The sequence below is a fragment of the Wolbachia endosymbiont (group A) of Lasioglossum fulvicorne genome (genome assembly GCF_964028605.1).
Classification (GTDB): Bacteria; Pseudomonadota; Alphaproteobacteria; order Rickettsiales; family Anaplasmataceae; genus Wolbachia.
Genome location: NZ_OZ034798.1, coordinates 57,672 through 115,342, shown reverse-complemented (window position 1 = coordinate 115,342; position 57,671 = coordinate 57,672). Strand labels below are relative to the sequence as shown.

Below are 57,671 nucleotides of genomic sequence, written 5' to 3'. Positions count from 1 at the left end.
ACGATTACCATGGCTAATTTGCAGGAAAAGATATTATCAATACAAAACCCGATTATCAAACCGACCACTTTAGATGTAAAACATATAACTCAGTGCTTTGGTAATATTGAATTTGTAAGAACTTTTGAACAGAAGCAAATTATGCAGCAAAAAATCCAAGAGATTATTTGTAAAGAATGGACTAATATTTCCAATTTAATTAAGCAAAATTTACTACCTGCAAAACACCTGCAAAAAATATTTGAAGATCTATCAATTCCACACTTACCAGAGCACCTCAGTTGGAATAAAGAACAATATTGTAAAGTGGTCGATCTTGCGTTTGTAACAAGAGATAGATTCACCTTTCTTGACTTAGCTAACTGCATAGAAGAAAGTTAAGTTTTGTAGTGAAATTCTGTCATCTAAAGAGATCATAGGCCAAAAGCTAAACCCTTTTCACAATCTCTTATCCATTGTCCTCTAAACTGTACACTTGAGTGGATACACAACTGAACGTAACCATTTCAAGTAGCTGACACTGGGTTTCACCAATAGCACTACTTTGCTAAACATAGTTTATTTCGAGTGGCTGAGGAGGGACTTGAACCCCCGACCAAGAGATTATGATCCTCCTGCTCTACCAACTGAGCTACTCAGCCTAATTAAAGACCTTATTGTACACATGATCTATATGTTTCGTATAATACTTCAAATCAAACAAAGATTCAAGTTTTTCCGAGTTAATAACCTTAAGTAAGGGTTTATCTTGTTTCAATTCGGCCAGAAAATCACTGTTGTTTTGTTTCACTTTCATTGCATTGCTCTGAACAATTTTATACGCCTCTTCTCTCGCCAAACCACTATTTACTAACTCAAGCAATACACGCTGTGAGAAAACTAAACCTTTTGAAGAATTTAAGTTCTTTTCAATGTTTTCCTTATTGATCACCAATTTATCTATCAAATCTGTTAATCGCACTAAAGCAAAATCCATTGTTATACAAGCATCAGGAGCAATGCATCTTTCCACAGACGAGTGTGATATATCACGTTCGTGCCACAATGCAACATTTTCTAACGCAGGAAAAACATAACTGCGTATTAAACGTGAGAGTCCAGTCAGATTTTCACTTAAAATAGGATTACATTTGTGTGGCATAGCAGAGCTTCCCTTCTGCCCAGTGGAAAAATGCTCAGAAATTTCGCCGATTTCAGTTCTTTGCAAATGACGAATTTCAATCGCAATATTTTCTATTGAGCTTGCAATCACTCCCAAAAACGAAAAGAACATGGCATGTCTATCACGAGGAATGACTTGAGACGATATGGTTTCAGGTATGAGTCCCATTTCTTTCGCTACATACTCTTCAACAAACGGATCAACATTTGCAAAATTACCTACTGCACCTGATATTTTACAAATTGAGATCTCTTTTTGCGCGCTAATTAATCTCTGATAATTGCGTTTAAATTCAGCATAAAATCTAGCAAATTTTAATCCAAGAGTTGTTGGTTCTGCATGCATTCCATGACTGCGCCCAACACAAACAATATCTTTATAGTCCTCAGCTTTTTTTTTCAATGCTACAAGTAAATTTTTTAGATTCTCGAGTAAAATATCACATGACTCTTTCAACTGCACCGCAAGGCATGTATCCAAAACGTCAGAACTTGTCATTCCATAGTGTAGATACCGAACATCAACTCCCGCTTTTTCAGCAACATATGTCAGAAAAGCTATAACATCATGTTTTACAATGGATTCAATTTCGTTGATACATTCAACATCAAATTCAATAGCACAAGAGAGGTTCTCAGCAATATTATTCGGAATCACTCCTAACTTTGCTTGAGCTTCACACGCTAGTTTTTCTATTTTAAGCCATATATTAAATTTATTATTTTCCTCCCAAATGGAAGACATTTCTTTTCGGCTATAGCGGGGAATCATTTTTGATTTATTCCAATAATGGTGTCATTCCAGTGCGTGACACTGGAATCCAGATATAAAAGTATTTGCAAATTATTCAATGGACAACGGATTCTAGAAGCATAAAATAATGTCCATGATGAAATAAACTGGATCCCAGTGTCACGCACTTGGATGACATGAGGGGAGCACTGGGATGACACCAGCCTAGCCATGGCAGAAATTTCTTTACGACTATAACGAGGGATCATCTTTGATCAGCTATCATCACCATCAGTAGCTTCTTTATTCGCATCTTGCTCTGCCTCTTGTTGCTCAGACTTCTGATTTTGCAATTTTACTTGCCTTAGCTCATTTGCATCTGTTTCGGATTTCACGACGTATATAGTAATTGGCACTACTACTTCACTATGTAATTCTACGTTTACTTGGTATTCACCCAAGTTTTTGATGCTTATTCCACCAAAAGATAAACTACGGTGATCTATCACATGTCCTTCTTGTAGTAAAATTTTCGCAATTTCACGTGTTGTCACAGAACCAAAAATTTTACCATCCTCTGAAGCTTGCTTTATTAATACCACAAACTTATCATGTAGTGACAATGCAAGCTCTTTTGCTACATTTAATCTTTTTATATTCTCTTCTTCCAGTAATAAACGTTGCTCCTCTAGCTTTGTTAAATTTTCCTTGGTAGCTTTCACCGCTTTTCTTTGTGGAAAAAGAAAATTACGTGCATAACCTGGTTTAACTTTGACAACTTCACCAAGCTTACCTAAAGTCCTTATATTTTCCTTTAAAATTATCAACATAAATTACCTAAACTTTTTTAGTACAGTAAGGAATAAGAGCTAAAAAACGTGCCCTTATGATCGCTAAGCGTAACTTCCTTTGTTTTTTTGCACATACGCCTGTTAATCTTCTAGGTAATATCCTACCATAGTCAGAGGTAAACTTGGATAATAAATCTATATTCTTATAATCTATGTCTTCATCTTTAAACGCAGCAAGAGGGCAAACTTTAGAACGCCTAAAGCCAGTCCTATTATTTACAGATACGTAAGAATTATTAAAACTATTTCGTCTTTTCATCATTATGCGCTTTGCTCCTCAATTTGTTTATTCATCATATAAGATTTACCTTCAAAAATTTTATCAACCTGCACAGGAAAGTGGCGAATAACGTTCTCATTAAGTTTCATTCTACGCACAAATTCATCCAGAATGCTTGCAGTAGAACTTATGCACATTATACAATAATGACCGCCCTTCATTTTATTTATTTGATATGCAAAATCCAAAAGACCCCAATGTTCATACTTGATTAATCCTGATGCTTCAATGTTTTTCAAAAGCATTTCCAATGCTTTGCTCGATTGAGTTGGACCGTTTATTCTAAAATCTTTCAAAATATCTTGAAAAATCTTTATTAGATGTTCTGAAATATTTTTCTTCAAAGCATTTACTGCGTTATGGATAAATGCACTTTTAGTACTGCCTCCTGGAAATTTTGTAAAATCTTGCGTTATTCCTAAATCTTCTAGGTCATCTTTCAACTCTTTATCGATTTTTGACTTCACTTCTTTCAAATTTGAAAGATCTTCTTCCAATTCAACCCATAAAATTTTTGTAAGATCTTCCAAGAAATCAGAGTAAGCAACTAGATCTTCTTTAATGTTTTCAGCACGCACTTCTAACTCTTGTTTTGTAAGCTTGTCATTTCCTTTTTTCAGAACATCCCTGATTTGCTGGAACATAACATCTGCTTTAATATTTTTCAATGAAACAGCTAGCTCTTGGACCATCTCCTCTACTTCTTGTTGTAATAATCCTTGTTGTGTTATAAAAGTAAATTCATAAAGATTCACTATATCTTCCTTTAATACCGATTAAACACTTTATTATATAAAACTTTTTTATATAAGCAAGTTATTTGTGTTAATTTCTACGCCCTTAATCCAGCTTAAGTTAGATATTTCATAAATAACTTGAGGAGCAATTGAGTATGCACCTGGTAATAAGATGCTCACTTTATGTTTTTCGAGAAGAAGTTTTAACATTATTTTGGTTCTGCCTTCATCTTTCAATATTGCATTTAATTCCATAGCGGCTTTTTGCGAATCCGTGCACTCAGTGGTGAGAACTAATTCTTTTGTTGTAGAAGCGATTCTTTTTGTAAACTCAGATATATCCTTGCCTGCTAATCTTGTCGTATTTTCCGAAGCTTCAAGATCAATTATCACAAATGTTCCTGGTGAAAATAAATCTCTTTTTTCTTCTATTATTTCATTATTATAGAATGCTATTTCAGAAACGTTATGGGGATCAGAAAGTGTGAGGATAACAAACCTTCCACGCTCTGAAGTTCTCATACGTGCATTTAATATTACCCCGGCAGTTTTTGCTGTTCTATTTTCTCCGATAAACCCAATATTTAACTTTTCCAGAAGAGTTCTAAATTTTTCAAGCGGATGATTAGTTAAATAAAATCCTAGTGAAAATAACTCATGTTCTAATTTTTCCTCTTCATCAAAATCTTCCACATTCTCAAGTTTCGGTTTGAGGACATCAAGACTACCAAACAAAGCAGCTTGACTTGATTCTCTATCCTGTTTGTTTTTATTTGCAAAGTAAATCAGCGTGTCCATTGACTCATATAGCTGCTTTCTGTTCTTATGCACGCTATCGAATGCTCCGGATTTAATCAGGCTTTCTAGCGCTCTCTTATTTATTATATGACCTGAATTTTGAATGAATTCCCATATGTCCTTACAAGCGCTTGAACGTACGTTCACTATTCCTTCCGCTATAGAAAAACCAACATTCCTCAAGGCAGCAATACCATAACGTATGCGTTCGTCCTCTATTGAGAATTCAGCTTGAGACTTGTTTATATCAGGTGGAAGAACGGTAACGCCACTAAACTTTGCTGCATGATAAGATAAATTCAGTTTATCTCTATCATCAATATTCAGATTCATCAAGGCTGTGAAAAATTCTAATGGATAATTAGCTTTAAGGTAAGCCGTTTGATAAGATATCACCGCATATGCTGCAGCATGAGATTTATTGAACCCATAACCAGCAAATTTTGCAACAAGGTCAAAGATATAACTTGCCCTGTCGTAATCAACGCCATTCTTTGTTGCCCCTTGGATGAAAAGTTCACGTTGTTTATCCATCTCTTCCTTGATTTTCTTACCCATGGCACGTCTCAGCAGATCTGCTTCCGCTAAGCTATACCCGGAAAGAATACGGGCTATTTCCATCACTTGTTCTTGGTAAATTATTACCCCAAATGTCTCTTTTAATACTTCCTCAAGTAACGGATGAATATAATCTGGCTTTTCAAGTCCATGTTTTCTTGCAACATAAGTTGGAATGTTATCCATAGGTCCTGGACGATAAAGGGAAATTAAAGCGATAATATCTTCAATGCAGTCCGGTTTTAGTTTAATTAAAGCTTCTCTCATTCCCGAACTTTCAAGCTGAAACACTCCAATTGAATCACCGCTTGAGAGTATCTCATAGGTTTTTTGATCATTCAAAGAAACTGAAGAAATATCAATCTTTTTTCCATCACGATTAATTAAACGACATACATGATCTATTAGCGTTAGCGTACCAAGTCCAAGAAAATCAAATTTTATTAGCCCAGCTTTCTCCACATATTTCATGCTGTATTGAGTGATTGGCAGAGCTGAATTTGGATCATAATACACAGGAACAAAATTTTCCAACTTTTGATCACATATTACAATTCCAGCAGCATGAGTTGAAACGTGACGATATATTCCTTCGAGCCTTAGCGATATATCAAGAAGCTTTGCAATTACCTCATCACTATCCCGCTCTTTCTGCAGGTTTTGATCAAACTCTATCGCTTGTGATAAAGTTACAGGATTTACTGGATTAAATGGAACCATTTTAGATATTTTATCCACTTGAGAGTAAGGCATTTGCAATACTCTACCAACATCACGCAATACTGCCCTTGCTTGCAATTTTCCAAAAGTGATTATTTGAGCAACATAACCGTACTTTTTCTGAACATAATCAATAACCAAGTCCCTTTTCTCTTGGCAGAAATCGATATCAAAGTCAGGCATCGATACACGATCAGGATTCAAAAATCTTTCAAATATTAGGCCAAACTTTATTGGATCAAGGTCTGTAATCTGCAAGCCCCAAGCAACAATTGATCCAGCACCAGAGCCTCTTCCTGGACCAACTGGAATGCCATTTGCTTTGCTCCAACGAATGAAATCAGAAACTATCAAAAAGTAGCCAGCGTAGTTCATCGAAGTTATCACACTCAGTTCGTAATTCAGCCGATCGTAGTATTGTTTAAGGTCTATGTCTGTCTCATTCGCAATGCGGAATTCTAATCCTGCAACTGCCTTCTCCCTCAGTTCTTCATTCTCAGTTTTATTTTCTCGACAAGGAAATTTAGGCAAAATAGGCTGCCTGCTTCTTGGCATGTAAGAGCACCGCTTAGCTATCACTAAAGTGTTATGAATTGCTTCGGGAATGTCGCTGAACAGCTCCTCCATTTCTGCCACAGATTTGAAGTAATGCTCGGTAGTTAACTTCTTTCTGTTATTCTCCAGGGCATAACTCCCCTCCGATATACACGTTAATATATCATAAGCCTCATAGTCAGACCTATTTGGAAAAAACACATCGTTTGTTGCAACTAGTGGTATATTGCGCTGATAAGCAAAGTCTATCAAAGCTTCTTCAAGCTCTAGCTCTTTATTCAGCCCATGACGCTGCAGTTCAACATATAAATGACCATCGAATGCTGAAAGCAGTTTTTCAACCGTTTCTTTATCTTGCTCCAACAATAGTTGAGCCAAACATCCACCGGTTAAAGCGATCAGACCCATACTTAAATTCAATAGCTCGTCAAAATCAACGTAAGGAATATCGCTGTTATTCTTGCGCTTTCTAAAAGACTCACTCACCAAAGTGACTAAATTAGTGTACCCTTGCTCATTTTTTGCAAGCAATAATATAGGTAAATTTTGTTCTGAATGTTTAACTATAATATTGCATCCTATTATTAGCTGTATTCCCCTACTTGCCGCATATTCTGAAAACTCGAGCGAGCCAAACAAGTTACCTGAATCAGTAATTGCAACCGCTGGCATTTTATTTCGCAAACAAAGGCCGATCAGCTCCTCAATTTTAACCGAGCTTTCAAGCAGCGAATAAACACTATGAACACTTAAGTGTATGAACATAAGAAACTTTAGATCAACAAAAAAGGATAACATTAATTTACTCATGAGAACATAATTTTCATGAGAACAAAAGCCTATAAAATTCTAAGAGCCTGTTCATAATCTTTTCAGAAGTAAGGCAGTGAAAGCCAGAACGACCATTTGTAGGCTAGTATTGAGTTTTCGCTCACAATTTTTCCACAATCTTCTACATTTTTCTAACCAAGCAAAAGATCGCTCCACAACCCATCTTTTGGGCAATACAACAAAGGAATGTAATTCATTTCTTTTTATCACTTCAACGGTTGCACCAATAATCGTTTTTATTTGAGTTGCAAAATTCTCTCCAGTATAGCCTGCATCAACCAGTACATTTTTAACTCCCGAGAGGTTTTCTTTTGCATTTTCGACCATTCTCACAGCACTGCTACGGTCAGTTATCTCTGCTGTTGTTATATAAATTGCATGGGGCAAACCTTGCGTATCTACTGCAATATGGCGTTTTATTCCTGAAATCTTTTTGCCTGCATCATAGCCTTTTTCTTCAGCAGTATCTGCATTTTTTACACTCTGTGCATCAATTATGCAGAAGCTGGTTTTTTCTTTCCGACCATTGTTTTGTCGGACCACGCCAACTATTTTTTTTTAACACCAGCTCCAGAACACTTTCTTTATCTGCATCTGGTTTTTCACTCCACTTCTTAAAATATTCGTAACAATTGCGCCATTTTGGAAACTCTTTTGGTAGCATTCTCCACTGACAACCGCTTTTCAGAACGTATAACACTCCACAAAATACATCATACAAATCAAGTTTTCTTGGTTTTGTTTTTTTCCTACAGGACTCTAGATCTGGTAACATAATCTCAAATCTTTCCCGACTTATATCACTTGGGTATAAACTCCTCATATATCCTAACTTATATATATTATCTCTTAGTTTATTCCTTTCTTGAGATCATGTACAGGTTCTAAAATTAAAATACAAAAACTTACTTGACACCCTTCGCCAGCCCCCTTATTATGAAACTGAAGCTATATTATTTAACTTCCCAATCTGTGCAGATTAAAACGACAAGAAAACTTGTATTTGGCGTACTATGCTTAATTTTTTGCACTATGTGTACCTTATGTCTTTATCAAATTTCTAGGTTTTTACCTATATAAGCTGAAACGCGCTTATAAAGCGTTCAAGACATCACCCAACGTCAAATTTTAAAATAGAGAGTGAATAACTAGCTACTGCGGGTTTTCTATGCCTTTTTTTTCTGCCTGGTAAATTTCTTAAACATTTATAGCTAAGGTTAGTCGCATTTAAAAGCAGCTAAATTGCAGCGTTTAAGACTTAAAAAACGCCAATACTGAAAATAGACAGTGACTAGGGTTTCTTTTGCCTTTTTTTTATTTGGTAAATTTCTTAATGTTTGTGGCTAACATGAACAAACATTTGAGAGTAACTTCCGCTAGTAGGGTGTCATCCCAGTGCTTGACACTGGGATCCAGCTTTCTTTATAAATTCACCAAAAGTGCTTCATTCTATAACGCAAAACCCGTACTCACCAAACCCAATGTATTACTTGCAATTAAGTTTCCTGGATCCCAGTGTCTGGGCACTGGGATGACAGGCTAGCCTGACAACCGTCGTCCCGCTACTTGTTAGCGGCTGAGATACCGCGAATGAATCGCGGTATGACGGTTCGTGGCGGAATGACGATAACCTCGTCATTCCGCTACTTGTTAGCGGCTAAGAGATACCGCGAATGAATCGCGGTATGACGTACTGACTTGCATTAGCTATAATTCTTTGGTTTTCACTTTTCTTTTAACCTTGCAATGATATTTTCTTTGCCGATAAAAATTAATAATTTAGCGAGCTCTGGTCCTGTTTCTGTTCCTGTTAAAGCTGAACGCAACTGCGTAAATAGGTCTTTTGCCTTTATATCCACTGTTTGTCGAATAGTTTTGACCCATTCTGACAACGTGTTTTCATTACAATCGCCTTGAGGCAATGCATTGAACGCAATTTTTGTAAGCTCCTTATCAAGAATCACAGGCTCTATATCGGATTTGCATATTTTCCACCACTTGGCCACCTCAGAAAACCTTTCTATATTGTTCCTTATAAAATACCAAAACTCTGAGGAGTCCACTCCAATTTGATTTAAACGGTCTTGCATCATTTCAAATGGCATTTGTTGCAGAACTTTGCTATTTAGCTTATATACTTCACTCAAGCTGAATTGTACAGATGCTGAGCTAAATTTTTTAATGTCAAATGAGTCAATCAAAGATTGCATACAGGCGCAAGCTTCAATTGGATTGGATGTTCCGAGCTTCACTAAATAACTAACTAGTGCCATCGGTTCAATTTCATCTTCTTTCATAGATTTGATATCCAGCGCGCCGGTTCGCTTGGATATCTTGCTATCATCAAAATGTAGCAGAGGCAGGTGAGCAAATGTAGGGATTTTCGCTTTTAATGCTTTAATCATTTGGATCTGAACTGCGGTATTAGTTACATGATCTTCCCCACGTACAATATGAGTTACATTAAAGTCAACATCATCAGTAACAGAAGGTAACATGTATGTGTAAATTCCATCTTCTCTCTTTACCACGGGGTCACTTATGCTACTGGTTGCAATATTTATTTCACCTTTAACTTCATCATTCCATTTAACAACTTCATTTCTATCCAACTTAAATCTAAAATGTGGTCTTCTTCCTTCTTGCTCATAACGAATTTTCTCTTGCTCAGTTAGAAGTAACGCGCTTCTGTTATATACCGGGGGAAGTCCTTGTTTTAACTGCAATTTTCGTTTAATTTCTAACTCTTCTCTTGTTTCATAGCATGCATAAATATGCCCTTCTTTTATTAACTGCAAGAACACCTCGTTATAGCGCTCAAAGCGCTCTGATTGCTTGAAACTTGCATCCCAATCGATACCAATCCATTTTAGGTCTTCTATGATATTATTTATATATTTGACATCTGAACGCTGAAGGTCAGTATCATCAAAACGGAGTAAAAATTTTCCATTTTGATTACGTGTGTACATCCAACAAACCAAGGCAGTTCGTACGTTTCCTACGTGGAGGTAGCCAGTTGGGCTTGGAGCGAATCTTGTTAGCATTTAAACAGCAATATTGTTTACTCTAATTTATTTTAATTTTATATAAATATATGGCTAAAGCAAGCGAGATCTGCTAATACAATTGAGCAAGAGAAGAATAAGTATGGCTATAGCATTGTGGCACCTTTGATATTTGATGGATTAAGACCATATGATAAATTCAAGAAAATTCACAACTTGACGACAAAGGCTAATGTAGCATTATATTGGTATCATGACTAACTTAGAAAAGATGAGAGAAAAACTGCAAGATCAAATAAATTATCATAATGTTTTGTATCACCAAAAAAATAAGCCAGAAATAAGTGATGCTGAATATGATGAACTGAAGAAAAAGTTAGCTGAAATAGAGCCAGAAATTTATGCAACACAAGATAGTGTTGGTGCTCCACCTGATGAGAGGTTTTCTAAGGTGGAACATCAAGAACCTATGCTTTCCCTTGAGAATGCTTATGATGAACAAGGTGTAGAGAAATTTTTGTCTAAAATAAAGAGGTTTTTAATTGAGGACAAAATAGAGATATTATGTGAACCAAAAATTGATGGGTTGTCATTTTCTGCGATTTATGAGGATGGAAGATTTATTAAAGCTGCAACTCGAGGTGACGGTTTTGTAGGGGAAGATGTCACTCACAATGTTGCAACAATAAAAGGCTTTCCTAAGTTTTTGCAAGGTGTGCAAGGAAGACTAGAAGTAAGAGGTGAAATATACATCGGTAACAGCGACTTTTTAAAGTTAAATGAAAACGATGAATTTGCCAATCCTCGAAATGCAGCTGCTGGTTCTTTAAAGCAATTGGATGCAAACATTACAGCAAGTAGACCACTTAGATATTTTGCTTATTCTTTAATTGGTGGAGCAGAGAAAAGTCAAAGTGAAATACTAAATAAGCTTGAGGCACTTGGCTTTTGCGTAAATGAGCATCAGTCCTTAACGAGTAGTTTGGATGGAATGCTGAAGTTCTATAACGAAGTCTATAACTGTCGCTATAACTTGGATTATGATATTGATGGAATAGTTTATAAAGTAAATGATTTGGTACTACAAAATCGTCTAGGGAATACTCACAAAGCACCGCGCTCTGCACTTGCATACAAGTTTTCTGCGGTTTATGCAAAAACAAAGTTAAATAAGATATTTATACAGGTGGGCAGAACAGGGGTTTTAACTCCAGTTGCAGATTTAGCGCCAGTCAATATTGGTGGGGTGCTAGTTAGTAGAGCAAGTCTGCATAACCAAGATGAGATAAAACGTAAAGACATAAGAGAGGGAGATATTGTAACAATCAAAAGAGCAGGGGATGTAATTCCCCAGATTGTTGAAGTAAGCAGAGATTCTCGTCTTCCAAATACACCTGAATTTGTGTTTCCTGAAGTATGCCCTGAATGTGGTAGTAAAGTACGTCAGGTTGAGGGAGAGGCGGCAGTAAGATGTCCTGAGGAATTTGCCTGTAAAGCTCAAATGATAGAAAAACTAAAGCATTTTGTATCGAAAGATGCATTTGACATTGTTGGCCTTGGTGATAAGCAGATAGAGTTTTTTTACGACCTTGGTCTGATAAAACAAATCCATGATATTTTTACTTTAGAAGAAAAATTGGATGAATTTAATCTGGAAGAACAGTCTGGTTGGGGCAAGAAATCAATAGCTCATTTATTAAATGCTATACAAAGCAGAAGGGTAATAACTCTAGATAGGTTTATATTTTCTTTAGGTATTAGATTTATTGGTCAAGTTGCAGCAGAATTGCTTGCAGATTATTATGTTTCTTATGATAACTGGTATAATTCAATGATTGAACTGTCATCAGATAATACTGAGCTAGTCAGTATAGACGGCATAGGAAAAAAAGTGGCTGAATCTTTGGAGTCATTTTTTTCTAAGGAACATAACATCAAAATGTTAAATGATCTTACTGCTTATCTTCAAATTCTTCCTGTGAGCTCCAACTCTAGTGACTCTGTTTTAAATAATAAAATTATAGTGTTTACTGGTAAGCTACTTGCTATGAGTAGAGGAGAGGCAAAAGTAAGAGCCAAAACTCTGGGAGCAAAGGTTAGCTCACATCTTTCTGCTAAAACTGACTACCTAATTGCAGGAGAAAAACCAGGATCCAAATATAAAAAGGCAGTGGAATTAGGTGTAGAAATTTTAGATGAAGACCGGTGGCATAAAGTGATAAGTTCGGGAGTGTTCAAATGACACTTGGATTGTATATTAAATCAAAGTTGCAAGACTATAATGAGCAAGCTGTTAATTAGATTGATTGGATTACCACAAAAAAACTCCTTTCTTTCTCTCCATTTTTTCTAGGTAAGGTCATATTGACTATATAAGCTAAAGATGTTATAATTATTAATTAAATATTAGCGAGTAAATATCATGAGTTATACAAGAACACAACTAAAACAGATAGAACAAGCAGAGCTGGACTTGGTAAAAGAAACGTTTAAATTAAACCCAGTAGTAATGATATTAGCAGGAATAGCAATCCTAGGAGTAGAAGTAGGCATCTCGGCTGGTATAGGGGCTCTCGCAGGTTTGGCTCTAAGTTTTATCAGCTTGCCACCTCTTATTGCAGGTGGAATTATTGGTTCTGCTATATTGTTAGTATGTACTATAATCACTGCTTGTTGTGGTTTCCAAACAACCTTTGAAACGGTCATGTCCGAAGAACATAAACGAGTTTTGAGAGAATATCGCAATAGCACTGAATATAAAATTAAAGGTTATGTAGGTGGTATAGCTCTTTTCATAGAAGTCCGGATGTGATAAGATAAGGATAGACGATGATAAGGAGGTTGAGTGCCAGCAGCATATAGTTATGACTTAAGGAAAAAAGCAATGGAAGCGCTAGAGGAGGGAGGAAGCAGAGAAACAGTGGCAGCAAGATTTAAAATTGGACGAACTACTTTATGGGAGTGGCAGCAAAGAAGAAAAGAAACAGGAGACTTTCAATCAAAAAAACTTGGAAATGGAGGTTACAATCACAAAATCACCGACTGGGATGCCTTTGCTAAATTTGCCAGAGAAAACGGAGGAAAGACTCTGTCGGAAATGGCTAAACTTTGGGGCAACGTTAGTATCCAAACGATCCACCGAGCTCTCAGAAAAATTGGATTTACGCGCAAAAAAAGACATATGGATACAAGGAAAGAAACGAAGAAAAACGTGCTGAATTCTTAAAAATTATAGCAACAAAAGAACCAGAAAACTTAGTTTATATAGATGAGTCTGGCATTGATAACACAGAGGACTATCCATATGGGTATTGCCAGAAAGGACAGCGGTTTTATGGCCTAAAATCTGGAAAGAAAACTCAACGAATCAGTATGGTTGCAGCCTTAAGTAGAAGAAAGATAGTTGCTCCATTAACCTTTGAAGGCCACTGTAATATGGATGTTTTTAATGGATGGTTTGAGCAATTTTTGACACCGATCTTGGAACCTGGACAGACTGTCATTCTTGACAATGCTACTTTTCATAAGTCTGGTAAGATTATCGAGCTTGCTAGAGGAGTTGGTGCAGAAATTTTGTATCTGCCGCCGTATTCTCCAGATTTCAACAAAATTGAGCATCATTGGTTTGCTATAAAAAACAGAGCTAGGAAAAACATTCCTCTATTCGAATCATTTCGTCGTGCTGTTGATTCTGCCTTCCTATGACCTGTTCGGACTATTATGAGAAATGCTATATTTGCAACTTAGTCTGGAATGCCTAAGCTATTCCGTTGCGCTTGAGTATCAACTTTATCATTAAGTTTTGTGTCTGGTGTATCTTTAGACAAGTTCTTTTCTTTCTCCCTTTCACACTTAACTCCCTGATAGATGCAGAATGCAACAAAAGAAGTTATCGCTATTACGGCAACAGCAGTGGCTATGGTACAAATTAGTAGTGTTTTTTCTTGATCTGCTACTGCCTCTGCAAGTGTTTCCACTTCTTCTTGCAGGCCGTTTAAGTGCTCTTGCATAGCTTGAAACTGCTCAGTACCAATCTTGTCTTCTAATGCACTAAAAACTTTTTCAAACTGCTCAGCATCTATCTTTTGAGCTTCTTGCCATTCTTTTAATGCACTAAATACCTCTTCAAACTGTTTAGCATCTATCTTTTGAGCTTCTTGCCATTCTTTTAATGCAGCAAAAACTTTTTCAAACTGCTCAGCATCGATTTTTTGACTTTCTTGCAATTCTGTTATACCTAACCAATTGCACAAAATTCCTTTTACCATTTTAACCCCCTAGTTAATTAGTATATTATAATTTTACATTCCCAATGTTTAAATTATTATTAAATTAACTGTCATTATGTATTGACCTTTTAATAATTTTGTTTGACTTGCTTTTTGAAAGTGCGGAAACTTAAATTAAGGTATTACAAGATTGTTATTCAACCAATATCTCTCTTTTCCCTGAGTAATTTGGAGCGCTGACAATACCTTCCTTTTCCATTCTTTCAACGATGTTTGCTGCTCTGTTATAGCCTATTCTAAGCTGCCTTTGAATGTAACTGGTTGAAACTTTTTGATCTCTTTGAATGATGGCCACTGCTTGGTTGTAAAGGTCGTTTTCTTCATCCTCTGTTTCACCTTCTGATTCCACAGAAGAATTTTCATCTTCCTTGGTAATTTCCTCCATGTAATTTGGCTCACCTTGCATTTTCAGATGATCAACTATATCTTGCACCTCATCATCGCTCACAAATGGGCCGTGAATTCGAATAATCTTACCACCAGAAGCCATATAGAGCATATCACCCATGCCGAGCAATTGTTCAGCCCCTTGTTCGCCAAGTATTGTACGGCTATCTATCTTAGAAGTAACAGCAAAACTGATTCTCGTTGGAAAGTTCGCCTTTATCACACCTGTGATCACATCCACAGATGGGCGTTGTGTTGCCATTATGATGTGTATTCCTGCAGCACGAGCCATCTGAGCTAAGCGTTGAATAGAGCACTCTATTTCTTTGCCGGCAACAAGCATCAAATCTGCCATTTCATCCACGATCACTACAATATACGGAAATGTTTCCATCTTGATTGGTATTTTTTCAGACAAAGGCTTACCTGTTGTTGAGTTAAAGCCAATCTGCACAACGCGCTCTAATTCTATTCCACTATTCATCGCTTCTGTGATTTTTTGATTATAGTTTATAACATTGCGTACATTCAAATATGACATCATGCGATAGCGGTTTTCCATTTCTTTCACTATCCACTTAAGAGCAATTACAGCCTTTTTTGGCTCTGTTACCACTGGCGTTATTAGATGTGGTATTGCATCATATATTGAAAGCTCAAGCATTTTTGGGTCGATCATTATCATCTTGCATTCGTCAGGACTTAATCGATAAACGAGCGACAGAATCATAGTGTTAATCGCAACTGATTTACCAGACCCTGTGGTTCCAGCAACGAGCAAGTGAGGCATTTTAGTTAGATCTGCAATAACTGGTTTTCCACTTATTTCTTTGCCAAGCGCAATTGGAAGATTTAAGTTTGCATTTTGGTATTCTGGTGATTCAAGCAAATCACGCAGCATTACAATTTCCCGTTCCTTGTTCGGCAACTCTATTCCCATAGCATTTTGTCCACGAATTATTGAAATACGTGCAGAGAGTGCACTCATCGAACGTGCAATGTCATCTGCAAGGCCAATTACTCTTGCAGATTTCGTACCAGCTTGTGGTTCAAGTTTGTATAAAGTCACAACCGGCCCATAGCATACACTGATAATTTTTCCTTGCACGCCAAAATCACTCAGGACTTGTTCCAGCAGAGATAAATTTTTATTGCTCTCCATTTCATTTAGCTGTTTTCTCTGCAAAGACTCCTCTGCTTTAGAAAGTAAATGGATACTTGGAAACTTAAACTCACTTAAAACCTCCTCGGTAGCTTTTTTCTGTCTTTCTTTTGGTTGTTGTTTAGTAGTGATTTTAGTTCTATGTTTTTCTTCTACTACCAATGGTGCAACTGAATATTCAGCAGTTTTATGTGATCTGAAGAATGGAACATTTATAAATAAGCAAGCTATTTTTTTGAATAGGAAAAATATGGAGTAAATTGTTCTCTTCCAACCAATCAATCCTACAAGACCTATTGATGTTACTATCACAAATATATAAAATGGGCAGTTATTAACGAGTGCATTCCCTATTATTCCACTGTGTCTGTACCTTGCAGTGATGCCTAGCGAAAGTTGTGGTAGTATAGCACATATCCCTAAATTGATTAATATTAAACAGAGAATTTTCAGCAGCCTTTTTGCTGGCCTGAAGATCAACAAGTAAACTATGGTTGTAGCTATTGTAACACTAGTTAATCCAAGAAATTGAACCAATATATCAGCTAAATATGAACTTACTATTCCACCTAAATTTGTCACTTCCTCATTTGTAGCTGTGTTTAAGGAAGGATCTTTATAGTTGTAGCTAAAAACTGATATATATATATATATTAAGAGTGATAGACATACTGCTGCTTTTAGATATCTTTTTAGCATCTACTTAAAAGTAGTAATTCATTGTATATTGTACAAAGCGAATTGCTATTAGCAATATCATTATAGATAAATCTAATCCGTTGAACGGTGGTATGTATCTTCTGATAATTTTCAGTGGTGGATAAGTCAACTGATTCAAGATGTGCATTATGCTACTGACAGTTTCATTATATATGTTCACCATATTAAGTTTAACCAGCCAGTTTAGGACAACCCAACATATTAGAATGAAGCTATAAAGATCAAGTAACGTATTGAGTAGATATATGATTGGATGCATACATATCTATTACACGAAAGTTATATAAAAGACAAGTATTTAGCCTTTTCAAACTCAAAATGTTGTTTTTGCTGAACCAAAAAAAACTTCATTTTTTGAGCTGCGCAAAGCCACCTAAGGTAAGAGGAAGGAGTGCTGTATAAAATATATATACTATTTATAGTACATTTTATCTCTTCTTATAAGATTCTCTTCTATGTTTTATTGAAGCGATAGTTACTATACATTCTAAAGTATTTACGCGATAAATGATACGATAGTCACAAATCCTTAGTTTTCTTTGTCCTTTAAATTTACCTTGTAATGGTTCACCATTACCAATAGGATCGATTGCAATACGTCCTCTTATTGCATTTTTAATCCTTAATTTTACAGTTTCTGGAAAAGCTGATATGTCCTTTCGAATACTCTTGAGATATTTGATAGTGTACAGATTATTTCCAGATTTCTTCGCTGTCATCTACCTCTTCCGCACCTGGAACATCGCGTTCAATAGCACGCTCAACTAATATTGTATCCTCTTCAAATTCGATTGCTTGTTGCATTAATTTTTCTGCTAGATCTTGAATGGATTTATTTCTTACTTTAGCTAATCCAGCAAGACACTCTAAAGTTTCTTTGCTGAAAGTTATACTAGTGTTTGGATTTGCCATAAGTTTTACCAAAGTCTACTAATGATTATACAACATTTTTTTTAATTTTTCAATAAAGAAAGGAGTGGTGTATAAAAATATATTTAATGTTTATAGAATGTACTTATCTCTTGTAAATAGTATCTCTATATCCTATTTCTGTGATAACAACTGTACGTTCTGATTGATCTACCCTGTAGACCACGCGATAGTCACCTACTCTTAACCTTCTGCGCCCTTTTAAGCTGTAATGTAGTGGTTCACCAAGGTTTATTGGATCAGCTGTAAGTCGTTCATTTATCGCCTTTACGACCCTTAACCTTATTATTTTTGGGAGGTCAGGAAGGTCTTTCCTGATAACTTTTCCTACGAAGATAATAGTGTATCCCAATCTACGTCCTCACTTTTAATCATTTCTGCGCCTTCAACATCACGCTCATCAGAAATTTTAGACACTAAAAAATCCTCGATTTCAAGCTCAATTGCTTCTCTGAGTAGTTTCTCTGCTAATTCTTGAGCAGACTGCTTAGTGAGCTCAGCTAGCTCGGCAAGGTGCTGTAAAGTTTCTTTACTAAGAGCTATATTAGTTCCTGAATCTGCCATGTGTTTTACCAAAGTCTACTAACAATTATACAACATTTTTCTGAATTTTTCAATAAAGAAAGTTGATGATATGTAAGAGCCTGTTCATAATCTTTTCAGAAGTAAGGCAGTGAAAGCCAGAACGACCATTTGTAGGCTAGTATTGAGTTTTCGCTCACAATTTTTCCACAATCTTCTACATTTTTCTAACCAAGCAAAAGATCGCTCCACAACCCATCTTTTGGGCAATACAACAAAGGAATGTAATTCATTTCTTTTTATCACTTCAACGGTTGCACCAATAATCGTTTTTATTTGAGTTGCAAAATTCTCTCCAGTATAGCCTGCATCAACCAGTACATTTTTATAGCTCTTTTCATAGAAGTCCGGATGTGATAAGATAAGGATAGACGATGATAAGGAGGTTGAGTGCCAGCAGCATATAGTTATGACTTAAGGAAAAAAGCAATGGAAGCGCTAGAGGAGGGAGGAAGCAGAGAAACAGTGGCAGCAAGATTTAAAATTGGACGAACTACTTTATGGGAGTGGCAGCAAAGAAGAAAAGAAACAGGAGACTTTCAATCAAAAAAACTTGGAAATGGAGGTTATAGCATTTCTCATAATAGTCCGAACAGGTCATAGGAAGGCAGAATCAACAGCACGACGAAAGGATTCGAATAGAGGAATGTTTTTCCTAGCTCTGTTTTTTATAGCAAACCAATGATGCTCAATTTTGTTGAAATCTGGAGAATACGGCGGCAGATACAAAATTTCTGCACCAACTCCTCTAGCAAGCTCGATAATCTTACCAGACTTATGAAAAGTAGCATTGTCAAGAATGACAGTCTGTCCAGGTTCAAAGATCGGTGTCAAAAATTGCTCAAACCATCCATTAAAAACATCCATATTACAGTGGCCTTCAAAGGTTAATGGAGCAACTATCTTTCTTCTACTTAAGGCTGCAACCATACTGATTCGTTGAGTTTTCTTTCCAGATTTTAGGCCATAAAACCGCTGTCCTTTCTGGCAATACCCATATGGATAGTCCTCTGTGTTATCAATGCCAGACTCATCTATATAAACTAAGTTTTCTGGTTCTTTTGTTGCTATAATTTTTAAGAATTCAGCACGTTTTTCTTCGTTTCTTTCCTTGTATCCATATGTCTTTTTTTGCGCGTAAATCCAATTTTTCTGAGAGCTCGGTGGATCGTTTGGATACTAACGTTGCCCCAAAGTTTAGCCATTTCCGACAGAGTCTTTCCTCCGTTTTCTCTGGCAAATTTAGCAAAGGCATCCCAGTCGGTAATTTTGTGATTGTAACCTCCATTTCCAAGTTTTTTTGATTGAAAGTCTCCTGTTTCTTTTCTTCTTTGCTGCCACTCCCATAAAGTAGTTCGTCCAATTTTAAATCTTGCTGCCACTGTTTCTCTGCTTCCTCCCTCCTCTAGCGCTTCCATTGCTTTTTTCCTTAAGTCATAACTATATGCTGCTGGCACTCAACCTACTTATCATCGTCTATCCTTATCTTGTCACATCCGGACTTCTATGAAAAGAGCTATACAATCACAAAATTACCGACTGGGATGCCTTTGCTAAATTTGCCAGAGAAAACGGAGGAAAGACTCTGTCGGAAATGGCTAAACTTTGGGGCAACGTTAGTATCCAAACGATCCACCGAGCTCTCAGAAAAATTGGATTTACGCGCAAAAAAAGACATATGGATACAAGGAAAGAAACGAAGAAAAACGTGCTGAATTCTTAAAAATTATAGCAACAAAAGAACCAGAAAACTTAGTTTATATAGATGAGTCTGGCATTGATAACACAGAGGACTATCCATATGGGTATTGCCAGAAAGGACAGCGGTTTTATGGCCTAAAATCTGGAAAGAAAACTCAACGAATCAGTATGGTTGCAGCCTTAAGTAGAAGAAAGATAGTTGCTCCATTAACCTTTGAAGGCCACTGTAATATGGATGTTTTTAATGGATGGTTTGAGCAATTTTTGACACCGATCTTGGAACCTGGACAGACTGTCATTCTTGACAATGCTACTTTTCATAAGTCTGGTAAGATTATCGAGCTTGCTAGAGGAGTTGGTGCAGAAATTTTGTATCTGCCGCCGTATTCTCCAGATTTCAACAAAATTGAGCATCATTGGTTTGCTATAAAAAACAGAGCTAGGAAAAACATTCCTCTATTCGAATCCTTTCGTCGTGCTGTTGATTCTGCCTTCCTATGACCTGTTCGGACTATTATAAGAAATTCTATAACTCCCGAGAGGTTTTCTTTTGCATTTTCGACCATTCTCACAGCACTGCTACGGTCAGTTATCTCTGCTGTTGTTATATAAATTGCATGGGGCAAACCTTGCGTATCTACTGCAATATGGCGTTTTATTCCTGAAATCTTTTTGCCTGCATCATAGCCTTTTTCTTCAGCAGTATCTGCATTTTTTACACTCTGTGCATCAATTATGCAGAAGCTGGTTTTTTCTTTCCGACCATTGTTTTGTCGGACCACGCCAACTATTTTTTTTTAACACCAGCTCCAGAACACTTTCTTTATCTGCATCTGGTTTTTCACTCCACTTCTTAAAATAGTCGTAACAATTGCGTCATTTTGGAAACTCTTTTGGTAGCATTCTCCACTGACAACCGCTTTTCAGAACGTATAACACTCCACAAAATACATCATACAAATCAAGTTTCCTTGGTTTTGTTTTTTTTCTACAGGACTCTAGATCTGGTAACATAATCTCAAATCTTTCCCGACTTATATCACTTGGGTATAAACTCCTCATATATCCTAACTTATATATATTATCTCTTAGTTTATTCCTTTCTTGAGATCATGTACAGGTTCTCAGAAACTTTTAAATCATAGAATTGATGCTGTAATATAATAAGCATTTGAGTAGGGTATGACTTTTTCAAACGATCTGGCATGGTCACACCATTAAAATATGTGAAAAACAATATTTCTAAGTGAGGGATAAAACCATTACCTGATATAACATCTAAAGTCTTTTTGATAACTTGAAACTTAGCAGAATTAAGCAGTTTTTTGTAATCTGTTTGCTCCATATAACTTTCACATACGTAAATTTGGGGGGAACTTCTGTTACCCGGCGTTCCCTGAACCGTGCTTATAGCAATGAAGTTATAGTGCTTAAATTAAGCAGCCATTGCGACATTGTTTTCAGCAGCAAAATTATCGTTTGCATTTAAATTATGAACTCTTAGCGGTGGTGTCTAACCGAGCAAAGCTACCATCTTTACTATGCATGTCGATCCTTATTCGTCCCCATATAAATTAAAAAACATGGTGGAGACGCCGAGTACTGCCCTCGGGTCCAATACACCTATTACAAGGTAATTTTATTGCTATAGTACACAAAATGTACGTAGCCATTATATAGCAACATTAAATAAATGTCAAGATATTATGACCTTAAGTTGATTTATTGCTAAAACAAAATTAATATTTCCAGTAAAAAATTCTGTGCTCCTAACCTGACACATATGGCTTTTTGAATACTCCCAATGAAAATATTTATAAATAAATATTTACTCTTCTTTTTTATTGTTTTTAGGTTTTTCTTGATCAACCATTTCTCCACCGATCTCTTTTATTTTTAGTATCAACGACTCTGGTACATACATGTCAATTACTTCTTCTGCTGTCACAAATAAAGCCTGATAAGAGTGTGAATTTATTATCCAATTAGGCAATATGTCTTCTGCTTCTATTTTAGACTCTCCCTCTTTTTTGTCATATACTGTGTAGCAATATAAGTGCACAGCAAAAAATAATACATAAGAGAGCAATATTCCTTTAAGCACTCCGAGAAAGATTCCAGTAACTCTATCGATAAACCCCAACCTTATGGGCGATAATATGTACATTAGCCAGTTATTTATTATCATGAATATAAGATTAAGTATAATAAATACAGAGATTGTAGAAAGTATGTTTAGTGTAACTTTAGAATCAAAATATTTACTATAATTTGGAGTGAAAAAATCATAGTGATTAGCTGTCAGAAAGACCGATAAAAATAGAAACATTAGTGCGCATAGCTCTTTTATAAAGCCTCTAGTTACCGAGATTATTACACATAGAACAACAATGAAGATAATTAAGCTATCGAAAAGCATGTTTTATATCTATATGGTTTTCAAGATATAATAGTTGTAAATAACAAGGTTGTAAAATTAATTGTATTTATGCTGTATCAATTGATCTAAATACCTAGCGATCATGTCAATTTCTAAATTCAAATAATCATTTACTTTGTTGTACTGAAAAGTTGTATTTTCCCATGTATAGGGAGTGATATTTACTGTAAATTCCTGATTAATAACTGAATTCACTGTGAGGGAAACCCCATCTAGTGTAACGGAGCCTTTTTTTGCAACAAATTTAATTAATTCTTGTGGGCACGATAGTTTGATTTCATGAGAATCCAAATTTTGATTAATTGTTAAAATTCTTACTATCCCATCAACATGACCCTGAACCAGGTGGCCATCGATCTTATCGCTTAATCTCATTGCTTGTTCGAGATTTATTTTTTTTCCTATTCTCCACGTATTTAAGTTAGCAACCTTCATAGTTTCTTGAGACGCTTGGACTGTAAATGTATCGCTCATTATATCAACAACAGTTAAACACACACCAGAGCAAGCTATTGAATCTCCTTTATTTATAGAGGATAAATTTTGTATCTTGATATGGAAAATTTGATCAGAGTTGGAGTGAGTGGTAGTATCAGTTATAGTCCCGATATCCGTGATAATTCCTTTAAACATATGATAAAAATAAATAATTTGTATCTGTTCAGACGCATGGCTAATGTACAAATATTGAAACAAAAATTCCAGTGCTTCCTTTCTTGTCATCCCAGTGCTTGACACTGGGATCCAGCTTTTTCATAATCATCAAAACGTTGTATTTTAACATAAAACGGCTACTTTTATGCTTACCAACTTAATAAAATTCCTGGATCCCAGTGTCAAGCACTGGGATGACACCATTTGTTGTAAACTCACTTTTACTCTATGGTTATACTACCTTGCCGCTATCCTGAACGCGCGCGCGCGGATACAATAATTTTACCATGAAAAATTTTTTACAACAACTTATTTCTATTTTGTTATAGCTAAAGTAATTCTGGTTTACCGACAATTTAAAAAACGACAAATTCGTCATCCCGCTACTTGTTAGCGGGATCTAGAGATACCGTGACGGTATGACGCAGGAAAACTGAGTCTGCACTAGCTATAGGTGCGAGAAAGGGGATCGTTTTCACTTACTTGCTTAATAGATTCTATACAATATTCAGAATATATAAAGCGAGCTAAATTCAAAATACACAGCGCGATTAATATTGGTAACCCTATGTTCAATGCTAACCCAATACTTTCCCTTTTTTCTGGTGGCACTAATCCTTTTAACATTGATACTTTTCCTAATGGAAAATGCCATAAGCAAAGTGTTGATGCAGATGCTACTATTATAAATAGACAAAAATAAGCCTTTTTTGAGGAAAATACAGTTTTTAACGTTGATTTGAGTGTAATGTTAGTAGGTGTAGCTTCATTTGTTGCTGGTGAAGGATCTTTAATTGGTAAAGGGTTTGTAGACTTATGAGGAGTATTTTTATGTTGCGTAGGAGGTTGTTGTATGTAAACACCTGAAACTAATTTGAGCAATTGCTCTTTTTTTTTATATACTTGCTTTTGTAGATACTCTTTTGGAAAAGAAGACTTGCCAGCTAGTTGTGGTATTTCTAGTATTTCTAATACTTCTAACATCTCACCTGACTCTAATATTTCATGTAATTGTTTATCTTGAAAATAAACAATATTGAATATTGAGTTAAAAACATTGCGAAATGTTTCTGGATCTTGATTTTTGTATCCACTCATCACTTCAACAAATATTTCATTGAGTTTTTTTCCCCTGCGCTCAATCTGGTTATCTACCATAGCTACTCTAGCATCATTTTGTGCTTGTTTTATGGCTAATTGTTTTTCTTTCTCTGATAGTTCTTTGGTCTGCTTTTTTGACTTCTTTTTTCTGTTAGCTTTAAAATACTCTGTGTGCGAAGTAGTTTGACCTACATTCTGTTCTGCTTCTTGAGGTATTAGATTTCCTATACTACTTGTCATCCAAGTAGCTTGACTACTTGGATCCATGTTTCTTTTTTCCTGGTCAAGCGCTGGAATGACACCAAATGGTATATTGTTGCTCTGTATAGAAAGTTTTGGTGTTCTTAAAAGGGATAACCTTATTACATCATTAAAAAAATTAGATAAGGGAAGGAAGATTCTATATTTTGGTATATTAGCTTTTATTGCAGCAGTAACCACTGGAGCTTTACAATTTACTTTGCTTGCTACGTTAAAGCCAAACGAGCCTGTATAGCATTTCTCATAATAGTCCGAACAGGTCATAGGAAGGCAGAATCAACAGCACGACGAAAGGATTCGAATAGAGGAATGTTTTTCCTAGCTCTGTTTTTTATAGCAAACCAATGATGCTCAATTTTGTTGAAATCTGGAGAATACGGCGGCAGATACAAAATTTCTGCACCAACTCCTCTAGCAAGCTCGATAATCTTACCAGACTTATGAAAAGTAGCATTGTCAAGAATGACAGTCTGTCCAGGTTCCAAGATCGGTGTCAAAAATTGCTCAAACCATCCATTAAAAACATCCATATTACAGTGGCCTTCAAAGGTTAATGGAGCAACTATCTTTCTTCTATAGCTCTTTTCATAGAAGTCCGGATGTGATAAGATAAGGATAGACGATGATAAGGAGTTTGAGTGCCAGCAGCATATAGTTATGACTTAAGGAAAAAAGCAATGGAAGCGCTAGAGGAGGGAGGAAGCAGAGAAACAGTGGCAGCAAGATTTAAAATTGGACGAACTACTTTATGGGAGTGGCAGCAAAGAAGAAAAGAAACAGGAGACTTTCAATCAAAAAAACTTGGAAATGGAGGTTACAATCACAAAATTACCGACTGGGATGCCTTTGCTAAATTTGCCAGAGAAAACGGAGGAAAGACTCTGTCGGAAATGGCTAAACTTTGGGGCAACGTTAGTATCCAAACGATCCACCGAGCTCTCAGAAAAATTGGATTTACGCGCAAAAAAAGACATATGGATACAAGGAAAGAAACGAAGAAAAACGTGCTGAATTCTTAAAAATTATAGCAACAAAAGAACCAGAAAACTTAGTTTATATAGATGAGTCTGGCATTGATAACACAGAGGACTATCCATATGGGTATTGCCAGAAAGGACAGCGGTTTTATGGCCTAAAATCTGGAAAGAAAACTCAACGAATCAGTATGGTTGCAGCCTTAAGTAGAAGAAAGATAGTTGCTCCATTAACCTTTGAAGGCCACTGTAATATGGATGTTTTTAATGGATGGTTTGAGCAATTTTTGACACCGATCTTGGAACCTGGACAGACTGTCATTCTTGACAATGCTACTTTTCATAAGTCTGGTAAGATTATCGAGCTTGCTAGAGGAGTTGGTGCAGAAATTTTGTATCTGCCGCCGTATTCTCCAGATTTCAACAAAATTGAGCATCATTGGTTTGCTATAAAAAACAGAGCTAGGAAAAACATTCCTCTATTCGAATCCTTTCGTCGTGCTGTTGATTCTGCCTTCCTATGACCTGTTCGGACTATTATAAGAAATGCTATAAATTGCATGGGGCAAACCTTGCGTATCTACTGCAATATGGCGTTTTATTCCTGAAATCTTTTTGCCTGCATCATAGCCTTTTTCTTCAGCAGTATCTGCATTTTTTACACTCTGTGCATCAATTATGCAGAAGCTGGTTTTTTCTTTCCGACCATTGTTTTGTCGGACCACGCCAACTATTTTTTTTTAACACCAGCTCCAGAACACTTTCTTTATCTGCATCTGGTTTTTCACTCCACTTCTTAAAATAGTCGTAACAATTGCGCCATTTTGGAAACTCTTTTGGTAGCATTCTCCACTGACAACCGCTTTTCAGAACGTATAACACTCCACAAAATACATCATACAAATCAAGTTTCCTTGGTTTTGTTTTTTTTCTACAGGACTCTAGATCTGGTAACATAATCTCAAATCTTTCCCGACTTATATCACTTGGGTATAAACTCCTCATATATCCTAACTTATATATATTATCTCTTAGTTTATTCTTTTCTTGAGATCATGTACAGGTTCTGAGAGCTCGGTGGATCGTTTGGATACTAAAGTTGCCCCAAAGTTTAGCCATTTCCGACAGAGTCTTTCCTCCGTTTTCTCTGGCAAATTTAGCAAAGGCATCCCAGTCGGTAATTTTGTGATTGTAACCTCCATTTCCAAGTTTTTTTGATTGAAAGTCTCCTGTTTCTTTTCTTCTTTGCTGCCACTCCCATAAAGTAGTTCGTCCAATTTTAAATCTTGCTGCCACTGTTTCTCTGCTTCCTCCCTCCTCTAGCGCTTCCATTGCTTTTTTCCTTAAGTCATAACTATATGCTGCTGGCACTCAACCTACTTATCATCGTCTATCCTTATCTTGTCACATCCGGACTTCTATGAAAAGAGCTATATTATATAATTCACTGCTTTCTTTGGGCACTTTTATGTTGACTGTAAAATTTTTTTCCCGGGAAAGGCAGATTTTGAAAAAATCAATTAAAGATTTTATTTGAAATGGTCTTGTATTAAAGGTGTTTTTATCTGTTGCTGTTAGCTCAAATGAGAATTCTTGTATATTACTTTCAATACTTCTCGAGCGAATAGTGCTGATCTTAATTGTTTCGCTAGAAAATGCTTTACTTATGTTTTTGGATCTTTCCTTAAAGAACTTAGGTGAATCCTCTATTTTGTACTTATTATCAGTTTCAATGTCACTGTTGTGCATGGTTGATACAGCAAATTCATCAACACAAAGGTAAATAAAAAAAAATAATTGGTCAATAAATTAATAATTAGGATAGGGCAGTTTTTCAGATTGTTGATGATATTTAAAATTTAACTATAATGAAAGTTTAAGCCAGCGTTTTTAAGATGAATAAAGAGCTACTGAATGAAATACCTTCACTTGAAGATAAAGCGGTCTCTGAAATTGAGAATGCTTCTTCTTTACAAGATTTAGAAAAAGTTAGGTTATCATATTTGGGAAAAAAGGGTGTAATTAAAGCTTATTTTGACAACTTAAAAGAGATAGAAGACGCAGGAAAAAAGCGCAATTTAGGCGAAGTTATCAACGTTTTACGTAATAAGCTAGATCAGCTTATAATGAATAAGGAGAATATACTAAAAGCCGAAGAAGTTAACTTTAAATTGCAGAACGAGGCAGTTGATATCACGTTGCCTGCGAGGCCAGAAAAAATTGGCAAGGTCCATCCACTCAGTAAGGTTCTAAATGAAGTAAAGCTTATTTTTGCACATATGGGTTTTAAAGCAGTTGATGGTCCTGACATTGAAGATGAATTTCATGTATTTGATGCACTGAATACTCCAAGTCATCATCCTGCACGAGAGGAGCAAGATACCTTCTACTTAAAGAATAAAATAGATGATAAAAGAATGGTACTGCGCACTCACACCTCATCTGTACAGATTAGAACCATGGAAAAAACAAAAAAATTCCCAATTAAAATAGTAGCCGCAGGTAGAGTATACAGAAACGACTTTGATGCAACTCACACCCCTATGTTCCATCAAATAGAGGGGTTATATGTCAATGAGAATGTCAATATGGGCCAGTTAAAATTTACTATTCATCACTTCCTTAATAAGTTCTTTGGCGATAAAGGGCTGAAGATACGTTTTCGTAATAGTTTTTTCCCTTTTACCGAGCCTTCTGCAGAAGTGGACATAAGTTATAAAGGTAGTAAATGGATAGAAGTACTGGGATGCGGTATGACGCATCCAAATGTATTTCAAAATGTTGGAATAGACCATACTAAATACAACGGTTTTGCGTTTGGCATTGGTATAGAAAGGCTTGCGATGCTAAAATATCAAATTAGCGATTTAAGGAGCTTTTATGACAACAAAATCAGCTGGCTTGATCATTATGGTTTTCATTTTTCATCTTTAAGATAAGTGATAAGTAAAACTCATACGTTCGTTATACTTGCTGCAGGGCATGGCAGGCGGATGAATTCAGATTTGCCTAAGGTCCTACACAAAATAGGCAATTTTTCCATGCTCCAGCATGTCATTTACAATGCAAAACAGCTAAATCCTGAAAACATAGCTGTTGTAGTTGATCTGCCTTTAATTGAAAGACTAAAGTGCTTTAAGGATATACAGTTGATTACACAAGAATTAACACTTGGCACTGGAGATGCGGTCAAAACTGCGATGAGAAACCTAAGAGAATTGCCAGATTCAAGCATAGTTGTTGTGCAGTATGGAGATACTCCGCTCATAAAAAGCAGCACAATAACTAAAATGATTAGTTGCTTAGAAGGCAAGGCTCTAGTTTGCCTAGGTTTTAGGACAAGCAATAAAGAATATGGTAGGTTAATTATTGAGAATGGTTCCTTAAGAGAAATCGTAGAAGCAAAGAGTGATAAAAATAATCATGAAGAGTTTCTTGCCAATGCTGGAATAATGGTTGCATATGCAAAGAATTTACGTGAATTGGTGGAGAAAATAGAGTGCAATAGCTCAACTCATGAATATTATTTGACTGATATAGTTTCTATTGCAGTGAAGAGTAATTTAAATGTCGGTTACGTTATTACGGGTGGAGAAGAAGCAACTGGAATAAATAACAGAAATGACCTTATAAAAGCTGAATTTTACTTTCAAGAAAATAAAAGAAAAGTTTTTACCGACTCCGGAGTAACGCTTGTTGCACCAGAGACTGTTTTCTTTTCTCTTGATACGCAAATTGCCAGAGATTCAGTTATTTACCCATATGTTTTTTTCGGCACTGGGGTGAAAATAGAGTCTGGTGCGAAAATACTGCCATTTTCGCATTTAGAAAACTGCTTAATTAAAAGTAATGCTGAGGTCGGTCCATTTACCAGAATACGCGGAAACACAACAATTGGTAATAAGGCAAAAATAGGAAATTTTGTGGAAGTGAAAACAAGTGAAATTGGTCAAAACACTAGAATAAAACACTTAAGTTATATAGGAAATACTAAAGTAGGGCAGAAGAGTAATATAGGAGCAGGCACTATTGTTTGTAATTATGATGGGAAAAATAAACATGAAACGAATATAGGGAGCAATTGCTTTGTTGGCGCCAATAGCTCACTAATTGCGCCACTTAATATTCATGATGAATCTGTAATTGCAGCAGGTAGTGTTATAGTTGAGGATGTACCAGAAAAAAGCCTTGCAATAGCAAGAGAAAAACAGGTGATTAAGAGAATAAAGTAATTCGCTGTAATTATATTAGACTTCTTGCATTACCTCCCAGGCCACAACTGTCATTCAATAGAAACAAAAAAAATTGCTTTACAAACTTCGCCAGCCCCATTATTATAGTATTAAGGGTATTTTTGGCTCAAAACTTGTTTTTGATCTGCGCAGGTTCAATGACAAAATTCAGTAAAAAACTCAGGGTATCTTTTGGCGGATTACATAAAATTATAGCTGCTGCATGTCTTTTAAATTTTTTCTACATTCAGCCAAACCGCGCTTAAACTAAGCGTCAGCACATTATTATAGCGCCAATTTAAAGTATTAGAGGGTCAAAACCAGCACCACGGGGTTTCTTTTGCCTTTTTTTTCATTTGGTAAATTTCTTAAATATTTATGGCTAAACGACAACCGTCATCCCTCTGCTTGTTAGCGGGATCTAGAGATACCGCGAATGAATCGCGGTATGACGAGGGAGAACATTTGCTACTTGTTAGCGGCTAAGAGATACCGCGAATGAATCGCGGTATGAAGGTTAAGTATCCCGCTACGTGTTAGCGGATGAGATACCGCGAATGAATCGCAGTATGACGTAGAGTTATAGCATTTCTCATAATAGTCCGAACAGGTCATAGGAAGGCAGAATCAACAGCACGACGAAAGGATTCGAATAGAGGAATGTTTTTCCTAGCTCTGTTTTTTATAGCAAACCAATGATGCTCAATTTTGTTGAAATCTGGAGAATACGGCGGCAGATACAAAATTTCTGCACCAACTCCTCTAGCAAGCTCGATAATCTTACCAGACTTATGAAAAGTAGCATTGTCAAGAATGACAGTCTGTCCAGGTTCCAAGATCGGTGTCAAAAATTGCTCAAACCATCCATTAAAAACATCCATATTACACTGGCCTTCAAAGGTTAATGGAGCAACTATCTTTCTTCTACTTAAGGCTGCAACCATACTGATTCGTTGAGTTTTCTTCCCAGATTTTAGGCCATAAAACCGCTGTCCTTTCTGGCAATACCCATATGGATAGTCCTCTGTGTTATCAATGCCAGACTCATCTATATATAGCTCTTTTCATAGAAGTCCGGATGTGATAAGATAAGGATAGACGATGATAAGGAGGTTGAGTGCCAGCAGCATATAGTTATGACTTAAGGAAAAAAGCAATGGAAGCGCTAGAGGAGGGAGGAAGCAGAGAAACAGTGGCAGCAAGATTTAAAATTGGACGAACTACTTTATGGGAGTGGCAGCAAAGAAGAAAAGAAACAGGAGACTTTCAATCAAAAAAACTTGGAAATGGAGGTTACAATCACAAAATTACCGACTGGGATGCCTTTGCTAAATTTGCCAGAGAAAATGGAGGAAAGACTCTGTCGGAAATGGCTAAACTTTGGGGCAACGTTAGTATCCAAACGATCCACCGAGCTCTCAGAAAAATTGGATTTACGCGCAAAAAAAGACATATGGATACAAGGAAAGAAACGAAGAAAAACGTGCTGAATTCTTAAAAATTATAGCAACAAAAGAACCAGAAAACTTAGTTTATATAGATGAGTCTGGCATTGATAACACAGAGGACTATCCATATGGGTATTGCCAGAAAGGACAGCGGTTTTATGGCCTAAAATCTGGAAAGAAAACTCAACGAATCAGTATGGTTGCAGCCTTAAGTAGAAGAAAGATAGTTGCTCCATTAACCTTTGAAGGCCACTGTAATATGGATGTTTTTAATGGATGGTTTGAGCAATTTTTGACACCGATCTTGGAACCTGGACAGACTGTCATTCTTGACAATGCTACTTTTCATAAGTCTGGTAAGATTATCGAGCTTGCTAGAGGAGTTGGTGCAGAAATTTTGTATCTGCCGCCGTATTCTCCAGATTTCAACAAAATTGAGCATCATTGGTTTGCTATAAAAAACAGAGCTAGGAAAAACATTCCTCTATTCGAATCCTTTCGTCGTGCTGTTGATTCTGCCTTCCTATGACCTGTTCGGACTATTATAAGAAATGCTATATCTCTGCTGTTGTTATATAAATTGCATGGGGCAAACCTTGCGTATCTACTGCAATATGGCGTTTTATTCCTGAAATCTTTTTGCCTGCATCATAGCCTTTTTCTTCAGCAGTATCTGCATTTTTTACACTCTGTGCATCAATTATGCAGAAGCTGGTTTTTTCTTTCCGACCATTGTTTTGTCGGACCACGCCAACTATTTTTTTTTAACACCAGCTCCAGAACACTTTCTTTATCTGCATCTGGTTTTTCACTCCACTTCTTAAAATAGTCGTAACAATTGCGCCATTTTGGAAACTCTTTTGGTAGCATTCTCCACTGACAACCGCTTTTCAGAACGTATAACACTCCACAAAATACATCATACAAATCAAGTTTTCTTGGTTTTGTTTTTTTCCTACAGGACTCTAGATCTGGTAACATAATCTCAAATCTTTCCCGACTTATATCACTTGGGTATAAACTCCTCATATATCCTAACTTATATATATTATCTCTTAGTTTATTCCTTTCTTGAGATCATGTACAGGTTCTAAGAGCCTGTTCATAATCTTTTCAGAAGTAAGGCAGTGAAAGCCAGAACGACCATTTGTAGGCTAGTATTGAGTTTTCGCTCACAATTTTTCCACAATCTTCTACATTTTTCTAACCAAGCAAAAGATCGCTCCACAACCCATCTTTTGGGCAATACAACAAAGGAATGTAATTCATTTCTTTTTATCACTTCAACGGTTGCACCAATAATCGTTTTTATTTGAGTTGCAAAATTCTCTCCAGTATAGCCTGCATCAACCAGTACATTTTTAACTCCCGAGAGGTTTTCTTTTGCATTTTCGACCATTCTCACAGCACTGCTACGGTCAGTTATCTCTGCTGTTGTTATATAAATTGCATGGGGCAAACCTTGCGTATCTACTGCAATATGGCGTTTTATTCCTGAAATCTTTTTGCCTGCATCATAGCCTTTTTCTTCAGCAGTATCTGCATTTTTTACACTCTGTGCATCAATTATGCAGAAGCTGGTTTTTTCTTTCCGACCATTGTTTTGTCGGACCACGCCAACTATTTTTTTTTAACACCAGCTCCAGAACACTTTCTTTATCTGCATCTGGTTTTTCACTCCACTTCTTAAAATAGTCGTAACAATTGCGCCATTTTGGAAACTCTTTTGGTAGCATTCTCCACTGACAACCGCTTTTCAGAACGTATAACACTCCACAAAATACATCATACAAATCAAGTTTTCTTGGTTTTGTTTTTTTTCTACAGGACTCTAGATCTGGTAACATAATCTCAAATCTTTCCCGACTTATATCACTTGGGTATAAACTCCTCATATATCCTAACTTATATATATTATCTCTTAGTTTATTCCTTTCTTGAGATCATGTACAGGTTCTAAGGTTTACTTTGCGTAATAACAGAGAAGAGGTGAAAGATATTTCTTCTTTTGGCTGGAGAAAAGTATTGGATTCTGCTGGAAGCAGACACATTACGATAAAAATTAATGGAATTTTAGACTCTGTATTAGCTGATGAATTATTACGTAATTCTGCTATGCTAAACTCTAATAATGATTATGAAATTAGTTTTAATGCTAAGGAAAAGATAAGGCTTAGGTGTTCAGTTGAATTGTATGAGAGGTATTATGATCCTGTTACTTTTGACAGCTTTACTGTCGTTTTAGCTAGCGCTGAAGTTGTAAACGCTTTTCATTAATGTTAATTTAATTTTTTCATATACAATAGTAACTGGTGAGAATTTTAACTAAATTAAAAAAAATCATGAACGATAAAGACCTTTTCGAGGAAGACGGTGATGATATTGAAGAAAATAACGATGATAAAAGAGAGAAAAGTTTAGAAAATGAAAATCAGCAAAATCAAGAAGAACAACATAAAGAGGAAGATAAGCAATACATAATACAGTATATTCAAGACTATTTGAAAGTTTTTGAGGATATTCTAAATCAGATCGACGAAGGAATTGACAATTTAGATAGTTACGAAAGGACTATGCAAATAAAGCGAAGCATAGACAGGCTCATAGAGACTTTATATAGTCAGGCTGCGTCTGAAGATATTGATGCAGAATTTGAAACCACAAAGCATACTCGCGATAAATCAGAATCTATGAAAAGAGTTAGAGAGAAGAGAAGAAAGCAAGTGATAGAAGAAGTATTAAGTAGCATGTTTGCCCAGCAACAAAAGGAGCTAATGAACGCTAAACACTTAAGTCATGGACATGAAACAGCAAAAGATGGGGATGTCCACGAAGCAAAGGAAAAAGTGAAGTCTTCAATCAGGGGAGTGTTGTTTTCGGTGATTGCTCATAGGATGGATCCAAGAAGGAGGGCAGGGGAAACTGCTGACGGTAACGAAAAGCAAGCTCATATATATGGCAGGGAAGCAGTTGGTGGAGCTTTAGGTGCATTGTTAAAAACGTTTTTAACAGCAGTTATTGCCGTTGTGCGCGAAATTGCTAAACCACTTCAGAAACAGGAAACATCTTTTGCAAAACAAGTTGAAGAAAGCAGAAACGCAGATTCACAAAAGGGTCGATCTGTGTAGGTTTCTCCTTGTAATAATCTTTCGATTCTACTGTCTGTTAATTCAAATTAGGGTTATAAAATTTTAGAAGCCAGCTCTTGTATAACCAATTTATAGCAAGAAATTACGATACAAAAATCAGCGTCCGTTAGAAAATAAACATAACACAGGGTGGTAGAGTTGCCCCTATCCATAAGCGTCAGTTAAGCTCAAAATTGTAAGCTTAAAATATGATTGAATAATTATTAATAATAGTATATAATTATTAACGTTTTTCAGGCATTTTTGTTATGGGTGCGCCAAGTAAGCGTTTAGAATACAGTTGGTGAAAATCCAACTTAGGCAAAGTCTAGCCAACAGCCTAGAACAGACCATTATGCTGCGTGAGGTAACGAGCGTAGTAAAGCTAATGGAATGGACAATATAGGGTGCAATGAAAATGAAGGTATTGAGTCCCGAAATAAAAATAAAGTGATGGAGGTCGACATTTTCCATAAAATGGAAGGCAGTATGGAGGGTAACAATAAGGCAAGTTATAGCATTTCTCATAATAGTCCGAACAGGTCATAGGAAGGCAGAATCAACAGCACGACGAAAGGATTCGAATAGAGGAATGTTTTTCCTAGCTCTGTTTTTTATAGCAAACCAATGATGCTCAATTTTGTTGAAATCTGGAGAATACGGCGGCAGATACAAAATTTCTGCACCAACTCCTCTAGCAAGCTCGATAATCTTACCAGACTTATGAAAAGTAGCATTGTCAAGAATGACAGTCTGTCCAGGTTCCAAGATCGGTGTCAAAAATTGCTCAAACCATCCATTAAAAACATCCATATTACAGTGGCCTTCAAAGGTTAATGGAGCAACTATCTTTCTTCTACTTAAGGCTGCAACCATACTGATTCGTTGAGTTTTCTTTCCAGATTTTAGGCCATAAAACCGCTGTCCTTTCTGGCAATACCCATATGGATAGTCCTCTGTGTTATCAATGCCAGACTCATCTATATAAACTAAGTTTTCTGGTTCTTTTGTTGCTATAATTTTTAAGAATTCAGCACGTTTTTCTTCGTTTCTTTCCTTGTATCCATATGTCTTTTTTTGCGCGTAAATCCAATTTTTCTGAGAGCTCGGTGGATCGTTTGGATACTAACGTTGCCCCAAAGTTTAGCCATTTCCGACAGAGTCTTTCCTCCGTTTTCTCTGGCAAATTTAGCAAAGGCATCCCAGTCGGTGATTTTGTGATTGTAACCTCCATTTCCAAGTTTTTTTGATTGAAAGTCTCCTGTTTCTTTTCTTCTTTGCTGCCACTCCCATAAAGTAGTTCGTCCAATTTTAAATCTTGCTGCCACTGTTTCTCTGCTTCCTCCCTCCTCTAGCGCTTCCATTGCTTTTTTCCTTAAGTCATAACTATATGCTGCTGGCACTCAACCTCCTTATCATCGTCTATCCTTATCTTATCACATCCGGACTTCTATGAAAAGAGCTATATCACTCACTCTATCGGGATCAGAGGCCGTGTCATGTATTGAAATGGATTCTAAATGAACTTGGGAGATCCTTTGTATTCCTACTAAGGTACGCTGGAACAAGTCAACAAAGGCGAGGACTAACGGAAGATGCAAAGGAAGTCGGACTTTGATAGTACTCAGAGTGTCACATACAAGGGGAAGCGGTCAGCAATATAGCAACTGGAATAGGGATTGCAATACTGATACAACAGAGATTGGAGGAATATGCAAGAAAAACTAAACCAGATAGCGGTAAGAGCGAAGCAAGATAAGCGGGTAAAATTTACATCGCTAATACACCTTATCAATGAGGAGAATCTTGCAGAGTGTTATAAGAACCTGTACATGATCTCAAGAAAGGAATAAACTAAGAGATAATATATATAAGTTAGGATATATGAGGAGTTTATACCCAAGTGATATAAGTCGGGAAAGATTTGAGATTATGTTACCAGATCTAGAGTCCTGTAGAAAAAAAACAAAACCAAGGAAACTTGATTTGTATGATGTATTTTGTGGAGTGTTATACGTTCTGAAAAGCGGTTGTCAGTGGAGAATGCTACCAAAAGAGTTTCCAAAATGGCGCAATTGTTACGACTATTTTAAGAAGTGGAGTGAAAAACCAGATGCAGATAAAGAAAGTGTTCTGGAGCTGGTGTTAAAAAAAAATAGTTGGCGTGGTCCGACAAAACAATGGTCGGAAAGAAAAAACCAGCTTCTGCATAATTGATGCACAGAGTGTAAAAAATGCAGATACTGCTGAAGAAAAAGGCTATGATGCAGGCAAAAAGATTTCAGGAATAAAACGCCATATTGCAGTAGATACGCAAGGTTTGCCCCATGCAATTTATATAACAACAGCAGAGATAACTGACCGTAGCAGTGCTGTGAGAATGGTCGAAAATGCAAAAGAAAACCTCTCGGGAGTTAAAAATGTACTGGTTGATGCAGGCTATACTGGAGAGAATTTTGCAACTCAAATAAAAACGATTATTGGTGCAACCGTTGAAGTGATAAAAAGAAATGAATTACATTCCTTTGTTGTATTGCCCAAAAGATGGGTTGTGGAGCGATCTTTTGCTTGGTTAGAAAAATGTAGAAGATTGTGGAAAAATTGTGAGCGAAAACTCAATACTAGCCTACAAATGGTCGTTCTGGCTTTCACTGCCTTACTTCTGAAAAGATTATGAACAGGCTCTGAGAGCTCGGTGGATCGTTTGGATACTAACGTTGCCCCAAAGTTTAGCCATTTCCGACAGAGTCTTTCCTCCGTTTTCTCTGGCAAATTTAGCAAAGGCATCCCAGTCGGTGATTTTGTGATTGTAACCTCCATTTCCAAGTTTTTTTGATTGAAAGTCTCCTGTTTCTTTTCTTCTTTGCTGCCACTCCCATAAAGTAGTTCGTCCAATTTTAAATCTTGCTGCCACTGTTTCTCTGCTTCCTCCCTCCTCTAGCGCTTCCATTGCTTTTTTCCTTAAGTCATAACTATATGCTGCTGGCACTCAACCTCCTTATCATCGTCTATCCTTATCTTATCACATCCGGACTTCTATGAAAAGAGCTATAGTTGCTCCATTAACCTTTGAAGGCCACTGTAATATGGATGTTTTTAATGGATGGTTTGAGCAATTTTTGACACCGATCTTGGAACCTGGACAGACTGTCATTCTTGACAATGCTACTTTTCATAAGTCTGGTAAGATTATCGAGCTTGCTAGAGGAGTTGGTGCAGAAATTTTGTATCTGCCGCCGTATTCTCCAGATTTCAACAAAATTGAGCATCATTGGTTTGCTATAAAAAACAGAGCTAGGAAAAACATTCCTCTATTCGAATCCTTTCATCGTGCTGTTGATTCTGCCTTCCTATGACCTGTTCGGACTATTATGAGAAATGCTATAGCTCTGTACGAACATTGTCTACCAGATCCAAGTGGCTGACACTGGTTCCTTTATGATGGTGTCATCCCAGTGCCCAGACACTGGGATCCAGCCTTTCTGCAATCTCATCGAAAACGTTGTAACCACTTTCTATGATAGTTTGCTTGTGAGCAAGCAAACTTTCCTGGATCCCAGTGTCTGGGCACTGGGATGACAAAGGAGAGCAGTGTCAAGCACTGGAATGACACCATTTTCGGTCTCTTAAATTGCTTTAGCCACAAACATTAAAAAATTTACCAAATGAAAAAAAAGGCATAGAAAACCCGCAGTAGCTAGTTATTCACTCTCTATTTTAAAATTTGACGTTGGGTGATGTCTTGAACGCTTTGTAAGCGCGTTTCAGCTTATATAGGTAAAAACCTAGAAATTTGATAAAGACATAAGGTACACATAGTGCAAAAAATTAAGCATAGTACGCCAAATACAAGTTTTCTTGTCGTTTTAATCTGCACAGATTGGGAAGTTAAATAAAATAGCTTCAGTTTCATGATAAGGGAGCTGGCGGAGTTTGTCAAGGAAGTTTTTTCTTTTCTGCGGGCTACCTGGATTAATATTATATAGAAAGTCTGCTGCCAATAAAGCCTAAACTTACCAAATACATTTCTGTAGATTCAGATCTACTTGACTTTGGTTTAAAGTATTTTACTGTTTTAAACATTTTTTTTAGCTCGTTACAAAAATCTTTATCAGATTCTCCTTGGAAAATTTTTACTACAAACGTGCCACCATGACTCAAGAAATGCTTTGCAAAATTGAGCGCTGCCTCACATAAAAGCATAATTCTGATATGATCCAACGATTTTAAACCACAAGATTCGGGGGCCATGTCAGATAAAATTACATCAAATTTTTGATCCTTGAATTTTTCTCTTAAAACTTCAAGCCCATTGATAATATCGCATTGTATAAACTCTACTCCATCAATTGCGTTCATTGGTTTTATGTCAAGAGCAACCACATTTGCACCTTTCTGAGACGCGACTTGTGACCATCCACCAGGAAAAGCACCAAGATCAATAATTTTTTGCCCTTCTTGGAATAATTTAAATTTGTTATCCATTTCTACCAGCTTATATGCTGAGCGTGACCTATAACCATCCTTGCTAGTTTTTTGCACATACTGATCATTCAAATGACGATGTAGCCACCTTGTTGAAGATAGTTTTCTGCCTCTAGCCGTCTTTACTCTAGTTTTTATTGCTAATACCCTACTTATTATTGATTATATCTTTAAGCTCTTTTTCAACTACTTCTTTTACCAGTGCATGTAGATATTTATTTAGCCATTCTGAGAGCTGAGGTTTTAAAAGAGATGTAACTAACTCTTCAACAGTAAGGTTCGCTTTTTTTTGTTGTTTATGCTGCAATTCGTTTTGCATTTTTCCAAGCAACGCTTTGATCTCTTCCATATTCTCTTTTAAGATTAGATGATCGTTATTTTGCGCTTGTAAGCCGCTATTGCTCGCTTTGTTATCACTCATTTGGATATTATCGTACAAATAAATATCTTTTTTTTCTTCTGAATTGTAGCTATGGCCATTAAATTGGTTATTGTTGCAAGCCATTTCCTCGCTTTGGTTATCATTATCAATGTCCTCTTTTTCACTATTTTCTTTTTTGCCATCTTCTTCCATGTCTTCTGGATACTCTTCCTCAAGGTATGACACATTATCATTTTCATCCTTTATTTCTGCTTTATCGTTACTCGCGTTTTTACCAGATATAGCTTTTTTTATATCTTCTAGGATATCTTTTACAGATTGATTGCCTTGTTCATCATGCATAGTGCTAACACCATTAAATTTAGAGGTTTATACTATTTATCATAAAAAGCAAGTTGTAAACACTAATCACATAATTGCTTTTTGCTTCAACTAAGTCTGAACGTGCTTTAAATAATGCATCTTCAGTGTCCAAAAGGTCAGATGTACTCTTTAAATTTAAGTTGACCTCTTGCTCAACTCCTTCCAATGCTAGAGATGCTGCTTTTTCCGCTTCTTGACTTGCTTTGATAATGGCCTTTGCTGTCAACACATTATTCCAAGCATTTACAACTGCTTGTTCTATATTTTTTACCGTTTCATAATAATCGTAGGTAGATTTTTTTGCATCCATTTTAGCTTTACTGACACCAAAAGCATTAATTCCCCTTTTAAAGATTGGAACATCAAGAGTAAAAACTACATGAACATTTTCTAATGGGTTGTCTAACTTTATACCATCCTTCCCAAAATTTTTGCTTGCGCTTAGATTTAAAGAAGGAAGCCACTTGGAGCTTTCAGCAATCACTTCCATTCCGGCTGCTCTTTTTTGATAAACTGCTGCTTTTAAAGATAAATTATTGGTTTTTGCTAACTGTAAACATTCATTTAGCTCTGGAACAGAAGGTAGTTTATCATTAGCTTCAGAAAGGTCATCAGCATCTTCGCCAATTAAATGATAATAAGCAATATTTGCCAACTTTAATTTACCTTCAGCATCAACTCTTTCGGATATGGAAGACGAGAATTTTGCTTTTGCTAACGAAACTTCAGCATTGGTTACCTCTCCAAGGGAAAAGCGTTTTTTCATAGCTGACAAATGTTCCAAAGAAACGCGTTCTTTATGTTCTCTGAGCTTTAATATTTCTGTCTTTTGTAAAACACCAACATATGCTTTCACAGCATTAAGTGCAAGCTCTTGTTTAAACTGTTGAAATCGCATCTTTTCTGCTTTGAGAAGATAACTTGATCGACTGAATGTGGCAAAGGTGCCACCTCCATCTATTATCCTTTGGCTTAATATCAGGCGTTTTCCAGGTAAATTAGGTTGATTATAAAGATTAAAATTACTATCAAAATTGTACTGCAAACTAATGTCAGGTAAAAATCCAGCTAACCCAGAGGATTTATAGTGTTTTTCTGCGCTTTTATATTGGTAAAATTGAGACTTTATTTTTGAGCTATTTTTGATGGCTTTGCTTATCACTTCTCCCACATCGGTTGCATAGCAACTTATAGTACTAAAAATGATCGCAAGTGTGATAATCAATCGAAACATCCTAATTCCTACGCATATTGGTTGCGCAGCTCAATTACTAACATAAATTACTTTAATAATCAATAACTAATATTGTTGACACTATTGAGGAATTAAGTATATCATAGCTTACTATTGTTGGATCAAATAATGAAGACTTTTTTCTTAAAAGAGAAACAAATCAATAAAAAGTGGTTTGTCATAGATGCAGAAGGATTAGTGGTAGGGAGGCTTGCAGCATTTGTAGCGACACTATTACGTGGAAAGCATAAACCTGAGTATACACCTCATATGGATTGTGGCGATAATGTAATTATTATCAATGCAGAAAAGGTGCATTTTACCGGGAAGAAGCTTAAAGATAAAATTTACTATAAGCATACAGGTTATTCTGGTGGTTTGAAGAAAACTACTCCAGATAATATTTTAAATGGCAAATTTCCTGAGCGTGTAATAGAAATGGCAGTGAAAAGGATGCTTGATGATGGGCCTATGGCACGTAGACGCTTTGAAAATTTGTATGTTTATTCTGGTTCAGAGCATAAGCATCAAGGACAGCAACCTGAAAAGATAGATTTTGCCTCTTTGAATCGTAAAAATAAAAAGTAATGGAGTAAAAATGAAGAGTTCTACAATAAATAACAATGATTGGTCAGAAAAGACAATTAAATCAGTAGTTGATTCGCTTGGTCGTTTATATGCTACAGGTCGAAGAAAAGAATCTGTAGCAAGAGTATGGATAAAGCCGGGGAGTGGAAAATTTAGTGTTAACAAAAAAGGCGATCTAATTTCTTATTTTAAAAGAGAGTCGGTGTGCCAAATAGTGAAAATGCCATTTGTTGCAACTTCCACATTGGATAAATACGATGTATTTGCAACTGTAAAAGGTGGAGGGCTATCTGGTCAAGCAGGTGCTCTAGCTCATGGAATAAGCAGAGCTTTAAGTAGTGTAAGCCAAGATTTGCATTCTATATTACGTAATGGTGGGTTCTTAACTAGAGATTCACGTGTTGTTGAACGTAAGAAATATGGTCAACATAAAGCTCGGAAAAAGTGTCAATTTTCTAAGAGATAGTTATTTTATAGGGGTGTTTTTTTGTAAGTATTATACAAATATTTGCAAAAGTGTATGATATCCTCTATTTTTGTGATGAATTTAGTTGACTATCGGTGTCAACATAATATGCTATTTGTGTGATTTTTTCAATATTAAGGTAATTTATGAGTAAAGAAGATATAATAAAACAATTAAAAGAAGATTGTTCTAGTCAGAATATAGATATAACAAAATCTGATTTGAGCAAGATTCATGATGCGTTTATTAAAATAATAAAGAATGAGCTACATGGGAAAGGTGAAATACGTTTGCATGGGATAGGAACATTTTCTACTGCTGTAAGTCAGGAGAAACAATGTCGTAACCCCCAAAATGGTGAGATCATGACTGTTCCTGAAAAGACAAGGGTAAAATTTAAAGCAAGCCAAACTCTTTTAAGTATTTTAAATGAGAAGGAAAAAGCAGCAGTTAGTTAGACATTGTCATTTTCATTGTTTTTACTACGCTGTGTAAGCCGTAAAATACAGCTTCGCTAATTAAATAGTGGCCTATGTTAAGAGCTGAGATGTGAGGTATTCTTGTCATCTTCTTAGCGTGTTTATAAGTTATGCCATGTCCTGCGTGGCATTCTATTCCTAATTTATTGACGTACTCTGCAGCATTAGTAATTAACTGCAACTTTTTCTCTGATGGATTATCACAGTAATCCCCTGTGTGAATTTCTATTATGTCAGGTTTTGTCTCTAGCTTTTCAAGATATTTTAGTTGATCAATATTTGGATCGATAAACAGCGAGACTTTTATGCTGGAGCTACGCATTTCCTCTATTATACTAGAAAGTTTGCTGTACATATTAACGATATCCAGGCCACCTTCGGTTGTTAATTCTTCTCTTTTTTCTGGTACTATACAAATTGAATAGGGTTTTACCTTTTTTGCTATTTCAAGCATTTCTTCCGTGGCTGCAATTTCAAGATTTAGCTCAGTGCTAATGCTTTTTTTTAGGTTAAATACGTCTTCATCTCTAATATGCCTTCTATCTTCTCGTAAGTGTACAGTAATAAAGTCTGCTCCAGCGTCAATGGCTATTTCTGCTGCTTTCAATGGATCTGGATAAGAAGTTCCGCGTGCGTTGCGGAGGGTTGCAACGTGATCGATATTAACACCTAGTTTCACAATCTACCTCAGAAATTATTTATAGATTATACATGTTATTAGGTTTTTTGCATAGTCATTGTTTGATTAGCAATACCATAGCCAAGAGACGGGGCTAGAAGTTACTTGACACCCTTCGCCAGCCCCCTTATCATGAAACTGAAGCTACTTATTTATCTTCGCAATCTTTGCAGTGGATTAATGACAAAAAAACTTAATGTATTTGGCGTAAATCATGCTTAATTTTTTGCACTATATGCACCTCATGTCTTTATCAAATTTCTAGGTTTTTACCTATACAAGCTGAAATACGCTATTTAAAACATCAAAAAACGCCAACTTAAAAAATGGATAGTGAATAACTATAGTATTTTCAAAAGCGAATGATAAAGGTATAATATGTTTTTTTAAAGTAGGGAAAGCGATGGTATATAGTGTAGATTTAAGGGAAAAAGCAGTGTCTTTGGTAGAAAAAGGAAAGTCAAAGGTTGAAGTTGCAGAGGTTTTTGAGATAGGGATAGCAACACTATATAGATGGCTAAAAAAGAAAGCTACTGGCCAAGGTCTCAAAGCGGTAAAAAGTACTGGTTTTATTCGAAAAATAGATCCAGAAATACTCAAAGAATATGTCAAAAAACACCCAGATCACACACTAGCAGAAATGAAACAAAACCTTGGCTTTGGGATAAGCGCAATTTGGTATAGATTAAGACAGCTAAAAATAACCTTTAAAAAAAGTCACATTCTATCAAGAGCGCAATCAAGAAGATAGGCAGCAATTTATCGATAAAGTCTCAAAAATAGACCACTGTAGCATTTTATATATAGATGAAGCAGGAGTTGATGATAGACTATACCGAGAATATGCACGAGCTCCAAGAGGAGAAAAAATATATGCTGATGTTCCAGGAAAAAAGCGGGAAAGAGTGAGTATAATAGGTGGATGAGAAGTTTATTGCACCAATGACCTTCACAGGAGGGTGTAATAAAGATATATTTAATGTATGGTTAGAGCGAAGATTACTTCCACAATTACAGCGTGATACAACCATAGTTATGGATAATGCTACATCCCATAAAACTCCCGGGAATGTTCAAAAAAGTGTGTCAAACCGAAAAAAAAGTAATAAATTGATATAAAAAAAATGGAGGTTTGACAATGAGTCAGAAGGTAGTAAACAGAACTACCGGATTGGTAGATTATAAAGAATTAGAAACAAACATTCTGTCGTCTATACGAGAAGGAAGGCCGTTGACAGGAAGGGATGGAGCATTCACACCATTTATAAAAAAGCTGCTGGAGGCAAGTTCGGAAGGTGAAATAGAAAATCACTTATTAGCTGAAAGTGAAGAGAATAATCGAAGAAATGGGAGAAATGGAAAGACTTTACGGACAAGTGCAGGTTCATTTGAGCTTTTGACGCCTAGAGATAGGGAGGGAAGCTTTGAACACCAAATAGTCAAAAAAAGGCAAACAAACCAGAGCTTGAAACGAAGATTTTGAGCACATTTGCCAGTGGTATGGGATACAGAGATATAGCATCGCATGTAGAGAAGATTTACGATCAATCACCTTAATACCCCATTCAATAATCAAGTCACTAACGAGATTATAGTTACAGATCCAACACATCCGCTATTTGGTAGAACTTTTCCTATATCCTCTATCAGTTCAAGAGCTCATTGTGGTGGTAATGTATTTGTTATTTATCGTAATAACATCATTCTGCGTATTCCGTTTTCTGCTACTAATTTAGCCAGTAAGCAAGATTTTCTCACCAGCAAGTTAACACGAGCGTCATTATACGAATTTGTTTCTTTAGCAAAGGAGTATAAATTATTATGCCATGCAAACCATATCAACTGTGGCAGCGAATGTCTCAGCGTTTTAAATCAGAAGTTTTAGAAAATATATTATTAATATCTAAGAGCCTGTTCATAATCTTTTCAGAAGTAAGGCAGTGAAAGCCAGAACGACCATTTGTAGGCTAGTATTGAGTTTTCGCTCACAATTTTTCCACAATCTTCTACATTTTTCTAACCAAGCAAAAGATCGCTCCACAACCCATCTTTTGGGCAATACAACAAAGGAATGTAATTCATTTCTTTTTATCACTTCAACGGTTGCACCAATAATCGTTTTTATTTGAGTTGCAAAATTCTCTCCAGTATAGCCTGCATCAACCAGTACATTTTTAACTCCCGAGAGGTTTTCTTTTGCATTTTCGACCATTCTCACAGCACTGCTACGGTCAGTTATCTCTGCTGTTGTTATATAAATTGCATGGGGCAAACCTTGCGTATCTACTGCAATATGGCGTTTTATTCCTGAAATCTTTTTGCCTGCATCATAGCCTTTTTCTTCAGCAGTATCTGCATTTTTTACACTCTGTGCATCAATTATGCAGAAGCTGGTTTTTTCTTTCCGACCATTGTTTTGTCGGACCACGCCAACTATTTTTTTTTAACACCAGCTCCAGAACACTTTCTTTATCTGCATCTGGTTTTTCACTCCACTTCTTAAAATAGTCGTAACAATTGCGCCATTTTGGAAACTCTTTTGGTAGCATTCTCCACTGACAACCGCTTTTCAGAACGTATAACACTCCACAAAATACATCATACAAATCAAGTTTCCTTGGTTTTGTTTTTTTTCTACAGGACTCTAGATCTGGTAACATAATCTCAAATCTTTCCCGACTTATATCACTTGGGTATAAACTCCTCATATATCCTAACTTATATATATTATCTCTTAGTTTATTCCTTTCTTGAGATCATGTACAGGTTCTGAGAGCTCGGTGGATCGTTTGGATACTAACGTTGCCCCAAAGTTTAGCCATTTCCGACAGAGTCTTTCCTCCGTTTTCTCTGGCAAATTTAGCAAAGGCATCCCAGTCGGTAATTTTGTGATTGTAACCTCCATTTCCAAGTTTTTTTGATTGAAAGTCTCCTGTTTCTTTTCTTCTTTGCTGCCACTCGCATAAAGTAGTTCGTCCAATTTTAAATCTTGCTGCCACTGTTTTTCTGCTTCCTCCCTCCTCTAGCGCTTCCATTGCTTTTTTCCTTAAGTCATAACTATATGCTGCTGGCACTCAACCTCCTTATCATCGTCTATCCTTATCTTATCACATCCGGACTTCTATGAAAAGAGCTATAGTATCATAATACTCTGAATTTTCTTTTATAAATTTCTTATATTCTTCGAAAAGAGCATAGATCTTGCCTCTTTCTCCCCCTTGAGGAAATACAGCTTGTCTATTCCCTAACTCTTTATATTTTTCTTTTGTTAAGCTTCTTCCAGCTATTACTGCTACAAATTCTTCGAGTATTTTATCTCCGTCTTTTTTGTGATCACAAAAATTCTTTTTCTTACATATGTCTTCAAACCACGAAAAGAATACACTTCCATTAATTGGCTTTTTTCCCTCTACACACTTTGTTATTTTTTCAAGAAATGTATGAACAGATAAGAACTCAATTTGTTCTGGAACACCAATCTTTAATTTATCTTCAGCTTGATCATAATATTCATATGCATACAATTCTTTTGATTTTTTTATGAGGCTTTCGGACTGGGTGATATATAAAATCTTTCCTTCCTGAAATTTCTCTTCTATCTTTCTAAGCTTTTCCAGAGCAACTGATGTCTTTCCACTACCAGCAGACCCACTAACAACTAAAGGTAGATCATCAGCACTTTTAGCTATTTCTTCTTGCTTTGCACTAAAAGTAATAAATTTACCTAACCAAGAAATCTGTGGAACTTCTACTTTACATTCTGTACTATCAGAAACTTCGTTATTGTCTTCACTTAGTATTTTTATGTTTTCTATTTTTTCTATTTTTTCTTTTTGTGTTAAGAATTTTGACTTATCATATCGATGATCAAGAATTACTTCTAAAATAACAAAAGCACCTCTGCTATCATACTTTATGCTTGTAAATAATAGTCTGTCCTTATCACTTGACTTAGCCCGAAAAAATTTAACGCCTCCACTACCACTGATTAACTTTACATCCCCCAGGTTTGTATTTCTATTTTCCTTCAAGTCTACAATTAACTCATTGAATTTTTTTCCCAAAGACCCTCCATCACTCTCCAAATCACACTTATTAAATTCATGATAATAGAATACAGGATACATAACCCACACCTCAATTTATACCTACGAAAATAACTTAGCAAATATTATAATCGTTAATTAGAGTTCATTTTTATTGCTAGGTAATTTTTAATATACAATAATATCCATATTTTGTCAATACTTTAGCCAGCCTTACCCACAAAAATGATGAAGAAATTAGGAATATTTTTTACAAAAAGGACAATACTAACAAAAGAACTTTATTCTATTTAGAATATAAAGTTACAATAAATTTTCCTGTCATCTCCAAATAAATTACATTAACTTAGTATTGTATATTGTTAATAACTTAAATAATACAACCATTTTCAGCAACAAAAACCAAAGGTCTTGAGATACAAGATATTTGTATGGTTACTATGATAGTTCCTTTTTTAAGAAAGTTTTAAATTTCATACCTAACAATAAACAACTTTAGGTTTAAATTTATGAAATCAGTTGTTATATACATCAGCAAATACGAATTTAACTGGTGTTATGGACTTAAATAAATTTACCGAAAAAGCAAAAAGTCTAATTCAAAGTGCTCAGATGAAAGCGTTGGGAGCTGGGCATCAGATTTTTATGCCTGAGCATTTACTCAAAGTGATGCTTGAGGATGAATCAGGTTTAGTTCAGGATTTGATAAACGCTTGTGGTAGAAATGTGCAAAGTATTTCTGATGCTGTGGATAGTGCAATAAAAAAGTTGCCAGTAATTGAAGGTCCAGGAAGTGGTGGCCTTCAACTTTCAAGAGAAATAGCAAAAGTTTTTGAAGATTCAATTGGTATTGCAAAGAGAAGTAAAGATTCATTTGTTGCTGTTGAGCGTTTACTGCAGGGCCTCACTGCACAAAAAGATGATACTGTAGGCAAAATTCTGGCAGAGAATGGTGTGACTCCACAAAAACTGAACTCAGTTATTGCAGAAATGAGAAAAGGCAGCAGTGCGGACTCGCCAAACAGTGAGGAAAAATTAAACGCGGCAAAGAAATATACAAAAGATGTTACAGAGCTTGCTATGCAAGGAAAGCTTGATCCTGTAATTGGTCGTGATGAAGAGATCAGAAGAACTATGCAGGTATCACTGAGGCGGACAAAAAATAATCCAGTGCTGATCGGTGAACCTGGTGTTGGAAAAACTGCAATAGTTGAGGGGCTTGCAAATAGAATTGTTGCAAACGATGTACCACTTGGTTTGCGTGATGCAAAGGTCTTAGCCCTCGATCTTGGAGCACTAATTGCTGGCACTAAGTTTAGAGGAGAATTTGAAGAAAGGTTAAAAGCAGTGATTAATGAAATTTCAAAAACAGAGGGAAAAGTTATCTTGTTTATAGATGAGCTTCATACTTTAGTTGGAGCAGGAGCAACAAGTGGTGCAATGGATGCCTCGAATCTGCTGAAGCCTGCTCTTGCGCGTGGAGAAATTCGCTGTATAGGAGCCACAACTTTAGATGAATATCGTGAACATATAGAAAAAGATCCTGCACTTGCAAGGCGTTTTCAGCCTGTGTTTATCTCTCAACCAACTGAAACTGATACCATTTCAATACTCAGGGGTTTGAAGGAAAGATATGAGGTGCATCATGGTATAAGAATTACAGATGGTGCAATAATTGCTGCTGCAACGTTGTCCAATAGATATATAACAGATAGGTTTTTACCTGATAAAGCAATTGATTTGATTGATGAAGCAGCAAGCAGGGTGAGAATTGAAATGGATAGCAAGCCTGAAGTTATTGATGAACTTGAGAGAAAGGTTATACAGCTAAAGATTGAAGCAGAGGCTCTAAAAAAAGAAAGTGATGAAAATTCTAAACAGCGTTTAAAAAAGATAAATGAAGAGATCGAAAACCTAAACAGTAAATTTGCTGACTTGAACAGTAAATGGCAGATGGAAAAGAATAAAATAGCTAGAATACAAGAAACAGTTGAAAAATTAGATAACGCTAGAAAAGAGTTGGAATTAGTTCAGCGGAGTGGAAATTTAGGAAGGGCAGGGGAATTGATGTATGGTGTGATTCCTCAGCTTGAGAATGAATTAAAAAATCAGGAAAAGGTTACTGATAGTTTCTTAAAGAAAGAAGTGACAGGAGATGATATTGCAAACATTGTTTCAAAGTGGACGGGAATTCCAGTTGATAACATGATGCACAGCGAAAAGGAAAAACTCCTTAACATGGAGAATGAAATAGGAAGAAGAGTAATAGGGCAAAAAGATGCAATAGAAGCGATAAGTAATGCAGTAAGGCGCTCTCGCTCTGGTGTGCAAGATAATAATCGACCTTTCGGTTCATTTTTATTCTTAGGCCCAACTGGAGTTGGTAAAACCGAACTTGCGAAAGCCCTTGCTGAATTTCTGTTTGACGATCAATCAGCGCTTCTGCGTTTTGATATGTCAGAATATATGGAAAAACATTCTGTTTCAAAGCTAATTGGCGCGCCTCCAGGGTATGTTGGCTATGAGCAGGGTGGCAGATTAACCGAAGCAGTAAGAAGAAGGCCATATCAGGTTATTCTGTTTGATGAAATAGAGAAGGCAAATCCAGATATATTTAATCTATTGCTGCAAATCTTGGATGAGGGTAGACTCACTGATAGTCATGGCAAATTAATTGATTTTCGCAATACCATACTGATTTTAACTTCTAACCTTGGTGCTGAGATAATGCTTAAAGGAGCAAAAGAAAATAGCTCTCTTGAAAAGCCCTCTGTCATGCAAGTAGCTGACACTGGGATCCAGAAAAAAAAGTGGATTCCAGCGTCACGCACTGGAATGACACCAGAGAGATCAAATGAAGTGATGCAAATAGTTAAATCAGCATTTCGTCCAGAATTTTTAAACAGGCTGGATGAAATTATTATATTCCACAGTTTAACCAGAGATGACATCTATAAAATTATAGATGTTCAATTTTCTTATTTACAAAAAACACTTGCTAAGCGTAAACTGAGTATAAGTTTGTCGCAGGAAGCTAAAGAACTAATAGCACAAACTGGCTATGACCCTGAATATGGAGCAAGGCCCTTAAAAAGGGTTATACAAGAGTGTATTCAAAATAATTTAGCTAAATTAGTTTTATCAGGGGAAGTAGTAGAAAATGATGAGCTAATAGTGTACGCTCTTGATAATGAAATCTTAGTTAAAAAGGTTTAAGTTCACTGTGTATTTTTGTTAAAAAAAATGTGTATAGATCATAATGTTGACACTGAGTCTTTATTTAAGTTAGCTGATCAAGAAAATCAGCAAGATAAAGAAAAAATTAAAAAATTTATCAAGTATTTTTATAGTTTTGTTTATAAAAGCGACCTAAAAGCCAACGATAAGTTTTTGCTATATATTGTAAACGATGCTTACAATTTTGTTTCTCAAAAAGAGAAAGATGAAAGTAAGTTAGTAGTAAGCAATATAGATGATATACCAGGAATAGAAGGCGATTTTACCACGATTAAGATAACAAACGATGATATGCCATTTTTGGTTGACTCCGTTATTGCAACTATTAAGTCGCACGATTTAACCATATGCTATTACAGCAACAGCATAATTAACATTAAAAGAAAAGAGGGCCTAATAGACGAGATTTACCCTTTGGAAGAAAGTAATGGAATAAAAGAGTCAGTTATATATCTAATTATCAAAGGTATAAGTGACAGTTTTGTTGATACATTAAAAGAATCTCTACAAAAAACGCTGAAAGCAGTTAATTGCGTTGTGAAAGATTGGCACTTAATGCTTAAGAAACTTGATGAAGCAAGTCTTTCTGTCATCCCAGTACTTGATACTGGGATCCAGGAAAAGGACACGTGGATTCCAGTGTCACGCACTGGAATGACACCAGACCGAAATCAAGAGCAAAAAGATCTTCTAGTTTGGTTAAAGAATAATAATTTTGTATTTCTAGGTTATCAAGAATATATTGCTGGTAAAGATGAAAAACTCGTCTGTGATAGCAAAAAGGACCTTGGCCTGATGAGAGTAGGTCAAAGTACGTTGATTCCTTCTGCAAACCTTGATTCCCTATACATATTGAGATCAGATCTAATCTCAATAGTCCATCGGCGTACATACATGAATTGTATAGGAGTAAAAGAATTTGATGACCAGGGTAATGTGGTAAAGGAACGGCGTTTTTTTGGATTATTTACTTCTATAGCGGAGGTCCAAGATATTAGAACTATTCCAATAATAAGAGATAAAGTTAAAGTTATAGAAAAAAGTGCAGGGTTTGTAACCGGGGGCCACAATAACAAGGCTTTAATTTCTATTTTACAAGCATTCTCTTGTGATGAATTATTCCAATCAAATGAAGACGAATTATTGAAAATTTGCATTTCGATCATGTCTCTTGCGATTAGGCCAAGGGTCAGATTATTTTTAAGAAGAGTAGGGGATTTTATTAGTTGCATAGTGCTGATACCGATGCGTTATGCTAGCGCTAGGCTAATGTTCAAGATACGTGACATATTAAAGGATGAGACAAGTGCAGGAAGTTCAGATATTTATAACAATCACATTATCAATGAATATGATTTGATGAAATTGCATGTAGTGCTAAAGACCAAAAACGCTAGTGTTCCTGATGATGAAGTTTTGCGTATCGAAAACAAATTAAGGAACATTACGGAAAAGTGGGAAGATCGTTTCATAGACAATTTATATAATACTTTTAGCACTGTTGAGGATATATTCATCCGTTATTGCAAGGCATTTCCAATAAGCTATCAAGAGAGTTTCGAACCTCATGACGCATATTACGATATGAAAAAATTGGAGATAGTGAGGAAGAAGGGAGTTAGCGAGGTCGATTTAAGGCTTACTTGTGATAATCTTAATTATCAATTAAAGGTTTACACTTCGAGCAATGGAGGTCTTGAATTATCGAAGATATTAAGGATCACTAAGAATTTGGGAGCTAAAATTCTATCTCATAATGGCTATTACATAGAAATTAACGGCGGAATATGGATACACCATTTTGTGTTGTCAAGAGTTGACGAGTTGATAGATGACATTACTCTGAAAGTACAATTTGAAATAACGCTTGCAAAAGTATTTAGCAAGGAAATTAAAAATGACTATTTCAATAGTTTGATCATTATTGCTGGGCTCAAGTGGAAGGAAGTGCTTCTGATTAGAGCGCTAAGTGCTTACCTAAAGCAGACGTCATTTAACTACAACCCAGAATATATCCAAAAGGTAGTCTCAGAGTATCCAAAAGTAGTAAAGTATTTGATACAACTATTTCATGCAAGATTTGATCCTAACATAGACATTGATAGAGCAGAAACTACGGACATTGTCAGAGAAAAAATTGAGGAACTTCTAAAAGAGATCAGCAATGTTTCACATGATTACGTTTTGCGCTCGATATTTAACTTGATAATGGCTATTTTAAGGACCAGTTATTATCAAGACGATAAACCATATTTATCTACAAAATTTGACTCAAGTAAAATAAATGGTTTGCCTGATCCTCGTCCGTATCGCGAATTGTATATTTATTCAAACCTTTTTGAGGGAATACATCTAAGAGGAGGGAAATTAGCCCGTGGTGGCTTAAGGTGGTCGGATAGGACGGAAGATTTTCGCACTGAAGTTTTGGGGCTCATGAAAGCTCAGATGACAAAAAATGCGGTTATTGTCCCTGTTGGTGCAAAGGGTGGGTTTATAATAAAGCAAGCTTATAAAGATAAGAATATTTTAAGAGAGAAAAGTGTTGAGTGCTATAAGAGTTTTATCAGAGGAATGCTTGATATTACTGATAACGTGGTTGATGGTGAAATAATTCCACCAGAGAATGTGATTAGGTATGATGAGGATGATCCATACTTGGTAGTTGCAGCAGATAAAGGCACTGCTTCATTTTCTGATTATGCTAACCAGATAGCCTCTGAATACAATTTTTGGCTTGGCGATGCATTTGCATCTGGTGGATCAGCAGGTTATGATCACAAAAAAATGGGTATTACAGCTAGAGGTGCATGGATTGCAGCACAGAGGCATTTTTGGAAAATGAATAAGGATATTTACCAGGATGCAACTGTTATTGGAATTGGGGATATGGCTGGCGACTTATTTGGAAATGGTATGCTGCTTTCAGAAAATATACATTTAATCGGCGCATTTAACCATATGCATATTTTTGTTGATCCAAACCCTGATGCAGAAAAGAGTTTCACAGAGCGTAAACGTCTCTTTGAGTTACCATTTTCAACTTGGATGGATTATAACAAAGATTTGATTTCTAAGGGTGGAGGAGTATTTGAGCGTAGCAGTAAGCAAGTAAACATTTCTCAAGAAATGAAAAAATGCTTTGATATAACAGAAGATATGCTACCTCCAAGTGATTTGATTAGATATCTGTTGAAAGCAAAAGTGGACTTCACATGGAATGGAGGAATCGGCACGTTTGTTAAGGCAAAGAGTGAAAATCATAGCATGGTCGGTGACAAAGCAAACGATGAGTTAAGAGTGAATGGTAAAGATATTAGAGCTTCTATGTTTATAGAAGGCGGAAATTTGGGATGCACACAGCTTGGAAGAATAGAATATGCTGAAAGAGGTGGATATATCAATGCAGATTTTGTTGATAATTCAGCCGGAGTGATATGTTCGGATCTTGAAGTTAACATTAAGATTGCATTTGTTTCAGCTATGAAAGCAGGGGGTATTTCTTTAGAAAAAAGGAATGAAATACTGGCAAGTATGGTGGATGAAGTTGCATCCAAAGTGCTTGAGAACCACAACAAAATTGAAACAAAAGCATTACTTCTTGAGTGTTTGCAAGCTAAAGAGAGATTGGAGCAACACCACAGGTTACTGCTCAGTTTAGAAAAATCTGGGCTGTTAAACCGAAGCGTAGAATTTCTTCCAACTGAAGAAGAGATAGCAAGGATGTTAACTGGTGCAGAAGGTTTCAGTTCTCCTCAGCTCTCTGTTCTAATGTCTTATGCTAGAACAGCAATAAAAAATAAAATTATACATTCCGATCTGCCTGAAAAAGATCTTATATCTCATGACTACTTGCTAGGTTATTTTCCTAAAAAGATGGTAACAAAATTTAAGGATTTCATATTAAAACACCAACTTTGTAGAGAAATTATCTCTACTTGCATTGCAAATGATGTAGTGAATAGAATGGGCTGTATATTCATCAATAATTTGGCTGAGAACACTGGAATTAAGATACAAGAAGCGGTTAACATATATATTGTTGTTAACCACCTGTATGATTTAAACAGCCTGTGGCAGAAAATTGATGAATTGGATGGAAAAATTGATGTTAACTCATACTTACAAATAGTGAGGAACGTGCAGAAATTTATTGGCAGAGTATCATTTTGGCTAGTGAAAAATCTTGGCAAGCTTAGCTTTGTAGAATTGGATGATGTTACAAAATTTAAAGATGCAATTGAAACTTTAGGCCAGAACTTAACTGATGTTTTAGATGAACACCTATTAAAGGTCTATAGCCATGGATCAACTTCTTTAGTAGAACTTAATATAAATAAAGATCTAGCAAAAAAAGTTGCTGATCTATGCGTTCTTGCTTATGCACTGGACATTATATCTGTTGCTGAACAGACATCTTTGTCCATTCTTGATGCTGGTAAAATATACTTTGAGTTAAAGTCGCTGTTAAGATTCGATCTGATTAGAACAATTGCCATCAAGATGAAAAGCCGCTCTTCTTATTGGGATCGCAGCTTAGTTAATGATTTATTGGACGATTTAAGCAATTACCATCACAAGCTAGCTGTTAAAGTCATAAAAGCTACTGATAACCCCGAAGATAAGGTTCAAACCTGGGCTTGTAATGATAAGGACTACATAGAACGTTATAATAGTTTTTTAGATGAGATGGTTGCTTCTAAACTTGATTTAAGCAAATTAATATTTATAATCAGAAGGATTAAAGTACTTGCTTCATAGGAAAATGTTCAATATAGGTCTTTCAGAAATTTTAGTTGTAGCTTTAGTGAGCATGATTGTTCTTGATAAAAATAAGGTACCTGTATTTATTGATTTTATTAAGACTATATATAGGTATTTTATAATTGCAAAGTCAAAAGCCAAAAGGTTATTGAAGGATGCCGGAATTGAAGACTTATATAAAGAGTGTAATACTGAGAAAGTAAATTACATAGTTGGTAAAAATGGTAAGCTTTATCCTACTTATGATATAGATAATACATCTAAAGATAATGACAGCGAAGATTCTGGTAGTAGATGATGTACTATCTAATGTCAAGCTTTTAGAAGCTCGACTAAAAGCAGAGTACTATACGGTTATCGTAGCTCATGATGGTGGAGAAGCTATAGATTTAGTAGCAAAGCAGCAGCCTGATATTATATTACTTGATATCATGATGCCAAAGATGAATGGCTTTGAAGTTTGTAAGGAGCTAAAGAGTGATCCCTTGACAACCCATATTCCAATAATTATGGTAACTGCGCTGCATGATACTCATGATAGAGTGCAAGGTATTAATGCTGGTGCAGATGATTTTCTGACTAAACCAATAGATGAAACTGCTTTATCTGCAAGGATCAAGTCTCTCACGCGCTTAAAAATGATTATCGATGAATTGCGTTTAAGAGGAGAAACCAACGCTGAGATTGGCGGAGTAGCAGGAAACAGTATTATGGATTATTCCAATCAGATTTTTGATGCTAACATACTTGTTATAGATGAGGATGTTCATCAAGCAGAGCAGATATATAATATATTAAAGCAACGCTTTAGGTCAATTAAAATACTGAGTGATCCAATGGAAGCATTGAAGGTTGGTATTGAGAATAGTTACGACCTGATCATTTCTGATATGCAATTTTCAAAAACTGACGGCTTGCGTTTGTGTTCTGAGTTTCGTAGTAAGGTGGAAACACGTTATACACCAATTCTGATTCTTTCTGAGGATTATGATAAAAACAATTTAGTAAAAGCACTTGATGTAGGTGCTAATGATTATTTAACAGTACCTTTGGATGAGGGTGAGTTAATAGCAAGGGTTAATTCGCAAGTAAAACGCAAAAGATATCAAGATGCCTTGAGAATGAATTTATTTAATAATGCGGAAATGTCTATAAAGGACCCATTAACTAACTGTTATAATAGAAGATATTTTGATGCACACTTAAGAAACATTGTTAAGGACTCTGTGGAAAAGGATAGAAGGTTGTCTCTTATGATACTTGATATAGACTATTTTAAGGTGGTGAATGACAGTTTTGGGCATAGTGCTGGAGATGAACTTTTAAAGCAAATACAGAAAAGAATTTCTGAAAATATCAGAGTGACAGATTTACTAGCTAGGTTTGGTGGTGAGGAGTTTGTTGTTGTAATGCCAGATACCAATGTATCAGATGCGTATACTATTGCGGAGAGAATACGAAAAATTATTGCTAAAGAACCTTTTATACTTGCGGACAAAAATACAACCCATAACATAACTGTGAGCATTGGAATTGCAGAAATGCAAGGATCTGACTTTGATGATATTAAAAAATTTATAGTACGTGCTGACAGATATTTATATAAAGCAAAAAACAGTGGTAGAAATAGAGTGGTTACTGGCTGAATTCTAAAATTCTGTCAAAAAAATGATAACTAAGATTAAAGCGACAACATGAGGTTTCTCAGCTCTGGAAATTTCACGTTTAACTGCAAAAATAGATACTTATTTAAAAAATATCCTGTGACTTTCAGTCCTAACTGAAATTCTTGGAATGAGTAGCTGTTTTGTAGGTTATTATTGTATACATCATGCAACATTTGTGGAAAAGGTAGGAGTTTATCTGCATAATAATCTCCTACTTTTTTTGACACTGCTCTGCCAGTTTTTGGAGAAATAAATTGTAAATTTTCCTTAACACCTGTTACAGCGCATTTGGATAAGTCTAACTTGAATCCCAATTGCGTAAGAAGCAGAAGCTCTAAGTTAAGATAATGGCTTTGCCAAGACTGATTGTTGTGTTTAATTACATCGATGAAATATCGAAAATTGTCATACAGCATGGCACAGGGTTCACTTTCTGGAAGCACTTTTTCTAAAATAGAGGAGAAAGAAACAATAGTAATGCTTTTTAACCTATCTTGAAAGAAATGATGGAATGGAGATTCGATTAATTCGCACTTAAAAAACCCTAGATTTTCAGGTAACTTAGCACTCCATTCTGCATGTAATAGATTACTTATTTGAAACTTATAATTGCTATTGTTTGTTAGCTTAGTTAATCCCCTGCGCTTTCCATGATTTTTTGTAAACAGAGAGAGAATTAAGTTTTTATCGCCGTATTTTTTAGCAGCTATAATGATGCCTTCATCTTTCCATCTCATTTGGAGTGTATTGACCGTATGATATTATAGGATAGTGCACCTAGAGCTTGTAATCCATAAAAATCACTTACTCTGTTACTGTTTGCTTCCAAAGTTTCAAGGCTATGAGAGAGTAAGTTATTGGCTGCCACTCTTCTTCCTGAGCCTCCATGCTGAGCTTTTGGTTTGCTAAATAATTGTTTGAATGATTCTAGTAACCATTACTTTTCCTTATCTGAAATTTTGGATAATTCAGCTTCTAATTCTTCTATCGTCGGTAAAGCTGTTTTTATGTTCTCTGGTAGATTTTCAGTTATTCGATATTCC

General features: G+C 35.9%; 46 protein-coding genes, 1 tRNA gene, 1 other RNA gene and 16 pseudogenes (2 of these 64 cut by a window edge). 24 read left to right on the top strand and 40 right to left on the bottom strand.

All coding sequences use genetic code 11. The features are described 5' to 3' along the window. On the top strand, positions 1–381 hold the 3' end of the coding sequence (locus ABWU71_RS00610) for an iron-containing alcohol dehydrogenase (protein WP_353284530.1). It extends 900 nt beyond the left edge of the window; the window shows 381 of its 1,281 coding nt (coding positions 901–1,281); its start codon lies beyond the left edge, outside the window; the stop codon is at positions 379–381. A 187-nt stretch (positions 382–568) separates the two neighbouring features. Here ABWU71_RS00610 and ABWU71_RS00605 read toward each other — a convergent pair. From ABWU71_RS00605 to gltX, 8 genes are all read right to left on the bottom strand, one after another. Then, positions 569–641: transfer RNA gene (locus ABWU71_RS00605), tRNA-Met, on the bottom strand. Next, the gene (gene purB, locus ABWU71_RS00600) at positions 641–1,933 is read right to left on the bottom strand and encodes an adenylosuccinate lyase (RefSeq protein ID WP_353284529.1); all 1,293 of its coding nucleotides are present in this window, start codon (positions 1,931–1,933) and stop codon (positions 641–643) included. The genes ABWU71_RS00605 and purB overlap by 1 nt, the downstream gene beginning before the upstream one ends. A 236-nt stretch (positions 1,934–2,169) precedes the next feature. Beyond that, entirely contained in the window at positions 2,170–2,724 is a 555-nt protein-coding gene (gene rplI / locus ABWU71_RS00595) for a 50S ribosomal protein L9 (protein ID WP_353273769.1), read from the bottom strand. Between the two features lie 7 nt (positions 2,725–2,731). Next, on the bottom strand, positions 2,732–3,007 hold the full coding sequence (gene rpsR, locus ABWU71_RS00590; RefSeq protein ID WP_353284528.1) for a 30S ribosomal protein S18: 276 nt from the start codon (positions 3,005–3,007) through the stop codon (positions 2,732–2,734). Beyond that, positions 3,007–3,780 (bottom strand): 30S ribosomal protein S6, encoded by a 774-nt coding sequence (gene rpsF / locus ABWU71_RS00585; protein ID WP_353284527.1) that lies wholly within the window; start codon positions 3,778–3,780, stop codon positions 3,007–3,009. Before rpsF ends, rpsR begins: the two co-directional genes overlap by 1 nt. A 48-nt stretch (positions 3,781–3,828) precedes the next feature. Then, positions 3,829–7,158 carry a DNA polymerase III subunit alpha gene (gene dnaE, locus ABWU71_RS00580; protein ID WP_353284849.1) on the bottom strand — a complete coding sequence of 1,110 codons (3,330 nt, stop codon included), beginning with the start codon at positions 7,156–7,158 and terminating at the stop codon, positions 3,829–3,831. Between the two features lie 96 nt (positions 7,159–7,254). Further along, a protein-coding gene (locus tag ABWU71_RS00575) for an IS5 family transposase (RefSeq protein WP_353284447.1) occupies positions 7,255–8,047 on the bottom strand; the annotation gives its coding sequence in 2 pieces (ribosomal slippage) (positions 7,255–7,782 and positions 7,784–8,047; 792 coding nt in all). A 901-nt stretch (positions 8,048–8,948) separates the two neighbouring features. Continuing rightward, positions 8,949–10,271 (bottom strand): glutamate--tRNA ligase, encoded by a 1,323-nt coding sequence (gene gltX / locus ABWU71_RS00565; RefSeq protein WP_353284526.1) that lies wholly within the window; start codon positions 10,269–10,271, stop codon positions 8,949–8,951. A gap of 214 nt (positions 10,272–10,485) precedes the next feature. Between gltX and ligA the strand changes: the two genes are divergently transcribed. From ligA to ABWU71_RS00550, 3 genes are all read left to right on the top strand, one after another. Further along, complete coding sequence (gene ligA / locus ABWU71_RS00560; RefSeq protein WP_353284525.1) at positions 10,486–12,474, top strand: NAD-dependent DNA ligase LigA; 1,989 nt, start codon at positions 10,486–10,488, stop codon at positions 12,472–12,474. Positions 12,475–12,654: 180 nt separating this feature from the next. Then, positions 12,655–13,044 (top strand): hypothetical protein, encoded by a 390-nt coding sequence (locus ABWU71_RS00555; protein ID WP_353284524.1) that lies wholly within the window; start codon positions 12,655–12,657, stop codon positions 13,042–13,044. 33 nt (positions 13,045–13,077) lie between these two features. After that, positions 13,078–13,937, top strand: a protein-coding gene (locus ABWU71_RS00550; protein WP_353284076.1) for an IS630 family transposase whose coding sequence is annotated in 2 segments (ribosomal slippage) — positions 13,078–13,402 and positions 13,402–13,937 — 861 coding nt in all. Because the reading frame shifts where the segments join, the coding sequence is not laid out codon by codon here. A 38-nt stretch (positions 13,938–13,975) separates the two neighbouring features. Here the strand turns inward: ABWU71_RS00550 and ABWU71_RS00545 are convergent. The 8 genes and pseudogenes from ABWU71_RS00545 to ABWU71_RS00510 all read right to left on the bottom strand — a co-directional run. Continuing rightward, positions 13,976–14,500 carry a hypothetical protein gene (locus ABWU71_RS00545; protein WP_353284523.1) on the bottom strand — a complete coding sequence of 175 codons (525 nt, stop codon included), beginning with the start codon at positions 14,498–14,500 and terminating at the stop codon, positions 13,976–13,978. 154 nt (positions 14,501–14,654) lie between these two features. Next, the gene (locus ABWU71_RS00540; protein WP_353284522.1) at positions 14,655–16,769 is read right to left on the bottom strand and encodes an FtsK/SpoIIIE family DNA translocase; all 2,115 of its coding nucleotides are present in this window, start codon (positions 16,767–16,769) and stop codon (positions 14,655–14,657) included. 4 nt (positions 16,770–16,773) lie between these two features. Next, entirely contained in the window at positions 16,774–17,049 is a 276-nt protein-coding gene (locus tag ABWU71_RS00535; protein WP_353284521.1) for a YggT family protein, read from the bottom strand. 169 nt (positions 17,050–17,218) lie between these two features. Then, a complete protein-coding gene (locus tag ABWU71_RS00530) occupies positions 17,219–17,509 on the bottom strand; it encodes a type II toxin-antitoxin system RelE family toxin (protein WP_353284520.1) in 291 nt (96 codons plus the stop codon). Further along, entirely contained in the window at positions 17,484–17,702 is a 219-nt protein-coding gene (locus ABWU71_RS00525; protein WP_265015656.1) for a hypothetical protein, read from the bottom strand. Before ABWU71_RS00525 ends, ABWU71_RS00530 begins: the two co-directional genes overlap by 26 nt. A 103-nt stretch (positions 17,703–17,805) precedes the next feature. Next, entirely contained in the window at positions 17,806–18,072 is a 267-nt protein-coding gene (locus ABWU71_RS00520; protein ID WP_353284519.1) for a type II toxin-antitoxin system RelE family toxin, read from the bottom strand. Further along, a complete protein-coding gene (locus tag ABWU71_RS00515; RefSeq protein WP_353284518.1) occupies positions 18,048–18,284 on the bottom strand; it encodes a hypothetical protein in 237 nt (78 codons plus the stop codon). Before ABWU71_RS00515 ends, ABWU71_RS00520 begins: the two co-directional genes overlap by 25 nt. Before the next feature lie 84 nt (positions 18,285–18,368). Further along, positions 18,369–18,629, bottom strand: a pseudogene (locus tag ABWU71_RS00510) (transposase); the annotation flags it as partial. A 63-nt stretch (positions 18,630–18,692) separates the two neighbouring features. Between ABWU71_RS00510 and ABWU71_RS00505 the strand changes: the two are divergent. Then, positions 18,693–18,875 (top strand): annotated as a pseudogene (locus ABWU71_RS00505) (IS630 transposase-related protein); the annotation flags it as partial. Positions 18,876–18,899: 24 nt separating this feature from the next. Here ABWU71_RS00505 and ABWU71_RS00500 read toward each other — a convergent pair. Then, positions 18,900–19,759, bottom strand: a protein-coding gene (locus tag ABWU71_RS00500) for an IS630 family transposase (protein ID WP_353284517.1) whose coding sequence is annotated in 2 segments (ribosomal slippage) — positions 18,900–19,435 and positions 19,435–19,759 — 861 coding nt in all. Because the reading frame shifts where the segments join, the coding sequence is not laid out codon by codon here. Between the two features lie 62 nt (positions 19,760–19,821). Between ABWU71_RS00500 and ABWU71_RS00495 the strand changes: the two are divergent. After that, a pseudogene (locus ABWU71_RS00495) lies at positions 19,822–20,504 on the top strand (IS630 family transposase); the annotation flags it as partial. 17 nt (positions 20,505–20,521) lie between these two features. Here ABWU71_RS00495 and ABWU71_RS00490 read toward each other — a convergent pair. From ABWU71_RS00490 to ABWU71_RS00460, 7 genes and pseudogenes are all read right to left on the bottom strand, one after another. Next, positions 20,522–21,065: pseudogene (locus tag ABWU71_RS00490) on the bottom strand (IS5 family transposase); the annotation flags it as partial. 31 nt (positions 21,066–21,096) lie between these two features. After that, positions 21,097–21,348: a ClpXP protease specificity-enhancing factor SspB gene (locus tag ABWU71_RS00485; protein ID WP_353284516.1), complete on the bottom strand. Its 252-nt coding sequence runs from the start codon at positions 21,346–21,348 to the stop codon at positions 21,097–21,099. A gap of 22 nt (positions 21,349–21,370) precedes the next feature. Next, positions 21,371–21,707, bottom strand: a transfer-messenger RNA (tmRNA) gene (gene ssrA, locus ABWU71_RS00480). 124 nt (positions 21,708–21,831) lie between these two features. Beyond that, positions 21,832–22,422 (bottom strand): CvpA family protein, encoded by a 591-nt coding sequence (locus ABWU71_RS00475; RefSeq protein ID WP_353284515.1) that lies wholly within the window; start codon positions 22,420–22,422, stop codon positions 21,832–21,834. A 57-nt stretch (positions 22,423–22,479) separates the two neighbouring features. Continuing rightward, positions 22,480–23,076, bottom strand: coding sequence for a riboflavin synthase (locus ABWU71_RS00470; RefSeq protein ID WP_353284948.1), 597 nt, complete (start codon positions 23,074–23,076; stop codon positions 22,480–22,482). 465 nt (positions 23,077–23,541) lie between these two features. Beyond that, a pseudogene (locus tag ABWU71_RS00465) lies at positions 23,542–24,594 on the bottom strand (hypothetical protein); the annotation flags it as partial. 125 nt (positions 24,595–24,719) lie between these two features. After that, positions 24,720–25,031 (bottom strand): annotated as a pseudogene (locus ABWU71_RS00460) (transposase); the annotation flags it as partial. A gap of 66 nt (positions 25,032–25,097) precedes the next feature. Here ABWU71_RS00460 and ABWU71_RS00455 point away from each other — a divergent pair. Beyond that, positions 25,098–25,957, top strand: a protein-coding gene (locus tag ABWU71_RS00455) for an IS630 family transposase (RefSeq protein WP_353284076.1) whose coding sequence is annotated in 2 segments (ribosomal slippage) — positions 25,098–25,422 and positions 25,422–25,957 — 861 coding nt in all. Because the reading frame shifts where the segments join, the coding sequence is not laid out codon by codon here. A gap of 27 nt (positions 25,958–25,984) precedes the next feature. On the opposite strand, the pseudogene ABWU71_RS00450 reads toward ABWU71_RS00455, so the two are convergent. Next, positions 25,985–26,438, bottom strand: a pseudogene (locus tag ABWU71_RS00450) (IS5 family transposase); the annotation flags it as partial. Positions 26,439–26,498: 60 nt separating this feature from the next. Further along, a pseudogene (locus ABWU71_RS00445) lies at positions 26,499–26,804 on the bottom strand (IS630 transposase-related protein); the annotation flags it as partial. 524 nt (positions 26,805–27,328) lie between these two features. Here ABWU71_RS00445 and pheS point away from each other — a divergent pair. Both pheS and glmU read left to right on the top strand, forming a co-directional pair. Next, positions 27,329–28,372: a phenylalanine--tRNA ligase subunit alpha gene (pheS, locus tag ABWU71_RS00440; RefSeq protein ID WP_265036547.1), complete on the top strand. Its 1,044-nt coding sequence runs from the start codon at positions 27,329–27,331 to the stop codon at positions 28,370–28,372. Then, entirely contained in the window at positions 28,373–29,665 is a 1,293-nt protein-coding gene (gene glmU, locus ABWU71_RS00435) for a bifunctional UDP-N-acetylglucosamine diphosphorylase/glucosamine-1-phosphate N-acetyltransferase GlmU (RefSeq protein WP_353284514.1), read from the top strand. Between the two features lie 611 nt (positions 29,666–30,276). On the opposite strand, the pseudogene ABWU71_RS00430 reads toward glmU, so the two are convergent. Continuing rightward, positions 30,277–30,723 (bottom strand): annotated as a pseudogene (locus tag ABWU71_RS00430) (IS630 family transposase); the annotation flags it as partial. 59 nt (positions 30,724–30,782) lie between these two features. Between ABWU71_RS00430 and ABWU71_RS00425 the strand changes: the two are divergent. After that, positions 30,783–31,642, top strand: a protein-coding gene (locus ABWU71_RS00425; protein ID WP_353284076.1) for an IS630 family transposase whose coding sequence is annotated in 2 segments (ribosomal slippage) — positions 30,783–31,107 and positions 31,107–31,642 — 861 coding nt in all. Because the reading frame shifts where the segments join, the coding sequence is not laid out codon by codon here. 28 nt (positions 31,643–31,670) lie between these two features. Here ABWU71_RS00425 and ABWU71_RS00420 read toward each other — a convergent pair. Together ABWU71_RS00420 and ABWU71_RS00415 are read right to left on the bottom strand one after the other, a co-directional pair. Beyond that, positions 31,671–32,142, bottom strand: a pseudogene (locus ABWU71_RS00420) (IS5 family transposase); the annotation flags it as partial. A gap of 73 nt (positions 32,143–32,215) precedes the next feature. Further along, positions 32,216–33,008 (bottom strand): IS5 family transposase gene (locus ABWU71_RS00415; protein WP_265023453.1). Its coding sequence is split into 2 segments (ribosomal slippage): positions 32,216–32,743 and positions 32,745–33,008, totalling 792 coding nucleotides; the frame shifts between segments, so codons are not numbered across the junction. 58 nt (positions 33,009–33,066) lie between these two features. Here ABWU71_RS00415 and ABWU71_RS00410 point away from each other — a divergent pair. Both ABWU71_RS00410 and ABWU71_RS00405 read left to right on the top strand, forming a co-directional pair. Beyond that, positions 33,067–33,390, top strand: a pseudogene (locus tag ABWU71_RS00410) (phage tail tube protein); the annotation flags it as partial. Positions 33,391–33,455: 65 nt separating this feature from the next. Continuing rightward, a complete protein-coding gene (locus ABWU71_RS00405) occupies positions 33,456–34,241 on the top strand; it encodes a hypothetical protein (protein WP_353284513.1) in 786 nt (261 codons plus the stop codon). A gap of 543 nt (positions 34,242–34,784) precedes the next feature. Here ABWU71_RS00405 and ABWU71_RS00400 read toward each other — a convergent pair. Continuing rightward, a protein-coding gene (locus tag ABWU71_RS00400) for an IS630 family transposase (protein WP_353284076.1) occupies positions 34,785–35,644 on the bottom strand; the annotation gives its coding sequence in 2 pieces (ribosomal slippage) (positions 34,785–35,320 and positions 35,320–35,644; 861 coding nt in all). A 481-nt stretch (positions 35,645–36,125) separates the two neighbouring features. Here ABWU71_RS00400 and ABWU71_RS00395 point away from each other — a divergent pair. Next, a protein-coding gene (locus ABWU71_RS00395) for an IS5 family transposase (RefSeq protein WP_265023453.1) occupies positions 36,126–36,918 on the top strand; the annotation gives its coding sequence in 2 pieces (ribosomal slippage) (positions 36,126–36,389 and positions 36,391–36,918; 792 coding nt in all). A 6-nt stretch (positions 36,919–36,924) separates the two neighbouring features. Here ABWU71_RS00395 and ABWU71_RS00390 read toward each other — a convergent pair. Continuing rightward, a pseudogene (locus tag ABWU71_RS00390) lies at positions 36,925–37,230 on the bottom strand (IS630 transposase-related protein); the annotation flags it as partial. Between the two features lie 55 nt (positions 37,231–37,285). Between ABWU71_RS00390 and ABWU71_RS00385 the strand changes: the two are divergent. Continuing rightward, positions 37,286–37,597 (top strand): annotated as a pseudogene (locus ABWU71_RS00385) (transposase); the annotation flags it as partial. Between the two features lie 622 nt (positions 37,598–38,219). Here the strand turns inward: ABWU71_RS00385 and ABWU71_RS00380 are convergent. The 3 genes from ABWU71_RS00380 to ABWU71_RS00370 all read right to left on the bottom strand — a co-directional run bounded on the left by ABWU71_RS00380 (position 38,220) and on the right by ABWU71_RS00370 (position 40,705). Next, positions 38,220–38,798, bottom strand: coding sequence for an RlmE family RNA methyltransferase (locus ABWU71_RS00380; RefSeq protein ID WP_353284512.1), 579 nt, complete (start codon positions 38,796–38,798; stop codon positions 38,220–38,222). A gap of 76 nt (positions 38,799–38,874) precedes the next feature. Further along, on the bottom strand, positions 38,875–39,450 hold the full coding sequence (locus tag ABWU71_RS00375) for a PopZ family protein (RefSeq protein WP_353284511.1): 576 nt from the start codon (positions 39,448–39,450) through the stop codon (positions 38,875–38,877). Between the two features lie 19 nt (positions 39,451–39,469). After that, positions 39,470–40,705 (bottom strand): TolC family protein, encoded by a 1,236-nt coding sequence (locus ABWU71_RS00370; protein ID WP_353284510.1) that lies wholly within the window; start codon positions 40,703–40,705, stop codon positions 39,470–39,472. Between the two features lie 129 nt (positions 40,706–40,834). Here ABWU71_RS00370 and rplM point away from each other — a divergent pair, with 129 nt between their 5' ends. The 3 genes from rplM to ABWU71_RS00355 all read left to right on the top strand — a co-directional run bounded on the left by rplM (position 40,835) and on the right by ABWU71_RS00355 (position 42,217). Beyond that, on the top strand, positions 40,835–41,293 hold the full coding sequence (gene rplM / locus ABWU71_RS00365) for a 50S ribosomal protein L13 (RefSeq protein WP_010082596.1): 459 nt from the start codon (positions 40,835–40,837) through the stop codon (positions 41,291–41,293). A 10-nt stretch (positions 41,294–41,303) separates the two neighbouring features. Then, positions 41,304–41,759, top strand: coding sequence for a 30S ribosomal protein S9 (gene rpsI, locus ABWU71_RS00360; RefSeq protein ID WP_353284509.1), 456 nt, complete (start codon positions 41,304–41,306; stop codon positions 41,757–41,759). A 146-nt stretch (positions 41,760–41,905) separates the two neighbouring features. Next, positions 41,906–42,217 (top strand): HU family DNA-binding protein, encoded by a 312-nt coding sequence (locus ABWU71_RS00355; protein ID WP_353284508.1) that lies wholly within the window; start codon positions 41,906–41,908, stop codon positions 42,215–42,217. Here the strand turns inward: ABWU71_RS00355 and ABWU71_RS00350 are convergent. Beyond that, positions 42,210–42,917 carry a pyridoxine 5'-phosphate synthase gene (locus ABWU71_RS00350; protein WP_353284507.1) on the bottom strand — a complete coding sequence of 236 codons (708 nt, stop codon included), beginning with the start codon at positions 42,915–42,917 and terminating at the stop codon, positions 42,210–42,212. The two genes, ABWU71_RS00355 and ABWU71_RS00350, sit on opposite strands and share 8 nt — an antisense overlap. Positions 42,918–43,353: 436 nt before the next feature. Between ABWU71_RS00350 and ABWU71_RS00345 the strand changes: the two genes are divergently transcribed. From ABWU71_RS00345 to ABWU71_RS00335, 3 genes and pseudogenes are all read left to right on the top strand, one after another. Beyond that, positions 43,354–43,668: an IS630 transposase-related protein gene (locus ABWU71_RS00345; protein ID WP_353284506.1), complete on the top strand. Its 315-nt coding sequence runs from the start codon at positions 43,354–43,356 to the stop codon at positions 43,666–43,668. Between the two features lie 191 nt (positions 43,669–43,859). Beyond that, complete coding sequence (locus tag ABWU71_RS00340; protein ID WP_353284505.1) at positions 43,860–44,036, top strand: hypothetical protein; 177 nt, start codon at positions 43,860–43,862, stop codon at positions 44,034–44,036. Positions 44,037–44,055: 19 nt separating this feature from the next. After that, positions 44,056–44,462, top strand: a pseudogene (locus ABWU71_RS00335) (transposase); the annotation flags it as partial. A gap of 370 nt (positions 44,463–44,832) precedes the next feature. Here ABWU71_RS00335 and ABWU71_RS00330 read toward each other — a convergent pair. The 3 genes and pseudogenes from ABWU71_RS00330 to ABWU71_RS00320 all read right to left on the bottom strand — a co-directional run bounded on the left by ABWU71_RS00330 (position 44,833) and on the right by ABWU71_RS00320 (position 47,053). Beyond that, positions 44,833–45,625 (bottom strand): IS5 family transposase gene (locus tag ABWU71_RS00330; RefSeq protein ID WP_265023453.1). Its coding sequence is split into 2 segments (ribosomal slippage): positions 44,833–45,360 and positions 45,362–45,625, totalling 792 coding nucleotides; the frame shifts between segments, so codons are not numbered across the junction. 60 nt (positions 45,626–45,685) lie between these two features. Beyond that, positions 45,686–45,991, bottom strand: a pseudogene (locus ABWU71_RS00325) (IS630 transposase-related protein); the annotation flags it as partial. 33 nt (positions 45,992–46,024) lie between these two features. Further along, the gene (locus ABWU71_RS00320) at positions 46,025–47,053 is read right to left on the bottom strand and encodes a hypothetical protein (protein WP_353284504.1); all 1,029 of its coding nucleotides are present in this window, start codon (positions 47,051–47,053) and stop codon (positions 46,025–46,027) included. 468 nt (positions 47,054–47,521) lie between these two features. Between ABWU71_RS00320 and ABWU71_RS00315 the strand changes: the two genes are divergently transcribed. From ABWU71_RS00315 to ABWU71_RS00300, 4 genes are read left to right on the top strand one after another with little or no spacing between them, the layout of a single operon-like run. After that, the gene (locus ABWU71_RS00315) at positions 47,522–50,179 is read left to right on the top strand and encodes an ATP-dependent Clp protease ATP-binding subunit (protein ID WP_353284947.1); all 2,658 of its coding nucleotides are present in this window, start codon (positions 47,522–47,524) and stop codon (positions 50,177–50,179) included. A 27-nt stretch (positions 50,180–50,206) separates the two neighbouring features. After that, positions 50,207–54,958: an NAD-glutamate dehydrogenase gene (locus ABWU71_RS00310; protein WP_353284503.1), complete on the top strand. Its 4,752-nt coding sequence runs from the start codon at positions 50,207–50,209 to the stop codon at positions 54,956–54,958. A gap of 4 nt (positions 54,959–54,962) precedes the next feature. Further along, entirely contained in the window at positions 54,963–55,259 is a 297-nt protein-coding gene (locus ABWU71_RS00305; protein ID WP_353284946.1) for a twin-arginine translocase TatA/TatE family subunit, read from the top strand. Further along, positions 55,231–56,607, top strand: coding sequence for a PleD family two-component system response regulator (locus ABWU71_RS00300; RefSeq protein ID WP_353284502.1), 1,377 nt, complete (start codon positions 55,231–55,233; stop codon positions 56,605–56,607). Before ABWU71_RS00305 ends, ABWU71_RS00300 begins: the two co-directional genes overlap by 29 nt. Positions 56,608–56,642: 35 nt before the next feature. Here ABWU71_RS00300 and recO read toward each other — a convergent pair whose 3' ends face one another. After that, the gene (gene recO, locus ABWU71_RS00295) at positions 56,643–57,365 is read right to left on the bottom strand and encodes a DNA repair protein RecO (protein WP_010082260.1); all 723 of its coding nucleotides are present in this window, start codon (positions 57,363–57,365) and stop codon (positions 56,643–56,645) included. Positions 57,366–57,565: 200 nt separating this feature from the next. After that, positions 57,566–57,671 (bottom strand): annotated as a pseudogene (locus tag ABWU71_RS00290) (PDDEXK nuclease domain-containing protein); its annotated part runs 212 nt beyond the window's last position; the annotation flags it as partial.

Bases quoted from the DNA above. Each gene is read 5' to 3' on its own strand.
- purB (WP_353284529.1), bottom strand. From the start codon at position 1,933: ATGATTCCCCGCTATAGCCGAAAAGAAATGTCTTCCATTTGGGAGGAA.
- rplI (WP_353273769.1), bottom strand. From the start codon at position 2,724: ATGTTGATAATTTTAAAGGAAAATATAAGGACTTTAGGTAAGCTTGGT.
- rpsR (WP_353284528.1), bottom strand. From the start codon at position 3,007: ATGATGAAAAGACGAAATAGTTTTAATAATTCTTACGTATCTGTAAAT.
- dnaE (WP_353284849.1), bottom strand. From the start codon at position 7,158: ATGTTCATACACTTAAGTGTTCATAGTGTTTATTCGCTGCTTGAAAGC.
- gltX (WP_353284526.1), bottom strand. From the start codon at position 10,271: ATGCTAACAAGATTCGCTCCAAGCCCAACTGGCTACCTCCACGTAGGA.
- ligA (WP_353284525.1), top strand. From the start codon at position 10,486: ATGACTAACTTAGAAAAGATGAGAGAAAAACTGCAAGATCAAATAAAT.
- ABWU71_RS00555 (WP_353284524.1), top strand. From the start codon at position 12,655: ATGAGTTATACAAGAACACAACTAAAACAGATAGAACAAGCAGAGCTG.
- ABWU71_RS00545 (WP_353284523.1), bottom strand. From the start codon at position 14,500: ATGGTAAAAGGAATTTTGTGCAATTGGTTAGGTATAACAGAATTGCAA.
- ABWU71_RS00540 (WP_353284522.1), bottom strand. From the start codon at position 16,769: ATGCTAAAAAGATATCTAAAAGCAGCAGTATGTCTATCACTCTTAATA.
- ABWU71_RS00535 (WP_353284521.1), bottom strand. From the start codon at position 17,049: ATGCATCCAATCATATATCTACTCAATACGTTACTTGATCTTTATAGC.
- ABWU71_RS00530 (WP_353284520.1), bottom strand. From the start codon at position 17,509: ATGACAGCGAAGAAATCTGGAAATAATCTGTACACTATCAAATATCTC.
- ABWU71_RS00525 (WP_265015656.1), bottom strand. From the start codon at position 17,702: ATGGCAAATCCAAACACTAGTATAACTTTCAGCAAAGAAACTTTAGAG.
- ABWU71_RS00515 (WP_353284518.1), bottom strand. From the start codon at position 18,284: ATGGCAGATTCAGGAACTAATATAGCTCTTAGTAAAGAAACTTTACAG.
- ABWU71_RS00485 (WP_353284516.1), bottom strand. From the start codon at position 21,348: ATGGAGCAAACAGATTACAAAAAACTGCTTAATTCTGCTAAGTTTCAA.
- ABWU71_RS00475 (WP_353284515.1), bottom strand. From the start codon at position 22,422: ATGCTTTTCGATAGCTTAATTATCTTCATTGTTGTTCTATGTGTAATA.
- ABWU71_RS00470 (WP_353284948.1), bottom strand. From the start codon at position 23,076: ATGTTTAAAGGAATTATCACGGATATCGGGACTATAACTGATACTACC.
- pheS (WP_265036547.1), top strand. From the start codon at position 27,329: ATGAATAAAGAGCTACTGAATGAAATACCTTCACTTGAAGATAAAGCG.
- ABWU71_RS00405 (WP_353284513.1), top strand. From the start codon at position 33,456: ATGAACGATAAAGACCTTTTCGAGGAAGACGGTGATGATATTGAAGAA.
- ABWU71_RS00375 (WP_353284511.1), bottom strand. From the start codon at position 39,450: ATGCATGATGAACAAGGCAATCAATCTGTAAAAGATATCCTAGAAGAT.
- ABWU71_RS00370 (WP_353284510.1), bottom strand. From the start codon at position 40,705: ATGTTTCGATTGATTATCACACTTGCGATCATTTTTAGTACTATAAGT.
- rplM (WP_010082596.1), top strand. From the start codon at position 40,835: ATGAAGACTTTTTTCTTAAAAGAGAAACAAATCAATAAAAAGTGGTTT.
- rpsI (WP_353284509.1), top strand. From the start codon at position 41,304: ATGAAGAGTTCTACAATAAATAACAATGATTGGTCAGAAAAGACAATT.
- ABWU71_RS00355 (WP_353284508.1), top strand. From the start codon at position 41,906: ATGAGTAAAGAAGATATAATAAAACAATTAAAAGAAGATTGTTCTAGT.
- ABWU71_RS00340 (WP_353284505.1), top strand. From the start codon at position 43,860: ATGACCTTCACAGGAGGGTGTAATAAAGATATATTTAATGTATGGTTA.
- ABWU71_RS00315 (WP_353284947.1), top strand. From the start codon at position 47,522: ATGGACTTAAATAAATTTACCGAAAAAGCAAAAAGTCTAATTCAAAGT.
- ABWU71_RS00310 (WP_353284503.1), top strand. From the start codon at position 50,207: ATGTGTATAGATCATAATGTTGACACTGAGTCTTTATTTAAGTTAGCT.
- ABWU71_RS00305 (WP_353284946.1), top strand. From the start codon at position 54,963: ATGTTCAATATAGGTCTTTCAGAAATTTTAGTTGTAGCTTTAGTGAGC.
- ABWU71_RS00300 (WP_353284502.1), top strand. From the start codon at position 55,231: ATGACAGCGAAGATTCTGGTAGTAGATGATGTACTATCTAATGTCAAG.
- recO (WP_010082260.1), bottom strand. From the start codon at position 57,365: ATGAGATGGAAAGATGAAGGCATCATTATAGCTGCTAAAAAATACGGC.